Here is a 57,671-nt window from a genome sequence, read left to right on the forward strand (position 1 = left end):
CTTCTGCTTGTTGTTCTTCTGTTGAATAAACTTCCATTCTAACCTCTTATACCAAGCCTGTTAGCAACTCGGCTGCTTGATCTAAATTTAGTGTTTGTTGTTCTTGATGCTCGCGTAAGTGTTTTACAGTCACTTGGTTATTTTCAAGTTCACTGTCACCGATAATCAGTGCGTATACAGCATCGCTTTTATCTGCGCGTTTTAATTGTTTCTTGAAGTTACCGCCACCGGCATGCACTGTAATGCGTATTCCTGGTACTTTTTCACGTAACTTCTCGGCAATAACAGGTGCTTGAATGCTTGCTGCATCACCCATTGCCGCAATGTAAACATCACTGGTGCGACGAATATCGCCAACACGGTCAAGCTCTTGCAACATCAGCACTAAACGCTCCATGCCCATTGCAAAACCCACTGCTGGTGTCGCTTTGCCGCCTAGTTGCTCAACTAAGCCATCGTAACGACCGCCAGCACACACTGTACCTTGTGCACCTAAACTTTCAGTAACCCATTCAAATACAGTGCGGTTGTAGTAATCTAAACCGCGTACCAGTTTTTCATTAACCTGATATTCGATGCCTGCAGCATCTAAACGTTCACATAAATTTGCAAAATGCTGTTGTGACTCTTGGTCTAAGTGTTCAGATAGCTTTGGTGCATTAACTAAAACTGCTTGCACATCAGGGTTTTTACTGTCGAGTACACGTAATGGATTTGAGTGCATACGACGTTTTGAATCTTCGTCTAATGCATCGATATTTTGCTCAAGGTAAGCAACAAGTGCATCACGATATTGCGCGCGCGCTTCGTTTGAGCCAAGTGAGTTAAGCTCTAATCGAACGTGGTCACTAATACCAAATGCTTTCCATAAACGTGCAGTCAAAATAATTACTTCTGCATCGATGTCCGCAGTTTCAAAGCCAAAAACTTCTAAGCCAAATTGGTGAAACTGACGGTAGCGACCTTTTTGAGGTCTTTCGTGGCGGAACATTGGGCCCATATACCAAAGGCGCTGTTCTTGATTATACAGTAAACCATTTTGGTTACCTGCACGCACACATACTGCTGTGCCTTCAGGGCGTAATGTTAGGCTGTCACCATTGCGATCTTCAAAGGTGTACATTTCCTTTTCAACGATATCGGTAACTTCACCAATTGAGCGTTTAAACAAATCAGTTGATTCAACAATTGGAAAACGAATTTCCTGATAACCATACGATGCAACTGTTTCGCGTAAAATGCTTTCAACTTTTTGCCATACCTGAGTATCACCCGGTACACAATCATTCATGCCGCGAACTGCTTGGATTTGTTTTGCCACGCTGCTTTTACCCTATTGCTAATTAAATGCATGGGGCGAATATCGCCCCAGAAAAAAGAAGATTGTCAATTATACTCAACGAGACTACTTACTCAACTAACTTAACGTCTATTTGTTGTTCAGTGTCTTTTTTTGCGATGTAATCACGAATTTGCGTTTCTAGTTGGTCAACAATTTGCGTATTATCAATGCGCGTTTTTTGACGCTCACCGTTGATATATAAACCAGAGCGCTTATTCGCACCCGCTAAACCTAAATCGCTCACCAGTGCTTCGCCCGGACCATTTACCACACAGCCAATAACCGAAACAGTCACCGGTTCAATAACGTCTTCTAAACGCTCTTCGAGCTGATTCATCGTGCTTACTACATCAAATTCTTGACGTGAACAGCTTGGGCAGGCAATAAAATTAATGCCGCGAGAGCGAATACGCAAAGATTTTAAGATATCAAAACCTACTTTGATTTCTTGTACTGGGTCGGCTGCAAGTGAGACACGTAACGTATCACCAATGCCCTCGGCTAGTAACATGCCTAAACCAACCGCAGATTTAACTGAGCCCGCTCTAAAACCACCGGCCTCGGTAATACCTAAATGCAGCGGCTGTTCAATTTCTTTCGCAAGCAATCGATACGCACCAACCGCCAAAAATACATCTGACGCTTTTACCGATACTTTAAAGTTATCGAAATTAAGACGCTTTAAAATATTTACATGACGCATCGCTGATTCAAGCAATGCTTCAGGTGTTGGCTCACCGTATTTTTCTTGGATATCGCGCTCTAGCGACCCACCATTCACGCCAATGCGAATAGGAATGTTCTTTTCGCGTGCAGCATCAACAACCGCTTGAATACGCTCTTCACTGCCGATATTACCTGGGTTAATACGCAAACAATCAGCACCATATTCAGCAACTTTTAACGCAATGCGGTAATCGAAGTGAATGTCCGCAACCAGCGGAATATCAACTTGCTGTTTAATTTCTTTAAATGCTTCAGCCGCGTCCATTGTTGGCACAGAAACACGTACAATATCCGCACCTGCTGCTTGAATTGCATTGATTTGCGCAACCGTAGCCGCGACATCAGTCGTTTCGGTATTGGTCATTGACTGCACGGCAATCGGTGCGCCATCGCCAATTGGCACATTACCTACATAAATGCGTTTTGATTTGCGGCGTTTTATCGGAGATTCTGAAAACATACTTATTACTCACTCAACGGCAGGCTAAATTTGGCGAGTCGATTAGTAGGGAAATGTGACATATCAACTAACTCACCATTAAACTCAACATCAACAATATAGTGCTTGCCCAGCACCACATTAAATGGCGCTTTGCCATCCAATGTCATGACATAGCCTTTTTTCTTAACACCAAATGCGACACGCTCGCCATCGGCATCAAAAATCTCGACCCAGCTATCATCTTTAAACGTCATGACAATAGTACTGACGTTTTTCTTAGTATCGCTTTTCTTTTCAACCACCGCCGGTTTAGCTACTTCTGGCTGCTCAACTGGCGTGGTTTCAGGTTCTTGACTGCTTATTTGCTGAGGTTCGTCATCACTTAATTGTGATATTTCAGCAAGGTTGATTTGATTTGTTGCTTTACGCTCAGTTACAACCGGTACAGTACTATTTTCTTGACTCGGCGTTTCAACCACCGTTTTGCTTGTCTCAGCTTCCGTTGGCGCTGGTTCGCGGTTTTGCCACCAGATAAACAACGATGAACCAAGTATTAGGGCAATAATTGCGTAACTAAAAAGCATTAATCGGTTATCTTTTGCTTCGCGTTCAGTACGTCTTGAAAAGCTTTGCATTCGCTTTTCGGTTTCTTCCCTTTGGTGCCTAAACTGCGACATTAGTTGCGCTTCGTTTAGGTTAAATTCGCGACAGTAACTACGAATATGGCCTTTTACAAAAGTGACGGGCCCTAACTGGCTGTAATCGTCACATTCAATGGCTGAAATTTGTTTTGCTGTTAACTTTAACTTATGTGCCATTTCATCAATTGAAACAGCGTGTTGCTCGCGAGCAGTTGCTAACTGCTCACCTAAACTTGTTATTGGTTCTTGAGCTAATACTTCTTCAGTCATAGTGCGTAAGTTTTAGGATTTACTAACAAGATTTTTTTACCTGGGCTTAATGTTGCCGATTCTTGAATCTCGTTCCACTCAGCAAGCGACTTCATGCGTAAATTGTACTTCACAGAAATACTAAATAAGGTGTCGCCATCTTTAACTAGGTGGTAAATATTCGGGTTGTTAAGATAAATTTTTGTGCCAGCAAAAACCGGATCGTTTTCGGTTAAGCCATTCCATTCAAGTAACTTCGCTAATTTAACATTGTATTTAACCGATACCGAGAACAGATTCTCACCGCCTTTCATAACGTGATAAGGTGTTTCAACCAGCTTATTAAGTGGAATACGTTGTGTAACCGGCGCTTGTTGCTGTGCTTTAGCTTGCGCTACAACCACTTCATTTTTCGCAACTTGTGTAGTTGGCTTAGCAACTTCCACTTTTACTTGTGCTTCAATCTCGGCTTTGCTTGGTGTGACTTCCGCTTGCTCTGGTTGCGCTTTACGTTTAACCACTTTTACTTGTGGCTTGGCAACAACCGATTTACCATCTGGGTTAAGCTCTTTTTTAAGCTTGCTTAACTCATTTTTGCGGTATTTTTCACGTAGACGCTCAAACTCACTGTCAGATGTTTTCTTAAGTTTGATCTGTTGCGCTTCAATTGAATTACTGTAGGTTTGCTGTAGCGTTAATGCCAATGTATTGGCTTTTTCGATATGGCCCATACGATTTTCAATTAAGTATGACAGCATTAACGAGCGTGAAGAAATACGGCCTGATTTTTCATAACGATTCATAAATGTTTGTGCACGATGTAAATCGCTTTTGGCATAATAAATCGCAGATAAGTTAACCAGTGACGAGCCACGCGACGGGCTGTGTTTTACTGAAGCTTCAAGGTATTCTTCCGCCTCATCAAACTCGTTATTTTCAATCGCACATAACGCTAAATTTTCATAACTTTGCGAAACGCGCAGATAGCTTGGAATTTCGATTGCACGCAAAATATATTCCGACGCTTCATCGTACTCACCTAAACCACATAAAAACACGCCATAGTTATTTAGCGTATTTGGATCATCCGGGGCAATATCAATCGCGCGTAAGTAAGACTCTTTAGCAAGTTCATTTTCACCCACTTGCTGATAATAATACGCAGTAGTGTAATGAACTTCAGGTAATTTAGGCGCAAATTTAGCGGCGCGCTCTAAATTATATTTTGCTTGTGTGCTATCGCCAGAAGCTAAGTATTTTAATGCTAATGAAATGCGTGTTCTTGCAGCCTCATCGTTATCAATTCGATTTTCGACAACTGGCTTATCACTTCCAACATAAACACTTTCGGTTACACATCCTGTTGTTGCTAATAGCGCAACACCTACTAATATTGAACGACGCATAGTTATACTCATTTTCTGACAATTATCCCAATTCTACCCGAATTAGCCTCGGGATCATCTTATTTTTTCTAGATCCTTTACGGGTTTACCGTATTGACACTAATTTTGTTATCGTCGAGTTGCTTTTTCTTCATTACACGCTTAGTACGATCCACAACATCACCCACTAACTGACCACATGCGGCATCGATATCATCACCACGTGTACGGCGTACAATACAAGTTAAACCTGCTGCTTGTAACACTTTAGAGAAACGGTCAATACGACTGTTACTTGAACGGCCGTATTCGTTGCCCGGAAACGGGTTAAATGGAATCAAGTTAATTTTTGATGGCGTGCCTTTTAACACTTTAACTAGCTCGTGTGCATGATCAGTGCTGTCATTCACACCTTGCAGCATAACGTACTCAATAGTGATGTCTTTGTTTGCTTTAGAGCCGTCAATATAGCGACGACACGCAGCTAAGAACTCTTCAATTGGGTACTTCTTGTTGATTGGTACAAGTACGTCACGCAATTCGTTATTCGGCGCGTGAAGTGAAATAGCTAATGCAACGTCAATTTTTTCTTTTAAGATATCCAGTGCAGGAACAACGCCTGAGGTACTTAAAGTAACGCGACGCTTAGATAAACCAAATGCCCAATCATCCATCATCAGTTCCATTGCTGGAACAACATTGTTGAGATTAAGTAATGGCTCACCCATGCCCATCATTACCACGTTGGTAACTGGTCGCTTCGTTGAATCGCCATGTAAACCAATATCTTTTGCAACTCGCCAAACTTGGCCAATGATTTCAGACACTTTTAGGTTACGGTTAAAGCCCTGTTGCGCTGTTGAACAGAAAGTACACTCAAGCGCACAGCCAACTTGTGATGAAACACATAATGTTGCACGGTCTTTTTCAGGGATCCACACTGTTTCAACTTCTTGACCACCTTCAAGCACTAATGCGTACTTAATTGTGCCATCTGAAGCCACTTGCTTAACTGAAATTTCAGGCGCTTTAATTTCGCATTCTGCGTGTAGCTTGGCTTTTAGCTTTTTGTTGATATTCGACATTTCATCAAAGTTATCAATGCCGAAATGGTACATCCATTTCATTACCTGATCGCCACGGAACGGCTTTTCACCCCATGAAACAAATAACTCTCGCATTCCTTCACGGGTTAAATCTAATAAATTAATTTTCTTTTCCGCAGCACTCATAACTCAGACCCTAGTACGTAATACAACTTTATATTAGCTGATATATCAACTTTGCTTTACTTTTACATTTGCGCAATCGGCGTATTTAGCCAAGTACCGTAAATTTAAAGCAAAGTTGACACTGTGACTAAAACAGACTGTTTTAGTTCAAAATGACAAGAAAAGGGCTAAAGAGCCCTTTTCTACTGCATTAACCTGAGCTAATGCAAGTTTGTCTACGTCGTTAAAATTAACGAGTACGTGGACAGATTTCTTCGTCAGAGAAGAAGTATGCGATTTCGCGAGCAGCTGATTCTACAGCGTCAGAACCGTGTACTGCGTTCTCGTCGATGCTATCTGCGTAGTCAGCACGTAAAGTACCAGCTAGTGCTTCAGCAGGGTTAGTAGCACCCATGATTTCACGGTTTTTGAGTACTGCGTTCTCACCTTCAAGAACAGTAACCATTACTGGACCAGATGTCATGAACTCAACTAAAGCACCGAAGAAAGGACGCTCGCTGTGCTCAGCGTAGAAACCTTCAGCTTTCTCTTTTGAAAGGTGAACCATTTTAGCTGCAACGATTTTAAGACCAGCAGTTTCGAAACGGTTGTAGATAGCACCGATGTGGTTTTTAGCAACTGCATCAGGTTTTACGATAGAAAAAGTACGCTCTAAAGCCATCTTTTATGCTCCATAAATAATTAATGATTTTAACGGCCGCGAATTATACGCATATTTGTGTGAAAATCCTATTAAAACCGAAAATAATCTGATTACTTTTCCAACAAAGTGAGAAAAATAAACAAACATTATCACCTCAACGCTAATTCAATACAGCCAAACAAAACACCTAGGCTAATTTGATCTATGTCAAAATTCTCAATTTCTCTATGCGTTAGAATTGCCCGCTTTTTAAATCATGCAACTGGCCAGCACCCAGTTCGATGTATGAGGACACTTCAATGAACACACCTTTTGTACCTGAATTACTGTCACCAGCAGGTAGCTTAAAGAACATGCGTTATGCCTTTGCCTATGGCTCTGATGCGGTATATGCCGGTCAACCTCGTTATAGTTTGCGCGTGCGCAATAATGAATTTGACCTTGATAATTTAGCACTCGGGATCAACGAAGCACACGATTTAGGTAAAAAGCTTTATGTGGTGTCAAATATTGCGCCGCATAATGCCAAAGTTAATACCTATTTGCGCGATATTGAACCTGTTATTGAAATGGGCCCCGATGCCTTAATCATGTCAGATCCCGGTTTAATTATGCTGGTACGTGAAAAGTGGCCCGATATGCCAATTCATCTTTCCGTTCAAGCTAATGCAGTAAACTTTGCAACAGTAAAATTTTGGGCCCAACAAGGGGTTGAGCGCGTTATTTTATCGCGTGAGTTATCACTTGAAGAAATTGGCCAAATTCGTGAGTTATGCCCCGAAACCGAGTTAGAAGTATTTGTTCACGGTGCATTATGTATGGCGTACTCTGGTCGTTGTTTGCTGTCTGGTTATATTAATAAGCGCGATCCTAACCAAGGTACCTGTACCAATGCATGTCGTTGGGAATACGATGTAAAGCCGGGTAAAGAGACCGAAACCGGTGATGTTGTGCACAAAATTGATCCAAGTTCAGTGATCCCAACGCTAGGCCAAGGTGCACCAACAAGTGAAGTGTTTATGTTGGAAGAACAAGGCCGCCCTGGCGAATACATGCCTGCGTTTGAAGATGAGCATGGCACTTACATTATGAACTCGAAAGATTTACGTGCAGTGCAATACGTAGATCAGCTAACCAAAATGGGTGTACACAGCTTAAAAATCGAAGGTCGTACTAAGTCGTTTTATTACGTTGCGCGCACCGCTCAAGTTTATCGAAAAGCAATTGACGACGCCGTTGCTGGTAAGCCATTTGATCCTAACTTAATGCGCACCTTAGAAAACCTTGCGCACCGTGGCTATACCGAGGGCTTTTTAAAGCGCCATGTGCACCAAGAATACCAAAACTATGAATACGGTCACTCAGTGTCAGACAAGCAACAGTTTGTTGGTGAAGTATTAGGTCGTCACAACAACGGTTTGGTTGAAATTGATGTTAAGAACAAGTTCTGTACTGGCCATTCAATGGAACTTATGACACCACAAGGCAATATTCAGTTTACCTTAGATCATATGGAAAATAAAAAAGGTGAGCGCATTGATGATGCTAAAGGTTCAGGCCATATTGTAAAAATTCCATTACCGGAAGACATTGAACTTGATAAAGCGATTCTATTAAGGAATTTAGATTCAGACCAAGATACGCGTAATCCTTTTAAAAAGGGCTAGTATCATGGCATTGATGATAAATTCGAAATGTATCAATTGTGATATGTGCGACCCTGAATGCCCTAATCAGGCAATTTACATGGGTGATAAAATTTATCAAATTGATCCAGAAAAATGCACCGAGTGTGTTGGTCATTACGACCAACCAACTTGTGTCAGCGTTTGTCCGATTGACTGTATTAAAAAAGACCCACAGCATGTTGAGTCTCTTGATGAATTAGCCGAAAAGTTTATTCGCCTGACATCAAACTAGTAACAGCAATTACAGATACTTTAGAAAGAAAAAAAACCGAGCATATTTGCTCGGTTTTTTATTATTTTTAATGTGCTAATTAGAGTCAACTGGCTCTAACTGCAATTTGCTGGCAATTAATACCGCTTGCGTGCGATTGTATACACCCAGTTTTCTAAATATTGCCGTGATATGTGCTTTCACTGTGGCTTCTGAAATATTCAGTTCATACGCGATTTGTTTATTTAACAAACCTTCGTGTAAATAGCTTAAAACTTTGTATTGTTGTGGTGTGAGTGATGCAATTTGCTGCGCAAGTTCTGCATCTTGTTCAATCACTTCTTCAACTTTATCAGCCATTGATTCTGGCAACCAAGTTTCACCATCTAGAATTTCTTCGATTGCAGCGGCAATTTGTGCTGAAGATGACGATTTTGGAATAAAACCAAGGGCACCATAACTCATTACTTTTGAAACGATTTGAATGTCTTCTGTGCCAGAAACAACGGCAATCGGTAAATCGGGGTAATCTTCACGAATACGAATTAAACCATATAAATCGCCACTGCCAGGCATATGTAAGTCTAGTAATAATAAATCGAGCTCTTGTTGTTGTTCTAGTACTTGCAGCGTCGTATCAAAGCTCTCAGATTCAAATATCTCTAAATCATCGAAACTGCCGTTTAAAGCCCCTTTAAGTGCTTCGCGAAACAAAGGGTGATCATCCGCTATCAAAAACTTGCTCATATATGACTCCTAATAAAAAGGCTGTTATCCCTGATAACAGCCTTAATGTTACTGTGAGTTTAATTGATTCACAAACCTTTTAGCGGTTTAGACGGTTTTCAATTAGCTCCTCTACAACACTTGGATCGGCAAGTGTTGATGTATCACCTAGCTGTTGGTATTCATTTGCTGCGATCTTACGTAAAATACGGCGCATAATCTTACCTGAACGTGTTTTTGGCAAACCTGGTGACCATTGGATCATATCTGGTGTTGCTATTGGGCTAAGCTCTTTACGAACCCAATTACGTACCTCTTTGGTTAATTCGTCGCTTACTGCTACGCCATCATTCGGCGTAATATAAACGTAAATACCTTGGCCCTTAATATCATGTGGGAAACCAACAACTGCCGCTTCAGCAACCGCTTCATGTGCAACTAACGCGCTTTCAATCTCAGCTGTACCTAAGCGGTGACCCGAAACATTCAGTACATCATCTACGCGGCCTGTGATCCAGTAGTAACCATCTTCATCACGACGACAACCATCACCGGTAAAGTAAACGCCCGGGTATGCTGAGAAATAAGTCTGTTCAAAGCGCTCATGGTCACCGTACACAGTACGTGCTTGTGACGGCCAGCTATCAAGAATAACTAGGTTACCTTCTGTTGCACCTTGTAATGTTTTACCCTCAGCATCAAATAACGCAGGCAAAATACCAAAGAATGGACGTGTTGCTGAGCCTGGTTTTAAATCTGTTGCACCTGGTAGTGGCGTAATCATCATACCGCCAGTTTCAGTTTGCCACCATGTATCAACGATTGGACAATTACTGTTACCAATATTTTCATAATACCAAGCCCATGCTTCTGGGTTAATTGGCTCACCTACTGAACCTAAAATACGCAGTGATTCACGTGTAGAAGAAGCTGTTGGCTCATCGCCTTTCGCCATTAACGCACGAATAGCTGTTGGTGCAGTATATAGAATAGTAACGTTATGTTTATCAACTACTTCACCCATACGACCTGATGTTGGATAGGTTGGTACACCTTCAAATACAACCTGAGTACAACCATTCGCCAGTGGCCCATAGGCAATGTAACTGTGACCTGTGATCCAGCCCACATCTGCGCTACACCAGAAAACATCATCTTCTTGTAAATCGAAAACATATTGATGCGTAAGCGAAGTATAAACTAAATAACCTGCGGTGCTATGCACAACGCCTTTAGGTTGACCTGTTGAACCTGAGGTATAAAGAATAAATAACGGATCTTCGGCATCCATTACTTCTGGCTCGCAGTTTGTTGCTTGGTCAGCAACTAAATCATGCCACCAAACATCTACATCATTCCATGCTACATCGCCACCTGTAAGCTGGTGCACAACAACGTGTTCAACACTTGTAACGCCAGCTTGCGTTAATGCTTCATCAACGTTTGCTTTTAATGGAACGGCATTACCACCGCGTCGACCGTGATCTGATGTTATAACCACTTTCGCACCAGAATCTTGAATACGGTCTGCAATTGCTGAAGGAGAGAAACCACCAAACACAACTGAATGCACTGCACCAATACGAGCACATGCTTGCATTGCATATATTGCTTGTGGCGTCATAGGCATATAAATCGCAACGCGGTCGCCCTTTTGCACGCCTAGCTTACGTAAACCATTTGCTAGTTTACACACTTCATCATGAAGTTGCTGATAAGTAATATTTTCTGAATGCTCAGGGTTGTCACCTTCCCAGATAAGCGCAACTTTATCGGCTTTATCTTTTAAGTGACGGTCAATACAGTTATAAGACACATTCAGTTGACCATCTTCATACCAACGGATATCAACATGGCCTTTATCAAATGAGGTATTTTTAACTTTGGTATACGGCTTAATCCAGTCTAGTCGCTTACCTTGCTCACCCCAAAATGCTTCTGGGTCGTCAATCGACCATTGATATAGTTCGTTATATTTTGCTTCGTCAATTAACGCTGCTTCTTTAACAGACGCTGGTACTGGGTAAATTTCTTGTGACATGAGTGCCCCTTTCTTAACTTTGTTGCTAGTCGCCTAAATGCAACCTAGACCAATACCCTCAAGCATTACTCAGCTAGGTGGTATAAAGAATTAGACCTTAGTAGCATCTTAATTCAAATATAGAGAGTACTTAATCAAGAACATCTTTTTAACAACTCCAATTATTACTGCTATCTCAATTACTTTTATTATTCATAATATTAAATTTTTATTTTGCGATTTACCGCTATCTACGACTATATTTTTTAACGAATTATTCACAAATACAACTAGTTTCATGGGTTTTAATGGAATTAACACACTGTTTAAGCCCGTTTAGCTATACCTTAGTCGTATAGACCAATAGGTAATTGAGCAAAATCTGAACATAGCCAACAGTGAAGATGTTAACTTAATCGGGATACAGTTATGAAAAACAATAAACTAACAACAATAGCGCTCAGCGTTTTAGCAGTATTGTTCGGTACTTCAGCCCATGCGGGTGTATTAGAGTCTACAGATGTAAAATATGGTGGTTATGTAAAGCTTGACGCAATGTGGAGTGATTGGTCCGCTGGTACAGTAGGTGGCACGAGCATTGGTCGTGATTTTTATGTGCCAAGCACCACTCCTGTGGGTGGCGACGCAGATACAGACCCTGTATTTGATATGCATGCACGTCAATCACGTTTTAACTTGGCAACATCAACTAAATTAGACAACGGCGAATCAATTAACACCAAAATTGAGCTCGATTTTATTGCGTCGCCAGGTGGTAATGAGCGTGTATCAAATTCTTATGCGCCGCGTATTCGTCAAGCATTTGTAACGTATAATGGCTTCTTGTTTGGTCAAGCGTGGTCAAACTTCCAAAACGTTAGCGCATTACCAGAAACACTTGATTTCGTCGGCCCTGCTGAAGGTACTGTGTTCGTGCGCCAAGCGATGATTAAGTACACTTCAGGCGGCTTTTCTGTATCGGCAGAAAACCCTGAAAGCACTATTACCACAGCAGGTGGTATGCGCAACGAAACCGACGACTCTAGCCTACCAGATATCACAGCTCGCTATACCTTTAAAGGCGATTGGGGTCACTTCACTGTTGCGGGTCTTGCAAGACAACTTACTTATAAAGCAGGCGGTGCAGATGCATCAACATCATCATTTGGTGTGAGCGCGTCAGGTCGCGTTAACTTTGGTAAGAATAATTTAAAATACATGGTCACAGCAGGTAGTGGTTTAGGGCGTTACGTTGGTTTAAATGTCGCACATGGTGCAGTGCTTGATGGCAATGATTTAGATGCGATTGACTCAGTTTCGGGCTTTGTTGGTTATCAACACCACTGGAATGAAAAGTTACGTTCAACTTTCCTTGCGTCATATTTTAGTGCTGATAATAACCAAAACTTGTTAAATATCACTGGCGACCCAACAAAAACATCAATGAGTTACAGTGCAAACTTGCTTTATTCTCCTGAGAAAAAACTTACTTTTGGTGTTGAATACAAAGTAGGTGAACGCGAAACCGAAAGTGGTGTTGATGGCGATATCAACCGCTTACAGCTTTCAGCTAAGTATGCTTTCTAAAGCCTACTTGCTAACTTTATAACTTAGATTGCTTCCTAAGTTGTTGTCAGTAATAAGCGACCAATTGGTCGCTTATTTTTTAGTTAATTAACAGTCACTTCCTGCCCGATAAAAACGACACAGTATTTTTCAATACAGTTAACCAAGTGTTTGCTTCGCTAAAAAAATCACCTAATAAGTAAAATTAATACTACCTTTGACCTTCACCAAAAAAGTAAATTAGCGAAAAATTATATGCAGTGTCGTTGTTACTGTATTTACTATTGAAGAAACGTTTAGCGTCTAACTGAAGAGCAAAATTGTTGTTAATTTGGTAATGCATACCTAGTCCTGCATTTAACGCAAATGTACTGTCACCATCATCTTCATTATTTTTTGCATACAACATTTCACCAGCGCCTGCGCTAACAAACGGGCGAAAGCTACTATCGCTGTTAAAGTAATAGTTTGCACCCACATTAAATTGTTCAAATGTTTGGTCACCTGAACCAATTTCTCGCGGTAGTTGACCTTTTAAATAATCAAGTTTCATAGAGAATCGCGGTGAAAAATACAGACCTAAATTCCAGCCATTGGCAACATCTTGCTCTAAACCCCAATGCTCACCTGGATTTAAGCTGCCGTAATTTAGACCAAGGCCTATTACGCCGATATCAACAGGGTCTTTTTTACTAATATAATTTTTTTGATAAGTAGGTGCTTGCTGTGCTTTACCTGAACCAAGTTGATAGTGCACATTAAGTTGTACTTGGTCTTCATACTCACCCGTTGGTAGTTGCATCTTCGCAAAGTTAATGCCACCGGTACCCGCTTTAACCACTTCCATATCAAACAGGTTGTTAATGCCCTTACCCGCAGCATCAATTGGATCAAGTAAAAATAGCGACACATCACCTAAGGTTTTTGAGCCCCACACTTCTCCGCCGGTGCTACGAATTTCCATTTCTGTTTGGTATGCCCATTCGCCGTAAGCCCAACCTAATACCGGTGTAATCACTAAATCTTGCATTGACGGTATTTCAGCAAACCCTTCAATACCGTATTCCCAATAAAATGTGCTCATAGTGAATGCGTATAAAAACGAATCCCACTGGCGATAGCCTGACTTACGTGCAACTTGGTAATAAACACCACCAAAATACGGGTGCCCAATCCAGTTGAGCCACCAAACGTCGCGGTCCCATGTCGGACCTTCTTTTACATTGTCAGTCCACTTAGAAAATACGCCGTTTTCCTTATCCCATTTCGAGATATCTTCTGGCAACATTAAAATCAAACCAGCAACACCAAAACCATATGCCATTACCGATTGGGTTTGCGACCATAAACGTTCGCGATCTTGACCGTGATTATCTGAGAATAAGTTTATTTGATAAGGTGACTGATAAAAGTCATCGGGAATATCTTTTAGATTCCAATCGCTATTACTCGGTAAATTATAGGTTTTAACTTCAACCGAGGTAATGTCATCTTTAAGCTGGGTATTTAACTGTTTTTGCTCTTCCTGATTAGCAAAAAGAGGTTGAGTCATCACTGATGAAAACAGTGCTAACTTAATCATACGATTGAGCATTTTCATAGACTGTGTGTGCGTCCGTTCTTGGGTAAGCTGCAAAAAGGCGGCTATTTTAGCTGCTTTTGTAATTTAAGACACTTAATGTTAGCAAAAAATTGTAAACATCAATGCAAAAAGGCCACATTAGTGGCCTTTTTCGTCGTTTAGCTTACTTTATAGTTCAGCGTCATCCGCAGCTAAACTTTGCGTTTCACCTTCTTCAGGTTTAATTGTCGCTTGTAGCAATAACATTTCACGTAGTTTCTGCTCAATTTCATTGGCAATTTCCACATTCTCTTTTAAGAACTTAATAGAGTTTGCTTTACCTTGACCAATTTTGCTGCCTTTGTAGCTAAACCATGCACCCGCTTTATCAACTAGATTATGCTTAACACCTAAGTCAATTAGCTCGCCCTCTTTCGAGATACCTTGGCCATACATGATAATGAATTCAGCTTGTTTAAACGGCGGCGCAACCTTGTTCTTAACAATCTTAACGCGTGTTTCATTACCAACTATTTCATCGCCTTCTTTCACCGAACCGGTACGACGAATATCAATACGTACTGATGAATAGAATTTAAGTGCGTTACCACCTGTTGTAGTTTCTGGGTTACCAAACATAACACCAATTTTCATACGGATTTGGTTGATGAAAATACACAGTGTATTTGAGCGTTTGATATTCGCAGTTAATTTACGTAATGCTTGCGACATTAGACGAGCTTGAAGACCAACGTGAGTATCACCCATATCACCTTCAATTTCCGCCTTCGGTGTTAGTGCAGCTACAGAGTCAACAATCACTACATCAACAGCACCTGAGCGTACTAGCATATCGCAGATTTCTAACGCTTGCTCACCAGTATCTGGCTGAGAAACTAATAACTCGTCAACATTTACACCTAGCTTTTCAGCATAAACTGGGTCTAGTGCGTGTTCAGCATCAACGAAAGCACATGTTTTGCCTTCTTTTTGCGCTGCCGCAATTACCTGTAGTGTTAATGTTGTTTTACCTGAAGATTCTGGACCATAAATCTCAACGATACGACCTGTTGGTAAACCACCTATACCAAGTGCAATATCAATACCCAGTGAACCTGTTGAAATAGCTTCAACATCTAGCGCTTGGCTATCGCCTAATTTCATAATTGAGCCTTTACCAAATTGGCGTTCAATTTGTGATAGCGCAGCTGTTAGGGCTTTTTGTTTATTATCGTCCATTTGACTCTCCGAATCTGTGTTATGCAGCAAAGTATACTGTATAGATTAACAGTATCAAGTGTTTTTTATTAATTAATTAGCTCAATTGCTTTTTTCAATGAATATTCAATCACTTGCAATCTAACCTCGCTACGATTGCCTGCGAACAAACAGTGTCCAACTGATAGTTTATCCAGTACTTTTACCGCAATCCATACAGTACCAACTGGTTTATCTTTTGTACCACCTCCTGGGCCTGCGATGCCAGAAACAGCAATAGCAACGTCAGCGTTAGTTGCATTTATTGCCCCATCTGCCATCTGCTCGATAGTTTCTTTACTTACTGCACCAAATTGTTCAAGTATTTCTTGCTTAACCCCAAGTAACTCGTGCTTAGCATCATTACTGTAAGTGACAAAACAACGATCAATATAAGCTGAACTTCCCGCAGTATCGGTTAACGCATAACTAATGCCACCACCAGTACACGATTCAGCAGTAGTGATCCAAAGCTTTTTATTCGTTAAACTAGCACCTAACTTTGCCGCTAGCTCAGAAATATGAGCGGGTAATATCATTTTTACACCTTTTACATAACAACTATTAGTCAATTATGCCGTTAGATTTATATTCAGACCATACTATCAGCCAACAAACGCCAATGATGCAGCAATACTTAAAAATTAAGGCTGAACATCGGGATATATTAGTCTTCTATCGCATGGGTGACTTTTACGAACTGTTTTTTGATGATGCCAAACGTGCCGCAGAATTACTCGATATTTCGCAAACTCATCGCGGCAAAGCCGGAGGCGACCCTATTCCAATGGCGGGGGTGCCTTATCATGCAGTTGAAAACTACCTAGCGCGCCTAGTGCAAATGGGCGAATCTGTTGCCATATGTGAGCAAGTTGGCGATCCTGCCACCAGCAAAGGACCAGTAGAGCGCAAAGTAGTACGCATTATTACGCCGGGTACCATTTCTGATGAAGCCTTATTAAAAGAGCGCCAAGACAACTTGTTATGCGCGGTATCGCATAGCGATAAAGGTGCATACGGCATTGCTTATTTGGATATCAACTCAGGTCGTTTTCGCATTTTACAAGTCGATACCGACGAAGCGCTAAATTCATGCTTGCAACGCATTTCACCCGCTGAACTACTCTACCCTGAAACCTTTGAAAATTTAGCGCTGATAGAACAGTGTAATGGCCTGCGCCGCCGCCCTATTTGGGAGTTCGATTTAGACAGCGCCAAAACAGCGCTTAACAAGCAGTTTGGTACCAAAGATCTTGTTGGTTTCGGCGTTGAAAACGCACATTTAGCATTACAAGCCGCAGGCTGTTTAATGCAATATGTAAAAGACACTCAGCGCACTGCATTGCCACACCTTAATGCAATTGGTCTGGAGCAAAATGAGCAAAATGTCATTCTGGATGCTGCAACCCGTAAAAACTTAGAGCTGACCGTCAATTTATCGGGCGGGTTTGATAATACCTTGGCACAAGTACTTGATAAAACAGCAACGCCTATGGGCTCTCGTTTACTTAAACGTCGCCTGCATAGCCCTATTCGCGACCAGCAAGAGCTTAACAACCGCCTTGATGCACTCGGTGAAATCCACGACTTAGCAATTAGTTTTGAACTACACGATACGCTTAAACAAGTCGGTGACTTAGAGCGTATTATTGCGCGCTTGGCATTACGTTCAGCAAGACCACGTGATTTATCACGTTTACGTTTAGCGCTACAAACACTGCACCCTATTCACGACCTATTAAATGATGCGAATAGCACGCGCTTAAAACAAATCAAGCACGCCACACCGATTTTAACTGAACTTCAAGACCTACTTGAACACGCTATTATCGACAATCCTCCAGTACTAATTCGCGATGGTGGTGTTATTGCCCCTGGTTATAACGCAGAACTCGACCAGTGGCGTAACCTTAGCAAAGGTGCAACCGATATTCTTGAGCAAATGGAAATTCGCGAACGCGAACGCACTGGCATTGCCACACTAAAAATTAGCTACAACAAGGTGCATGGCTATTACATAGAAGTCAGTAAGGCCAACGCTAACCTTGTACCGGCAGATTACGTGCGCCGTCAAACACTAAAAAATAACGAACGCTATATTATTCCTGAACTAAAAGAGCACGAAGACAAAGTTCTTAACAGCCAGTCAAATGCATTGGCACTTGAAAAGCGTCTGTATGAAGAATTGTTCGACATTATTTCACCACAAATTGACGTACTGCAAAAAATGGCTGCGGCGCTCAGTGAATTGGATGTTATTAATAACCTTGCAGAACGTGCTGAGTCTCTCGATTATGTTAGGCCCAACCTTAGTGAAGACAACTGCATCGATATTAAAGGCGGCCGTCACCCTGTGGTTGAGTTTGTTATGCAACAACCATTTATTGCCAACCCAACTTACCTTGATGATAAGCGCAAAATGTTAATTATTACCGGGCCAAATATGGGTGGTAAATCAACCTATATGCGTCAAACTGCGTTAATCGTATTAATGGCACATATTGGTTGTTATATTCCAGCAGAGTCTGCCATCATAGGTATTACCGACCGTATTTTTACACGTATTGGCGCTAGCGATGACCTCGCATCAGGTCGCTCAACTTTCATGGTAGAAATGACGGAAACCGCCAACATTCTTAATAATGCTACCGAAAACTCACTGGTATTAATGGATGAAATTGGCCGCGGTACCAGTACTTACGATGGTCTATCACTGGCATGGGCAACAGCCGAGTATTTAGCGAAGAATATCGCTGCGAAAACACTGTTTGCAACGCACTATTTTGAATTGACCGAACTTGTTGACCAGCTGGAAATTTTAGCCAACGTGCATCTAGATGCAATTGAATACCAAGATACCATAGCGTTTAAACACACAGTGCTTGATGGCGCAGCAAGTAAAAGCTTTGGTTTACAAGTAGCGGGCCTTGCAGGTGTGCCAAAGGCGGTTATTAACCGTGCCAAACAAAAGCTTTCATTGTTGGAGCAGCATCAAAGTGTCAGTGAAATGCCGCTTAACAATGAGGCAAATACGCAAATATCACAGCAGGCCAGTTTATTTGATACGCCTAATCCTGTGATTGAAACCTTAGACACTGTTGACCCGAACGATTTAACCCCGCGTCAAGCACTTGATTTAGTGTTTAAACTGAAACAACTGGCAAAAAGTAGCTAACTCGCGTTTAAGCTAGCTAGTTTCTAGCTAACCAAAACTCGGATTAGTTACTTTAATTTAGAGCAGAGCTTGTCCTTTTTCTGACAAGCTCACTTTAACCCCGTGATAGAACTCTATTTCTTGGTGTAATAAACTGTCTTGCGTCGATATATTGAGGTACTCTCGCATTTCTTCAATCTGACACCAAAAACTTAAATCCCCCATAAACGGGACTTCTTCCAAATCTTGATTTGCACCAAACAACTGCGCTAACGACAAAGTTTGTCCGTTTAAACAATCCAAAACCTGCCACTGTGTGCGGTTTAAACCGCTATCATCAGGTTGCTCTTGTAAGAACCGTTGAACCGAAGTTTTAAGATTGGGCCAGTGTTTAAAATCGAGCGTTAAACAGCCTTCTAATGCAGCTAAATCGGTTGTCAGTGCTTGCCACACCCTAGTTGCTAATTCAAAAAATGGCTCACTTGGACTAAAGCGGGTTTTATAATACTGTGCAACTTGGGCTGCCTCTAATTCACGCGGAGGTAAATGATCAGATAATAAAACCACGAACAGATTACGTGTGGTGTTAAATTTCGCCCGATACCAAGCAATAAACTGTAAGCCAATCAAACTATCAAACAGCTCTGGCGTTAACCACAAGGTGACTTCATCGCTGTCTTCTATGACATTTAATTTATCGTTACGCGCGTCAAACTTAGCCTGCACGTCTTTGAGCGGTAAACAAAAATAATCCGCTAAAAATGCAGCGCGATAATCGCTCATCACTGGCAGTGAAACTTCAGCGCTAATAGGACCATGATGCAGCACATCTTGCCACGCAATAAATTGCCCTTGAATGCCAATGCGCTTTAAAAAAAGGTTTGCGCTGTCACCATTAGTAATATGATACATAAACTAACCTCATCGACTGATAGTTGTTTGTTCTAATCCACTAAATAATATTCAACACTCGAAACCACGCGCACACGTTTAATATGTGGCGAGTTAGAATCTCGGTCTGAAATACTAAACTGCCCTTGGCGTGCAGATTTAATTTTACCTAAGGTGGATTTTGAATCGGTGGCAAATTTTTCAGCAACTTCGCGTGCTTTTTCTGTTGCTTGTTGGATCATCTCCGGCTTGATGTCATTTAAGCCAGTAAAAATGTACTGTACTTTAGCGTCGTAGCGATCGCTTGAGATGGCAATGCCTTGTTTTGCAAGTTGCGTTACTTTAGTTAATGCGTGGCGCACTTTTTCTGGCTCGTGGCTATAAACCGTAATGCTCGACATCACAAAATAACGCATTTGGCCTTTTTCTAATTGCGCGTAAGGCTGCGCTAGCTTGTCTGCAACATTAGGCGGCGATACTGAAACTACTTCGTCGCTAAAACCATGTAACGCTAAAAACGCACGTACCGCTTGATTTTTAGCCTCTAGTTCATCAATCAACTTTGTTAAGTCGTTACCCGCAAGTGAATAATTAATCGGCCAAATAACGGTGTTTGCCATCACTTCTTTTTCTGCCAATCCTTTTACCGCCACACTGCGGTCGAGGGTTTTAAACTCTACAATGCCTTGTTTTAACAACAAGCTGGCAATAATAATAGCCAGTGCAAAGATTATCGTACTGGTTAACGATTGTTTATTCATGGTTATCTACCCTATGTTTATCCTTGCCAAAGTATTCAGGCGTTTGCGTTGACAGTACTTTAAGCGGCTGCGATGACGTTACCTTAACACCATGGGGTGTATTTTCATCAATCTTTACAAAATCGCCTTTTTTAATTGTGAAGGTTTTATCACCGAGCTGCATTTGCCCTTCACCATCGACAATATAAACCATCTCACTGTGCTCTTTATGAATATGCAGTGGTACTGACTTTTTAACATAGATCAGAAATTGGCTTGCATCTTGGTTGCTAGTTAGCGGCACAACTTTTATGTTGTCCAAATCACTTGGTGCAACCATTTGCTCAAGATTGATAGGTGCTGCGCTAATAGCAGCGCTCAGCAGCAGTAGAGTCATATTTATTAGTCCATATTTATGCCCTGTTGAGCATAACAAGACCCTGTTTTATATCAAGTATCTAACAACATTATTGCTTTATACTTGTAAACGAATTTTATAAGATAGCAACAACTCAACTGTGGTGAAACGCGATGACGGTAAAAAGGATAAGTCAATTTTTCAACCCTAAATCAGTGGCAGTTATTGGTGCGTCAAACCGTACCAATCGCGCGGGTTACGTGGTGATGCGCAACTTGTTGCAAGGCGGTTTTAATGGCCCGATTATGCCAGTAACGCCAAAATATAAGGCAGTTCATGGCGTGCTTGCTTACCCAACAATAGACGCCCTACCACAAGTGCCCGATTTAGCCGTTATTTGCACCAGTAAAGACCGTTGCTGTCAAATCGTTGAACAACTCGGTAGCAAAGGCTGCAAAAATGCCGTCATTATCGCATCGGGCATTGATAAAGATTTAAAGCACGCACTTATCGAAACCGCACGCAAAGCTAATGTAAATATACTCGGGCCAAATAGCCTTGGATTATTAATCCCGCGTATCGGACTTAACGCAAGTTTCTCCCATATGGTCGCTAAGCCCGGAAAAATAGCTTTCGTGTCGCAATCTGCCGCAGTTTGCTCAACAATTCTCGACTGGGCACAAACAAAAGACATTGGCTTTTCATATTTTGTCTCGGTGGGCGATTGTGGCGATATTGATTTTGATGAATTGGTCGATTTTTTAGGGCGTGATGCCAATACCCAAGCGATCTTGCTGTATATCGACAATATTGAACATACCCGTCAATTTATTTCCGCTGCACGAGCCGCTGCGTTCAGTAAACCCGTCATTGCAATAAAAACCGGAAAAACCGCCGCAGGCGCAGATGCTGCTATGGCGCACACCGGTGGCAACCAAGGTTCCGATGCGGTATATGATGCGATGTTTCAGCGTGCCGGTATGCTGCGCGTAAATGACTTACGCGAACTGTTTGCCGCAACACAAACCTTAGCACTGCACCCTAAACTATTAAAACAAGAAGCCCTGACCATTTTAACCAATGGCGGCGGACCAGGTGTAATGTCTGTAGATACCTTGATCCAAAGCTCGGGCAAACTTGCTGAACTTTCGAAAGAAACCATTACTAAATTAAATCAGGTATTGCCTCAGCACACCTCGTTCGCCAACCCTGTTGATATTTACGGCGATTCCGATCCGTGGCGCTATCAGAAGGCGGTCGAAATTTTAGTGCAAGCACCAGAGGTTGATAATTTACTCATTTTACATAGCCCATCGGCATTGGCACCCAGTGAAGAGTTTGCCAAAATCATCTCAGAAACCGTTAATAAAGTGCCTAAAATGCAGCGCCCGTATGTAATGACCAACTTTATGGGCGAAACGGCAGCCTATGAAGCGCGTAAAGTTTGCCAAGCAGCGGGCATTCCCACTTACCGCACACCAGAAGGTGCAGTAGCGGCTTACATGCATTTAATTCAGTATCGTCGTAACCAAAAGCACTTAACGCAAACACCAGAATCCCTATTAGATTCAGACCATATTCACACGGAGCAAGCTGGCAAACTAATAAGCGGCTACTTGCAAGGGAAGCGACACTACCTACCGACTCATGATGCAGCAGCACTGCTTGAGTGCTATCAGATTAACTGCATTGCAACTGAGCATGCTTTTACACCTAGCGAAGCGCGCGAGCTAGCCGAGAGCATTGGCTTTCCGGTTGCGCTTAAATTAGTAAGCCCTAACATTCCATCTAAGTCTGATGTTGGTGGTGTCGTATTAAACTTAAACGATGGCGTTGAAGTTGAGCAAACAGCATTTAATATGCTACTGCGAATTAATGAAACTTACCCAGATGCCAAAATTGATGGTTTTGCGCTACAAAAAATGGCAACCCGTGCTGGCGGTCAAGAGCTGCGCATAGCAGTTAAAACAGATGCTAATTTTGGCCCAGTTATTTTACTCGGCGAAGCCGGTACAGCTCTTAACTTTGACCTAGCAGCGGTTGCTCTGCCACCGCTAAATATGAATCTAGCCAAGTACTTAATTGCTGCAGCAAGCGATAAAGGGTTTATCAAAGAAAAGCATTTACCAACCAAAATCGACAAGTACACTCTGTGCGCTATGCTTACTCGCGTATCACAAATGGTGGTTGAAAATCCCGACATCAAATCACTTGAGCTTAACCCAGTACTGGCTTTACAAGGTAAATTTTTAGTACTCGATGCGGCTATTGAACTAGAAAAATACCAAGCATCAAGTCGCGCAAAACGCTTAGCAATAAAACCTTATCCAAAAGAGCTTGAGCAAAGTATTACCCTTAAAGATGGATCAGCTGCGATATTAAGACCAATTCGTCCAGAAGATGAAGAAGCGCATCGAGAGTTTGATAATCAGCTAACCAAAGAAGATAGATACAAACGTTTCTTTGGTGAAATGCCACAATTTAGCCATGAGCAATTAGCTAAAATGACGCAAATTGATTACGACCGCGAAATGGCGTTTATCGTTACGCAACGACGCGACGATAAATGGCAAACACTTGGTGTGTCGCGTGTTTTAATGGACCCTGATAACCTTGTTGCCGAGTTTGCCGTAGTTGTGCGCTCCGACCTAAAAGGGCTTGGGCTTGGTCGTATTCTAATGCAATCGGTGATTAATCATTGTAAACGCCAAAATGTGCAAAAAATTGAAGGCCTTACCTTACCTGAAAACGGTGGCATGATTGGCTTGTCGGAAAAACTAGGCTTTAAAGTCACGCGTGATTTCGAAGAAGGTACGGTTATTATGACAATGCCACTTAACTAAGAGGTCGATGTGAATCAATTACGACTGAGTATTGCACAAGTATTGGAAAGTTCTGGCGAAGGACTAAAACTTGGTAGGTTTATCGATGCGTTGTTGATAATTCTGATTATCGGCAATGTTGTTGCGATTGTACTCGAGTCGGTTGAAGAGGTCGCTGCAAGCTACAAACACCTTTTTTTAGCAATTGAAATATTCTCTGTCGCGATTTTTACTATCGAATACCTGCTACGGTTATGGGTTTGTGTTGATAAAGAACATTATCGCGACTTACCTATTCCCAACTGGCGAAAACGCATTCGCTATTTGCGTTCTCCTTTAGCGATTATCGACTTAATGGCAATTTTGCCAACATACTTGATGCTGTTCGTCAGCTTTGATTTGCGCTTCTTACGTGTATTTAGACTATTACGTGTTTTTAAGCTGACTCGCTATTCGCGTGCTATGCAATTATTGTTGCAAAGTATTCGAGAAGAAAAAGGTCCATTGCTTGCCGCATTTTTTATTATGAGTGTGGCGCTTATCACCGCATCGTGCGGTATCTACTTAATTGAACATGACGAACAGCCGGATAAGTTTGGCTCCATTCCCGATGCCATGTGGTGGGCAATGGCAACACTCACCACGGTTGGTTATGGTGATGTTGTGCCAATTACCCCGCTTGGCCGCTTTTTTGGTGGGGTGATAACTGTGCTAAGTATGGGGATGGTGGCAATCCCAACTGGTTTACTGGCATCGAGCTTTTCAGATCAATTAAGACGCCGTAGGGTGCAATTCGCGCAGTACGTTGCATTATGCTCGCGCGATGGTGATATTTGCGAAAAAGACCAAATACAAATTGAAGAAATGCGTATTGAACTAGGCTTAAGTAAAAAAGAAGCCGAGCGTGCCATTAAGCGTAAAATGAATGAAATAAAACACATTAATTATTGCGCTAACTGTGGCCATAAAATCCCTTAGCATTTAACGCTTAAGCAACGACTTAACTTGTGACGCATCAAGCGGTGAGTAAAAGTAATAACCTTGCACATACTCACACCCTTCTGCTTGCAAGAACAGCAGCTGCTCCTTACTTTCAACTCCTTCAGCAATACACACTTTGCCTAAGCTTTTTGCAAGCGTTAAGGTTGAGCGAATAATCGCTTCATCGTCTGCTTCATCGCCAATATTTCGAACGAAGCCACCATCAATTTTAATCACATCCACCGGAAAACGTTTTAAGTAAGCCAGCGATGAGTAGCCGGTGCCAAAATCATCAAGATAAATGCGACAACCTGCATTTTTTAGCTTATCCATGGCCGCTTTTGCACTATCAAAATCAGCCATAAGTACAGATTCGGTAATCTCAAGTGCCACCATCTGACACGGCACTTCATACGTGTTGCACAGTGCAATAATTTGCTCTGCCAAATCCAGGTGATGGAAATCTTTCGCCGATAGGTTAATCGATACATAAAAGTCGATATCGATCTCGCACCAGTGTTGCATGTCTTGTACTGCGCGTGTTAACGATGCCATTGTCATTTCAGTAATGAGACCGGTATTTTCGGCAATGGCGATAAAACGCGATGGACTAACTGCTTCACCATTGTGCTGCCAGCGCATTAAGGTTTCAAAGCCAACCACCTTGCCTGTATTAACATCAATAATCGGCTGATATTGATTCGACAGTTCATTTTCACTATGTGCTTGCTTAAGCCTTGACTCTAAACGAAGCAATCGTTGTACTTTTTTATTCATTTCTTGTTGGAAAAACAAAAAGCACTCGCCACCGCGTTTTTTAGCGTGATACATCGCAATATCGGCAGCTTTAATCAAATTAATTGCGGTTGTTTCGTCATCTGGAAATATGGCAACACCAATGCTGGCAGTAATTCTCACGGTTTCGCCCGCCAGTGCAAATGGCTCTTTTAGCGCCGCAATTAAGCGCTGACACAAGGCTATAACGTCTTCTTTGCTATTAATATTCTCAAGCAATACAGTAAATTCATCGCTATTTAATCGCGCCGCGGTCGCCTTGCCGTCAATGACCTGTTTTATGCGTTCGGCTATTTCCACCAACAATTTATCACCATCATGATGACCAAATGAGTCATTCACTTTCTTAAACTGGTCAAGATCGATAAATAACACTGCCAATAACTGCTCGCTGTTTTTGTTTAGACTAATGGCATGAGCCACTCGACCAATAAATAAGCTGCGATTAGGTAACTTGGTTAGTTTGTCGTAATTTGCCAGTAAATACAGCGCTTGCTCAGCTTCTTTTTGACTACTGATATCGGTGATCACCACAATATAGTTATCAACCTCACCGTTTTCAGCCGCAATCGCAGTGGCTTTTATCAAGCAATTATATTTTGTGCCATCAGGGGTGGTGATGGTTTCTTCCGATTGATAATGTTCACCTACGTTTAGCTTACCAAGCGCCCTCAAATAATAAGTGCGCCTTTTAGCACTTAGGCCAAGTGATAGCTTGCGCGCTGAGTCTTGTTTAAGGTCAAAATGATGGCTTTCGCGCAATGCTTTATTTATCGCAAGAATATTAAACTCGCGGTCCATCACAAATACCCAATCGCGAGTATGCTCAAATGCGGCGCTAAATAAACGGGCACTGTTTTCAAAGTCACGCTCGCGCGTAAAGTTGGTGTAGGTTCCCGAAACGCGCTGCGGCACATCTTCGTCCCACTCAATAACACGACCCACATCTTTGTACCAACGCCAATGGCCTTGGCTATGACGTACTCGGTAGGCAACTTCAAATTCACCTTTATCGGTGCTGACAAATTCTAACCATTCAATGCGATAACGGGCTCTATCGTCGGGATGAATTTTTGCTAAGTATTCATCCAGTGATACTTCGCTTTTATCAAAACCTAGTTCATCGACTAGACGTGGCTGATAACTGTGTCCGAGGCCGCTTTGCCATTCCCACACCCCTGATTGACTGCTTTGTAGCGCCATTTTTAAACGCGTGGCGTTTTCACTACTTTGTTTATGTGCAGCTAGCAAGCGCGTTTGATAGCGATGGCGACGCAACATCCACACCGACACAATACTTGTCAATAATATAAAGTAAATGGCGAATGCCGCGGGAGAGCGCCAAGGTGGGTAATTTACCTGAATCGTAAAACTCTTAAAATCGGTATAACTGCCGTTTAACGGGTCTCTGGCACGTACGTAAAAAGTGTGTTTTCCCGGTGAAATTCGTGCAAACGCAACTTTGTTATTACTCGTTCTAACTAATGCAGAATCATCTAAACGGTATTCATATTCAACGCGTTCCTGATACTTAAATAACATCGCAGAAAAACCAATTTCTAAACCGATATCATCGTAATCAAGCTCAAGTAAATTTTGCTGAATAATCGACTCAGCTTCAAGTTTGCGCGACATTAGGGTAATTGAGGTAATATTCACCCGCTCTGATATGTGTTCATTCGCGTCATTGCGCTCGGGGAAAAAGCTGGTCACCCCTTTAATTGAGCCAAATACAATGCGACCATCAGAGTAAGTTATTTTTGCCGCCGAGTTAAACTCATTAACCGCAATGCCATCATCCACTGTGAACTGCCTAAAGTGTTGGGTATTTGGGTCAAAGCGCCAAATACCACTGTGGCTCGCCATCCAGATCATGCCTCGCTGATCTTTGGTTAGGCTATAAAACAACGATCCGCGGGTATCAACCCTGTCTTCGATTTTGTATTTTTCTTCAAATGTGGTGCTATCTAAACCAACTAACCCGTAGCCATAATAAGATAGCCAAAGAATGCCGTTGTTATCGATCACATAAGACGCAAGCGACAAATACTCCACTTCATCGGGGACTGGCGCGGTATAACGATACGCTACGGTGTTGTCCGGCATCAGTTGATATAACGTTTTATTGTGATAAAACAGCGGTAACTTGCTGTCATCTAGCGGCGGTAAAAAATACCCCGCAAATGTATCACCAATCACTTTTACGTCGGGGTGAATTTGCGTTAGTTCTTCTGTTACTACATTGTATTTAAAGTAGCCATAGCGAAAGCTCTTAAAATACATATCACCTGCGTTGTTAAAATGCCCTATCACAATCTGCTTGCTAAACATATCCTTGTACTTTTCAAAAGGCATTTCAACCGCTGAAATTGTTAACGTTTCCAAGTCAAAGGTAAATAATCCTCGCGTGCTTACCAGCCATAACTTGTCGTTAAAACTAAACATTTTATATACATGGAATTCATGGTTTAAGCGGTCAGCTAAGTAACCTTCTAGATAAGTTTGGCTTTGGTAAGAATAGGGATTGAAACGCGTAATACCGTCACTGGTTGCTAACCAAATATCTTTATTATGCTCAACAATGCTCCAAATATTGTTATGGGATAAACCACCATACAAAGTATCGCGGTTATAGTTTTGAAATGAGTAATTGTTATTCGAGACAAAATACGCACCGTCGGTTTTGCTCGCAAGCCACATTGAACCGTCATCTGAAAGCAGCATATCAACAATGCTATTATCGCTTAACTTAAAATCGGAATTATCGAGTTCTGTGCTTTTTATTAGCTGATCATCATCGGCAAAGTAATTATAAACACCTTCATTGGTGGCAAGCTTTAATCCCGATTTAAACGGCATGATTTTCCATATGTTTAAATCTGAAATACGCAGTTCGCTACTCAGTTTATCTATTTCACCAGCTACCAAGCGTTCAATATGATCAAGTTCAACTGTGTGCAAACCTTGCACGGTGCCAAGCCAAAGTTGAGAACCCGAGATATGAAATGACTTTGTATTGTATTGATCGTGATGCGCTGCGGGCTCATTTAAAAACTCTAGTTTAACGATTTTTTCAGTGCGCGTATCCATCACAAAGGCACCTTCCGATGTGCCTATTATTAGAAAGTGTTTGTAATATTTAAGTGCTCTAACATACGCGTATTTAAAGTCTCCTGGGATTTTAAACACACTTTTCACTTCCCCAGTTTCACTGTTTAACAGCGCCAAGTCATGAACGCGTCCCAACCAGTAAAAATTAGGTTGATGGGTTTCTAACATCACGACTGGAGAGTGAGTTCGGTCATTTTTAAAATCAAGCACTCGCTCAAGATGGTAAGTATCAGTTTTATATCGATACAAGCCAGAATAGGTAGTCGAAATCCAAATATCGTTTTGTTTGTCTTCGTAGAGGAAATCTATCGATTTATCACGCAGTTGCCCTTCAGCACCTGTCATAGTTGATAGTTGATAACCATCGTAACGGTTTACGCCTGCTTCGGTTCCAACCCATAAGTAACCATTTTTATCAACTAATAAACCCGTTACATAAGACTGAGCTAACCCTTCATTTGGCGAGAAACGACGTACGTTTGCCTTACTGTTTGCCAGCGCATTTATTGATACAGCACACAACAAAATCGTCAATACGCAGTATCGCCAAATCATTATGCACAATCCTTATTGGCTAACATACAGACGATTTTACGCCCTTGATTTTGATAAGCGCTAAATAACGGAGCCAGCTCAGCTGGCGCAGCATGTTCGATAAACCCGCAGCTTTGATACCAGCTAACTAAATGGTTGTAGGCAAAAGTGAAAAATGGTTTACGATAATCCAAAGCGATTGTTTTAATTAGTCTTGATGCCAGTTTTTGACCACGAAAGCAAGGTGCTGTAAATACGCCAGATAATAAAAACTGTCCGCCTTTTAAGCTTAACTTTGCAGCTGCCACAATTTGATTTTCAGCTTTGATAACCCATACCCTATCATGGCTTTTAGCACGCCCTCTTACCTTAAAGTTTTGATAGAACTTATTAACCAAAGGATACATAACTGGGTCCAATTGCTGGCACGTAAATGAACTCACATCATTGTCGCTAAATAGCGTTCAAAACGTTGTTTTAGCTCACCTTGCTCTGATTGTGGACGCTGTAAAATAGATGAATAAATTTGATCGCGCGTTGCTTTGCCACGCTTTACTTTAAACGCCCAAAACGACGCCTCGTAGTCGAGTTGAATTAAATACTTTTCTTGACGAGGTAAATTACACAAATTGAAAGACATGTTCTTTTAATACAGCTAATAAAATATTATGTTATTGTAGCAATGTACCATATAAGTTTGACCAATCAACACTAAAATGAACGCTGCGTTACGTCACAAAATGATAAAAAACTCGACAACTAAAAGCTGCAAGCGTGCTTGTACCATACTTTGTGCCTTATTGTTTTTGAGTAAGATGGCGTGGGCAAATGCCCCCATAAAGCAAGCGCTAGTGTTTAATAAACCGTTAGATACACACGTTTCTCGCTTATTAATCAAACGTCTAACACCTGCTTATAAAGCAATTGGTGTCGATATAAGCATTATTGAGTTTGATCACAAAAGCTCACTTGCTGCGGCTAACCTTGGAGAGCTTGATGGCCAGATTGGTCGTGTGATTGGTATTTCTAAGGAATACCCAAACCTAATTGCGAGTAATACTCCGTTAATGTATTTGAATTTGGTACTGCTTACCAACAAGGGGCAATGCGAGCATTGTCGCATTCAGCAGTTGAGTACAATTAGCCACAACCCAAGCTACCCGTTTGCACAAAAATTTATTGCTCAAGAAAAATTTAAAGGTGAGGTAATAAGTAATAATAACCTTACTAGTCAGTTGCATATGCTGCGCGACCGCACAATTGATGGCATTTTAGTACTTGAATATTTGCTAACGCATCACATTGATGATGCCACCCTAGCCCATTTTAATAAACGCATTGTCTCGCAAAAACCTATCCATCATTACCTGCACAAACAACATAAAGCAATTTTGGCACAATTAGACCTACAGTTAATGCAAAGTGCTGAAGCTACCCTTGAACATAAAACCCCTAAATAAACGAGTTTAGATACGGCGAGATTAGGCAAACCTAAAAGTCGAGTTTTGTTTGCTCTGTATCCAGCTCTGGTGAGATTTGCTGTTGAGCCATTTTTCGACGAATGCGCTTTTCGCGTTGTGCGCAAAGCTTAATCACATGTTTTTTTTGCGCGTTCGTTAATTGGTTCCAATGAAAGCGCTCTTCTCGCGAACGAAAACACCCTAAGCAATAACCTCGGTTATTAGCCTGACATACCCCTTTGCACGGACTGGGTATTTCAAATATTTCTATTTGCTCAATAATTGGTTTTTGGTCAGCCATTCACTCACAATAGTTTGCTTGCAAAGCAGGCAAACTTAGGTCTTTTTTTACGCACTCATATTTACAGTTTAACCATTTTTTGCACAAAAAAAACCAGAGTATTACTCTGGTTTCTTAAAACTATAATTTACTTAGGCTTGCTGGTTACTTTTGATTAAATACCGGCTTCGCGTAAATTTGCTTAATAAATTCATGTAATTCCGGAGCAACCCCTTCAAAGCGGCTGTGGTAAACACGCTTCGCATCGCCACAAATTTCATGTTCTGCAGATTCTGCCGCCAAATAATTATTGGGGTGCAAGAAGTAGTTTTTGTGAATGTAGTTATCAATGGTTTCAGCAAGTTGATCTGGGGTATCGCAATCGCTGGTAATTGGCTCGCCAAATGATAAATGCACATGCCCTTTATTCGTAGCAAATCCTTCAATAATGCTGGCAATATCTTCACCTTGCGCTTTTTTGTATTCGCCAAAGGTCGCTTTATGATACTGCTCTTTTGCCTTCGCTTTTTCGCATGGTTCAAATTCATATGAAATCGCAACCGGTACAACATTGATCGATTTTACATAGTCTGCAAAGTCCATTTTTAGTTTGCGACCATGTAGCTGCAACATTTTAATCAGTGCAGGATCGGTAACATCATTACCATCTTTCGCTCGTCCTTCTTTTTGCGCAATCCAAACTGAATTACCGCTATCAAGCGAATCATAAATATAATGCGAAAGTGTCGTAAGCGTTCTCAGCATCTCTTTTGGCGACTTAACAGAACGTTTAACAATAAAACTCTTATTTAAACGCATTAACTCGGTCATGTATGGCACTTGCAACAGGTTATCACCAATCGCAATGCGCACGGTTTTCATATTATTTTGAAATAGACCGTAGTTTACAAAAGCCGGATCAAGCGCAATATCACGGTGGTTTGAGATAAACAGGTACGCTTTGTTTTTATCAAGCTTATCTAATCCTGAGAAAGTAACTTTGCTGGTTGTGCGCTTAACTAAAATATCAAGATAACGTGAAACGGCCTGCTGAACTTCATCAACAGTTTTAAATTTACCGTATTTGTTACGCAATTTTGATTTAACTAAGTAGTTGCCAAGAAATGGAATAGTACGCAACCATGATGGTAAGTTGTGCTCTGCAATTACCGAGATAAATGCATCATCATTTAACAGACGCTCAACAGACGCGGCTACTTCTTCATCATTATATGGGCGAATATCTGCAAATTTATCGTTTGAATTAGTCATAACTTGGTTTACTGCATCACAAAAAGGTCGGATATTTTACCTGTCATTATTCTGTTTGGCTAAATTTAACATCTCTTACCAGTTAAGAGTAAATTAAATGGTTATCAAACCGCAACGGTTGTAACTGAAAAATAGGCATGTTTTTACTATCGTTAATTACTTGTCCCTTGCCGTTTGTGACAATAAATTCATTTTGCGCACTCGCTACACCCGCACAATCGGCAAAACGTTCATGACGAATAAACTGATGATTATCCAATTGCCAATACGCCACAATAGCACCGCGAGGAGAGGTAACTGCAATACGATTATCACTATCAGCAATTGCAATACTGGCAACGTAATGCTCGAAGTTTTGCCAAAACTTTGGCTCTGCCTGCAATGGCTGAAATTCGCGCCCTAGTTTATGGCTAAACACCAAAGGATGCGCATCGCGATAATTTCCCTGATATTGCGCTCCAACAATCACTTCGCCACTGTTTGCTACCGCTAGATGACGTAAACTTAACTGAAAATGCGGAGGAGTGACAGATTCAACTAACTTGCCAGTGTCGAGGTGAATGTAGCTTAAATTTGGTGCCATACTCGCTAGATTTAATTTTTCACGACCTTTATCTGGATGTGTTTTAATGCCCCCATTGGCAACCACAATATGTTCACCATCGGGCATTAACGCGCATTGATGCGGCCCAATACCGCCACTTGGTACACGCTTTTCCACGGCAAAATTGTGAGTATTGCGCACAACTAAGTAACCACCAGCACTTTCAATATGATTTTCTGTGGTGATCAGTTGCTTACGTTTACTATCAAACACACCATGACCATAAAAATGAAAACCTTGCTCTGCATTGATGATTTTCTCTAGCTGGTTTTGTGCTAAGTTCACCACAAACAGCTTGGTAAACGGACGGCGTGAAAACGCCACAACCCGTTCACTATCAAGCATTAATAAATCATGGCCGCGATTATCAATTTTAACCTGGTTTAATAAATTCCCTGCTTTATCAAATGCCACCACAAAATGTTCACCTTGGTGGTTGGTTGCCGCACTAACAAAACGACGTTGCGCTTTGCTTGAACACGCAACTAAGTTAGCGCCGAGTGATAAACTTAAACCACATAACGCTAAACTTTTGATAAACGCTCTACGCTCCATGATTAATCACCGTCATTCGAATTAAAGTTAGGATTAAGGCCCGTAAGCTGAATAAAATCGGTAGACAGGTAAGTTCTTAATTCGTCTATTTTTGTGATGAGTGGCGACAGTTTATTGCGGCTGTCTTGTGTTGTTACCGCTTGCGATAGCGGTTTCTCGATATCATTTAGTAACACATCAATTTCGTCAAAGTAATTTAGAATAGTGTCATTCACTTGTGTATTTTCATGAATATCCACTAAGTACTCGTCAAAGCCATAACCATTGCCCGCAAGGTAAGCCTGCTTCAGTCCTGCAAAATTGGTTTTAATGTTTTCAAGCGACGATAAGCCAATGTAACTTTCCGCTTTTTCTGGGTAACCTGGGATCAGCGTGCCTTTAACATTATTGAGCTTGTTATCTTTAATCACTTCAATTAGCTCAAACCAATTAGTAATAAAATCTTCAAGCACCGCTTGTTTCGTATTGTACTCGCCGCTGCCATTTTTAAAATCAAGGACAAAACCAATCTTCTCGTGTTGCCATAGTGCTAAAATTTCAGTTGCAACTGTTTTCACATTAGCGGCGATTGCCATTACCGCGAGGCAACGATCTTGTTTATTGCTTGCACTTAGTAACGATGCATCTTGTGCTTGATTAAAAATTAATAACTCGAGCGCTGGTAATCCTTGTGCACCATCTTGTAGGCTAGCAACGGCGTTCTCATCTATCGCTTGAGCCGCAAGTAATGACGCAACACCGCGTTGAACGGCATTATTGTTATCAGGCCAAAATTGTAAGCGATAATGGCGAAATTCTTCGGACTCAGGCCCCATTTTTACCGCTTTCGCAAATTGCCATGCCTTGCTTAATGCTAACCATGCATTTTTTAATTCTGTTAGCTCGCTTTCGCTTGGCGCCTGATAAGCACAAAACATAATGCTCGCCGCATCTAGTTTATCCGCTTCATCCATCAATGTTTGGTATGCTGGCAAAATATAATTATCAGCTTGCGCTGCTAATAATTTTGTCATGGCTTCATCTTTCGTTAGTTTAACCACGGGTGGCGTAATAGGTGGTTTTTCGCTGTTGTTATCGCTGCCACCACCACATGCACTTAGTAACGCAGCCGTCACAAGCAAAGAAAGTGCTTTTAGTTTCATCGTATTTGCCCTTAAATTTGTTTTAGAAAATAAATCAATGCGTCACGCTGCTGTTGGTCAAACGCTACAAACGCGCTTTTTGATTGCTCGGCTTCACCGCCATGCCACAAAATCGCTTCAGCCACTGTTTTAGCACGGCCATCATGTAAAAATGCCTGATAGCCTTGTACTTTTTCTTGTAATCCTAGCCCCCAAAGTGGTGGCGTGCGCCACTCTCGACCATTGGCTAATCCCTCAGCTTTACCATCAGCCAGTGCTTCGCCCATATCGTGTAACGCCAAATTGGTGTAAGGCCAGATAGTTTGATTTGCCAGCTCTTTAAGTGGGTAGTCGCTTGCCGTGGTATAACTTGGAGTGTGACAACTATGGCAATTCGCTTGATAAAAAAGTGCTCTGCCCTGTTGTGCTTTTTCCGAAGTAAGCTTTCGGGTCGGTTGCACCGCAATGTGCGCCCCCATAAATACCGTTAACTTATGCAGCTTTTCTGGTATTTCTAGCTTACGATCGTGACCGCCCATTGTTGATGCACGCTGACAAAGCGGTTGAGATGACGTGCAAGTATCGTGTGTGAAAAACGGATTGGTTATGCCGATATCATTAACAAATGCCGCAGCCGTTTGTGATGCTAAACTTGGTTGACTCGCTTTAAAGCCAAAACGTCCAATCATCTGCTGCTTAGTTTTTGCACTAATCACACGATTGTACTTAGCCGAAATACCATCGTTGTTTTTATCCGCAATATCTTCTTGCGCAGTAAGATCGTGTTCACTAATCGCGTCCAACAACCCCATTCCGTAAAGTGCTGGCGCATAACGTGGCGATAACACCGTATTGGGTTGCAATTCGCCATAGGCTAAATCAACCAATTGGTAATGTGGCTTGCTTAAAGTGTAAGGCGTGCCATCCGCATATTGACCCGATATGCTTTCGTAACGAATAGTTACTTTGCCTTCCGCCGCAAGTGATTCAGGTTTTGCTAGTTTAATCGCAAATGGCTGGAATTGGCCGCCATAGTGTTTATCAACCGCATTGCCATCATCACGCTTACCTAAACGAAAAAGCAATGCCATTGGCGCATGCGTGCCCTCCCCAACAAGCTTTCCTCGACCACCACGAATATGACATGCTTTACATGAACGCGCGTTATAAAGCGGGCCTAAACCATCACGGTCTTGAGTTGCAGCAGGTGCTGCGACCCAAGGATCACGAAAAAATGAAAAGCCATCCCAAAAATCAAGCTGCCTATCTAAATCGAGATTTTCTGAGGGATGAATAAAAGTACGTGTATTAAGTCGCTTTAAGGTTGTTGCGCCGCCAGGGCGCAACTCGCTATGTGAAAATTCAGGTACAGTTTGCTCTTTACAACCAATTAGCAAAGTGCCAAAAATACACGCAGTTAAAAGACTTCGTTTAATCATAGTGAGTTTAAAAACGCCAATAATTGTGAGCGCTCAGTTTTAGACATTGCAAGGTAGGCTTGCTTAGCTTTTTCTGCCTCGCCGCTATGCCATAAAATAGCCTCGCTGATGGTGCGTGCTCGACCATCATGCAAATAAGTAGCGCGCGCATTTACCTGCTGTACCAAGCCTAATCCCCAAAGCGGCGTTGTACGCCACTCAGTACCAGATGCTTGTCCCTCGGGGCGGTTATCTGCAAGACCTTCACAGCGCTGCACATAAATGCAATTTTCACCAACCTGACAGCTACCGCCTTGTGCGTTTTCTAATTTAATAGGCGCACATTCGCCGCCCATATCATGTAGTAACAAGTCACTGTAAGGATAAATAACTTGCTCGCTAAGTGCAGCAATCGGCGTACTTTCGCCAGTAAAACCAAGAATATCGACATCACCTAATAAACTTGCCGGTGCTTCACCTGTTTTATGGCGTGGTACATGACAGCCATTACAGTTAGCGTCGAAAAATAACGCACGGCCACGCGTGACATCGTTTTGCCAAGTATTAGTTTGCTCGTCGAACCCTCGTCTTGCTGGCACAGCTAATAAACGGTTATAAAATTCAACTTGTGCGAGATCTAAATCACTTAAATCAAGACCATTGGCTTCACTGTTTTGCTCTAATGCAGCTTGTTCATTACAGGCAACTTGATTGTCGGTGCACGGCTCTGCTTGGTTAATACGATTAGTCACGCCCATATCACCGCGATAGGCCCCCGCTATTTGCTGCAACACGGATGCAGTGCCAAGTTTATAGCCAAAACGTGCTAATTTAGTTTGCTCTGAAATAGGCTCTGTTACATACGCAGCACGGCCAGAAATACCATCATTATCAACATCGTCAGGGTCAGCGTAGCTGGTAATGTACTGTTCAGGAATTGCATGCAGCAAACCTGAGCCAAAAATCGCAGGTGAAACACGGGCAGAGAACCTTACCGTGTCGTTAAATGGGCCGTAAGATAAATCGGTTACTTTATAAATGGGTTTGCGCAACTCGTATTCTTCGCCATCGGCAAATTTACCTGTTACGTTTTCATACTCAACAAACGCATAGGCTTCGCCATATGCCAAACCTTCATCTAACGCGCCGTTAAACTTAGGTAATGCGCCTGTCGGGTGTCCGGCAACCGTGCCAAATGTTTGTAATTGATCGCCATACACAGCATCGGGTTGACCATTCTCATCACTAATCCGTAGGAACATACTGGTCATTGCACGCTGCGGTGAGCTTGGCACTTCGCCACGACCATCTTTAATATGACACCCTTGGCAAGTTGGGTTATTAAAAACAGGGCCTAATCCTTTGTGTGCGCCTCTAAATAAGTGATCACCCGATTTAAATACCGCGTCTAATGCAAAATCACTGCGAATTGCCGGTGCCGATTGGCTGAATGCGTCTTCATTTTGAACATCGGTTGTTACTACGCCACCCGCTAGGTGCTCGTTGGTGTCAGGCGTACTGCTGCTAAGCGGTGCTAAGCCATCATTTGGCTGTCCCGGCAGTGTGACAACAGGCGGCTGAGGTTCGCTAGGCTTTGCTTCTGGTGATTGCGATGAGCCACCACAACCCAAAGCACTTAACATAAAACTGGTTAGTAAAAGATGTCGCTTCATAAATGCCCCTAGAAACGAAAAAAGCGCTGCAAAATAGCAGCGCCAATAATAGTGTTAGCTTATTAGCTACCAAACTCGTCAGTATCTTGCTCAAGATCACCCGTGGTTACTTCTAACGCTTCAATTGCTTGTTTAATCACTTGAGTTTGTGATTTAAGCGCTTCGATTGTGTGTGTAACAGGTTGCTTTAAATCAGCATTTTGAATTTGCACATCAAATGAGTAACCTAGCTTAGCGTTAGTATCGATAACTGCCGCTTTCGCCATCGTATCTTCAATCGCAGCACGTAATTCATTGGCAAGTTCATGCGAACCATCCACTACCAGTAAATCGTAAATGCTAGCACCTTCTAATGTTTCACCATCCATACGCTGGTAAGCACCATTAAATGCGTTTTGAATACCCTTAGCATTTAAGAAAATATCGCGGTGTGTATTATCTGAAAAACACGAGTGCTCGTCTTCTTGTGAATCGGTACGAAGTGCAATACTCATGCGCTCACCAGCAAGTTCACCAAAGCTTAAACGGCCCATGCCTTCTAGAATTTTCGCCAACGACGCTTTTACGTTTTCGTCTTTTGTAAATTCAACATAGTGAAAACCTGAACCTGGAGTCCATGCATCAACAACACCTTGTAAATCGTCAATCAATAAATCTGCCGCTGCAATTAGGTAGTCACCGCGGCGTTCACAAATCACCGAATCAACCACGTTATCTGCGCCAGATGTACACTCACCCATGCCACTTGCCGCAGTGTAATAATCGTTTACTTTACGGTAGCCAGCACTGTAGTCACGGTTTGGCGTGTAAGAACCATCAGCATTAAGATCTTGTCCCCACAGTAAAAATTCAATCGCGTGATAACCTGATGTTACATTGGCTTCATCATCGCCGCGCTCAAATTGTTCAGCGAGTAACGCTTTGGTGATATCTGGGAACTCAGCAAGATCGGCAATAATATTGCCACCTACTGGCAAACTTGCAGGGTTTTCAGGCAGTTGTGCGCCATCCATGTCAATTGTGTAATCAATTAGCGCTTCGGCTAGTGGCCATGCGTTGATTGCGCCTTCAGGACCTTCTTCAGCAACTAATACCGGGTTACCATTGTCATCACGCGTTAGATTGTCGATTGGCCCTTCACGAAAGCGATAAACTTCTGACTGACCATAAGGTTCGCGAGCATCTAACCACGCATTTTTAGCGGCGCTAAAGTTAGCTTCGCTTGGCTCTGCAACAAACTGCTCAATCACATTTTTAAGCTGTTTAGCAGCGATAAGTGAATCGGCGTAAACCGCATATGCATGCTGTGCATTGGTAACAACGACATCTTTTTCGGTCACATACGTTGATACACCACTTTCGCCACTTACACCTGGTGCGCCGTCTGCCCCGTCTTTGCCATCGTCACCGCTACATGCTGCAAGCATTGCAACACATAACGAAGAAAGTGCAAAATTCGCTATTTTTTTCATTATGTTAATCCCTGATATTTTTATGATTGAGTAATACCAATTTTTATCAAAAACGTAATTGGCTTAATAAAACTGCGAAGCATTCTAAAACCCAAAACAAATTAGATCAATAACAGAAATCATTATCATTTAAAATAAATTTAAATTTTGATTCATCTAAATTTATAAACTTGATCTAGATCAAAAAAAGGAGCCAGTGGGCTCCTTTTTATTAAACGAATCATCGCAAAAAACGATGTCTTTCAAGCTTAAATATCAATTAACTAGAGCGTGTTGACCTTTGCAGTCTGTTTCTGCAGCAGTTTGTTTGGCATTTAGACAAGACAGAGTGATTGTGGTGTAGTAACTCTACACGAATGAGCGATAACGCAGTATAAATGCCAAACAAGCGCTGCCTAAAGGTTCAATCCAAAGCGTTTTGCTCTTTGTTGTCGCTTTTTGACTTAGCCCGCTAGGTCTGCAAAGCAACGCCGCGATCAAAACACTTTGGATTTGAACAGAATTTAGACCGTAAAGGTCAACACGCTCTAGCCTAAAAGCAAATATACAAGTTACTTGGCGCTACTTAATTTGAGCCAAACCAAGCGCAACATTAACAGCGCAAGTAAGGCTCCCGCGCCGTACTCTAGCCACATGGGTAATACATGATGCGATTCTTGTAGCGATGGTACGATTGCGAATTGATATCGTGCTATCAAATAGTCGGTAATAAAGCCGAAAATTAGCGCAACACCAATAACTCCTGTTAAATAAGCGACCACCGCGCGCTTGCCTAGTTCGCTCGCTACCACACCTAATGTAGCTACATTAGTTGCCGGCCCAGCTAACATAAATACCAGCGCAGCACCGGGGCTAACGCCCGACATTAATAACCCTGCGGCAATAGGCGTTGAAGCAGTTGCACATACATACATTGGAATACTAATTAAAATTACGATTAGCATGGCCCAAATTCCACTACCATACTGTTGCAGAAAATCTTGCGGTACAAAGGTTTGCACTAACGCGGCAAAAAACAAACCTATCATCAGCCACTTTGCGGTATCACTTAGCAGTTTGTTAGCACTAAATGAAAATGCACGCTTGAGTTTTGCTGTCGCGGTTTCTGTTACAAGCTGTGTTTCTTTGTTTGTGGAACAGCACGAGGTAGTATTTTCTTTTTGCTCATCAGAATCTTTTACCGAGCAACAAGCAGCACTGGTTGATACATTCGCCTTAGCTTCAGCTACTGTTGGCGCACAACAAGGGGAAGTTTGCACAACAGGCTTTTGCTGAGTACTACAGCATGACGTCTTTTGTTCTGAAACCATATCACTAGCCTGCGCCGCATTTTGCTCTGTGGTGTGCGCACTACTGCAGCAAGTATCATCGGCTTTTTCTTTTATGTTATCGGCGCTTTGTTGCGTATCAAGTTTACTTTCACCGCCCACTAATAAACCCGCAGTAATGGCACTAGCAACCGCCGCAATAGGTCGGATAATTGCCATAAATGGGCCAAGCAAAACATACGAGACAGAAATTGAATCAACACCTGTTTCGGGCGTAGAGACTAAAAATGCCGTGGTTGCGCTTTTTGAGGCTCCCGCCCTTCGCAGCCCGAGTGCCGCTGGAATTACGCCACAAGAACACAGCGGCATTGGCGCACCAATAAGAGCCGCTTTAATGGTAGTAGCAAAGCCCTCTTTGCCAAGGTGGCGATTGAGAAAGTTTTCAGGTAAGTAAACATTAATTAATGCCGCTATAAACAACCCCAATAACAACCAAGGCGCTGAAATAATAAAGAGATCAATAAAGTTATTAACGAGCGTCATTTTGTGCCTCCAGCGCTGAAAGAATTGAACAATGAACGGCGGGCTCGTTACCGCCACAGCATGATTTGTGCAGTAATTTAAGCGAATTTAAAATGGTATTTAACTCGGTAATTTTACGCTCAACTTGCGTTATTTTTTCACTCGTAAAATGTTTAACTTGCTCACAGCTGTGACTTTGCTTATCCACTTTTATTGCAAGTAACTCTTTAATTTCATTCAGTGTAAAGCCTACATCCTTTGCCCTTAGTACAAACGACAGCTGCGCGATGTCTTGTTCAGAATACAAGCGATACCCCGACTCACTGCGCGCCGATGAATTGAGAATGCCTTGCTTTTCATAGTAACGAAGCGTATCGGTCGAGACCGCTAACCGTTTTGCAATTTCACCTATTTTTACCATTTGCCTGCCTAATTGAGATACACTAAATCTAACTTTCCTACTAAGTATAAACCTTAGAGTTAACTCCAAAGTCAAACCAAAACTTTAAAATTATGAAAATTGCTATTCTCGACTACGCAACAATTGAAAATGGTGACTTATCACCGCTAAATGCGCTGACACAAAACATCGCATTATTTGACAATACCACGCCTGCACAAGTGATTGAGCGTTGCCAAGGTATGGACGTGATAATTACCAATAAAGTAGTGATAGACCAAACAGCATTATCTCAACTAAGCACGGTAAAGCTAATTTGCATTGCCGCCACAGGCACCAATAATGTTGATTTAGTGTCGGCTAAAAAGCATGACATTGCCGTTACCAATGTTGCAGGCTATTCCACCGCGAGCGTGGTACAGCACACGTTCGCTTTATTATTTAACTTACTAGGTAATACCCATCAATACATTGCTGATTGTCATAGCAATCAGTGGCAACAAGCGAGCCATTTTTGCTTTTTAGACCACTCAATAGACGAAGTAGCGGGTTTAAAAATGGCATTAATCGGGTATGGCGATTTAGGACGCGCAGTAGCAAAAGCCGCAACAGCATTTGGCATTGAAACTTTGATTAGTGAGCGTAAGAACAGCCCTGTGCGTGACGGTCGAGTTGCATTTGATGACGCGATAGCAAATGCCGATATTGTTTCGGTTCATTGCCCCCTTAACCAAGAAACTGAAAATTTAATTAGTACGCGCGAATTTAAACTAATGAAATCTAGCGCGGTACTAATTAATACTGCACGCGGGGGCATTGTTGATGAAAGTGCACTTGCACACGCACTGCAAACCAAACAAATCAAAGCAGCGGCGATTGATGTTTTAAGCAAAGAACCCGCACAAGACGACAACCCGCTCGTTCAGTATCAAGGAAGCAACTTATTGCTCACACCACATATTGCGTGGGCCAGCAAGCAGTCTATTTCGCGCTTAGTTAAGCAAATAGCGCTAAATATTAGCGCCTTTGAAAATGACGAAACACGTAACCGTGTATAGGGTTGTTGACCTTTTATCGAAAAAACTTCGATTTTTAAGTGAAATTGATACACTCACTTTAACGCGGCTTTAACTCGCTTAGTCGCTTTAATCACTCAAGGGAAACACAATGAAAAAAACAGCCTTAAGTTTAGCGCTGGTTGCAGCACTTGGCCTTAGTGCATGCCAAACAACCAATTCAACAACTGACGCACCTGCAAGCCAACAGCAATCTCAAGCTGCTGCATTTGAAGCGTTTTCAGCACAATTTATTGAAGACTTTTGGCGTCACCGTCCTGAGTGGTCGCAATACGCAGGTTACGGCAAATACGACCATATTTTAACGGTTCCCGACGCTCAAAGCCGCGTTAACGATATTAATTTTGCCAATACGCAACTCGCTAAATTAGCCCAGTTTGACCTTAATAAGTTACCAGCCAATTTAAAAACCGATTATCGTTTAATCGAAAATTTATTAAAGAAAACAATTTGGACAGTAAACACGTTTAAATCGTGGCAATGGAATCCATCAAATTACAATGTTGCCGGTGGGTTTGCACAAATCATTAATAGTCGCTTTGATGATGACAACACAAAAATCACGAAAGTGTTAAAGCGCCTTGAAAATGTACCTGCCTATTATGCAGCAGCCATTGCCAATATTGATACGCCAACACTTGAGTACACACAGTTGGCAATTAGCCAAAATAAAGGAGCATTTAGCGTACTAAATAAAGATTTATTTAATAAAGCTAAAACCTCAAATCTATCGGACGCTGATAAGCAATTATTTGAAACCCGTTTTAAAGCAGCAATAGCTGCGATTAATGAATACATTGAATTCTTAACTAAGCTGGAACAAGAGCTGGTTGCAAACAATAACGCGCGTTCATTTAGAATTGGCGAAGCGCTTTACGAGCAAAAGTTCGCATTTGATATTCAGTCCGGTTACAGCGCAAAAGAGGTTTATCAAAAAGCGTTGGCAGATAAAGAACGTGTTACCGCTGAAATGTTAAAAATCACCGAGCAACTTTGGCCTAAGTATTTTGCCAATACACAGATGCCAAGTGAACCTCAAAAAGCAATTTCAACACTGATTAATCACCTTGCGGTTAAGCACGTAAAACGCGAAAACTTTGTTGAGGAAATTAAAAAACAAATTCCTGAACTTGAAGCCTTTATTAAAGAAAAAGACCTCATAACGCTTGATCCTGAAAAACCGCTAGTGGTGCGCGAAACGCCAGATTATATGCGCGGTTTTGCCGGTGCATCTATTAGTGCACCGGGTCCATATGCGAAAAAAGAAAACACCTACTACAACGTTACGCCACTCGATAATATGAGTGAGGAACAAGCCGAATCGTATTTGAAAGAGTACAACCACTGGATTTTACAAATTTTAAATATTCATGAGGCAATTCCGGGCCATTACACCCAATTAGTTTATTCAAATGAGTCACCGTCTCTCATTAAGAGTATTTTCGGAAACGGCGCAATGATAGAAGGTTGGGCGGTGTACACAGAGCGCATGATGCTAGAAGAAGGTTACGGTAATTTTGAACCAGAAATGTGGCTAATGTACTACAAATGGAATTTACGCGTAATTTGTAACACGATTTTGGATTATCAAATCCAAGTGGAAGGCATCAGTAAAGAACAAGGCCTAGATCTACTTATGAACGGTGCTTTCCAAGAACGCGCTGAGGCAGAAGGCAAATGGCGCCGCGCGACGCTGAGCCAAGTTCAGCTAACAAGCTACTACACGGGCTACCGTGAAATTTACGATTTCCGCGAAGCGCAAAAAGCGGAACTGGGTGACGATTTTGACTTAAAAGCATTCCACGAACAGTTTTTAAGTTACGGCAGCTCACCGGTTAAATACATTCGTGAATTAATGGATAAGTAACCTGTATTCAAACTAAATAATCCAAGATTAAAAGGAAGCATGTGCTTCCTTTTTTATTATCCAAATTAATAGTCTTAGTAATCAGCGTTAACACAGGTGGCCTTCGAATTTATGAAATGAACAGAAATATTTCGTTCTATCACAACATCTTGACTAAGCTTAATGTTATTTATGACAATTCACCTAACAGACTTTACGCAACCTCGGATATTATCATGGTTAAACTAAAACCAAGTTTATTGCTCGCTGTCATTTTTAGCCTTTGCGCTTTGCCGCTTTTTAGTCACTCGTTCGAGCGCAAAGTGGTACAAGAAAAACAACAACAAACGTTTTATTACACTTGGTTTGATGATCAAGACAAAGAACAAAAGCTTAGCTTTAGCTATTCAAACGACCAGCTATTTAACCACTACCGCCGCTTTAAAGGCTTTAACGCACAAGAATACCTCGACAAGATTGATATAAAAGTAAGAAACACCATTAAAGAGTTCGACCGACGTAAATACACACTCGAAACACAGCGTAAAGAACGCAGCATTGAATATAAAGTTTACAGTGATGACAAAGCGCTATTAAAAGACGTGGAAACGCGAGTTGAAAAAGCAAAACAAAGTGCGCGAAAAAGCTATTTACGCAAGCATCACTATGCTGATTTAGAGGCCATCTGGGCAATTGATGCGGTTAGACCCGACTTACCGCGCTTTGTGAAAAATTCATATGACTATATTTCACCGATTAGAGAAGCTATTTTAACTAAGTTTGGCAATAACGTGAGACCAAAAACAGTTATTAACTTTGTGTTAAGTTGGGTACAAGCGATGCCAACATCTGAGTTGCCAGACCGTTTTCATAACAGTGGCGAAAACTTTAAGCCACCTCTTAAGCTGATCCGCCAACAATACGGTGATGTAGATAGCAAACTTGTGCTCACTAGTGCTATTTTAAAAGCGATTTACCCGCGCCTGACCATCGCTATTATTACCTCCCCTAACCATGCGCTAATTGGGTTAAATTTACCGATTCGCAAAGGCGACAAGCATGTTGAAATTAATGGCTTAAAATACTTAGTCGGTGAAGTCACTGGGCCAAAGCAATATCCAATCGCCGAGGTAAGCAGCAGCTCTTGGAGTATGCTGAAAAGTAAGCAATACATAGTTGATATAATTTAAGCTGCACGCGAGATAACACATTATTCTATTGTGGCAACGTTTAATCATTAGAGCATAAAATGTGTTAGCGATAGTTCCGCTTGAACCATCAAAAAAAGGGCTGATAATCATCAGCCCTTTTAACTTTTCATAGATGTCATTTTTAGACACCTTCACTCGTTAGCTTATAAATTTTCTTCTGCAAAGCTCGCTAAACGGCTGCGTACTACACCGTTTAAATTAATCGTGCTGCTGCCTTGGAAGTCTTTAAAACGTTCAACAATATAGGTTAACCCAGAAGTCACTGGGGTTAAATAATTACTGTCAATTTGTGCCAAGTTACCCGAGCAAATTAATTTAGTACCTTCGCCACATCGGGTAATAATGGTTTTTAATTGCGATGCGGTTAAGTTTTGGCTTTCATCTAAAATAACTATGGCATTTTGAATGCTGCGTCCACGCATAAAGTTAATCGACTTAAATTGAATATTGGCTTTTTCCATAATGTAATTACGGCTCGAAACCGGATTTTCATCGTTCTTATGAAGTACTTCTAAAGAGTCGGTTATCGCCGCAAGCCAAGGCATCATTTTCTCTTCTTCGGTACCTGGTAAAAAGCCGATTGATTCTGCAATTTCGGGCGTGTTACGGGTCACGATGACCTTGTCGTACATTCCCCGTTCAATCACAAGTTCAAGGGCGCAAGCCAATGCCAACAAGGTTTTGCCGCAACCAGCTGGGCCTGTCAAAATCACTAAATCCATATGCGGGTCAAGCAACGCATTAATCGCCATTGCTTGATAAACATTTTTGGGCTGAATACCCCAAGCACTGCGTCCCATAATACGTTCAAAACCCAAATCAAGTAGCTTAATATGCTCTTCGTCGTAATCCACAACACGAGCAGCAAAGTGGCCAGTCTCGTCGAGTAAGTACTCATTGATAAAGACTTCATTAAGCAAATTACGTGGTACGGTATGGAACGTATCTCGGCCGCTTTGCTCGCTGTCGCACTCTTTCACATGCTGCCAAAAATCACCATCAAGTTTTTTATAGCCGCTTGTTAGCAAGCTAATATCATCAATGAGCTGATCGGTGCGGTAGTCTTCAACAAACTCAAGCCCAGCTCCTTTTGCCTTTAAGCGCATGTTTATATCTTTAGTGACTAACACTACTTTTACTTCAACTTTTAGCTGCTGCAAATGCAATGCGGTATTAATTATGCGATGGTCATTTTCATCTCCTGGTAAACCCGAAACCGCATCTTCAAACATATGGTCGTTAACAATCGTTAGTTTACCCGTACAATTTTTAGCGACCGTTGAAAGATCAACCCCAGCAAGCATTTCTTCAGGACTTGCGTCTCTTAACACATCATCCAAAGCACGAATAGCAATGCGTGCGTCTCGACTCACATCTTTTTTGCGATCTTTAATGTGGTCCAGCTCTTCTAACACTGTCATTGGGATAACGACTTGATGTTCTTGGAAAGATAAAAAAGCGAAAGGTTCGTGAAGTAGTACGTTGGTATCTAGGACATAGAGTTTATTATCGTTATTGCGCATTTTTCCCATAAGCTGTTCCTTCTCTTAGCTGGCGGGTTTATGGTTTTTGCTTTACTTTTAAGTTTAGTCTATTTCAGGAATTTGGCTTTTTTATGACAAAAAAAGTGCAAAATTCTGGCTAAATTACAAACATTAAAGCGGCGAATAGGTATTAACCTCACGAGTTCTAAATTAACAGGTGAATCCAACGAGAAATCTAGGTAACATAGCCGCCTTTTTTCGATAGTAGCGAGTTAAAAATGAGCTTTTCTTTAGGTCAACGCTGGATCAGCGACACCGAATCCGACTTAGGCTTAGGTACGGTCGTAGCCTGTGAAGGACGCCAAGTAACTATTTTATTCCCAGCCAGTGGTGAGAACCGCGTTTACAGTATTTCTGAAGCACCTGTTACCCGAGTGGCATTTAATGTAGGTGATAAAATTCGTAGCGTTGACGAATGGGAACTCATAGTTGAGCAGGTTGACGAAGAAAATGGCTTGTTTACTTACACTGGTACTCGCGAAGACAATCAAGAACAAGTCGCACTTAAAGAAACCTTTCTTGACCACTTTATTAAGTTTAATAAGCCGCAAGATAAACTGTTTTCAGGGCAAATTGACCGTTTTGATCGCTTTACTCTGCGTCATAACACGCTTACCCATGTTCACCAAAACCAACAATCAAGCTTAAAAGGGTTAGTCGGTGCGCGCGCAAGCCTAATTCCACACCAGCTTTATATTGCTGAAGAAGTGGGCAAACGTTTTGCCCCGCGTGTATTGCTGTCAGATGAAGTTGGCTTAGGTAAAACCATTGAAGCCGGTATGATTATTCACCAACAAGTGCTTACAGGTCGTGCTTCACGCGTGCTTATTGTGGTGCCTGAAAACTTACAGCACCAATGGTTAGTTGAAATGCTGCGTCGCTTCAACTTACAGTTTTCAATTTTTGATGATGAACGCTGTACAGAAGCCTATGCCGATGCAGCAAACCCGTTTGAAACTGAACAGCTGATCCTAACCAGCCTTGAATTTATTACGAAAAAGAAAACTTGGTTTGAGCAAGCAACACTTGCCGATTGGGATTTACTTGTTGTCGATGAAGCGCACCACTTAAAGTGGAGCGAAAAGAAATCAAGCACAGAATACAACCGTATTGCTGAACTAAGCCAAGACATTCCGGGCTTAATTCTACTCACTGCTACGCCTGATCAACTAGGTCACGAAAGTCATTTTGCCCGTTTAAAACTGCTTGATGAAAACCGCTTCTACGATTATCAAGCGTTTGTGGAAGAAGAAAGCCACTATCAAGAAGTTGCTGATGCGGCAAACCAGCTACTAGCTGATGAAGCCTTAAGTGATAACGCAAAACAAACGCTTACATCACTATTAAAAGAAAGTGATATCACCACACTGCTAAACCAAGTTGAAAAAGGTGAGCAAGCGGCTAAAAATGAAATTTTATCAATGTTGCTCGACAGACACGGTACAGGCCGTATTTTGTTCAGAAACAGCCGTAGTAGCATCCAGGGTTTCCCATCACGTGAGCTACACGCTTACCCTGTATCGATGCCGAAACAATACACTACAGCAATGAATGTAATGGGTAATATTGCGGGTTTAAAAGATGCGGAAATGCGCGCTAAACGTGCATTATTTCCAGAAAAGATTTTCCAAGAGTTTGAAGGTGAATCTGCTAGTTGGGCACAATTTGACCCACGTGTTGAATGGTTAGCCGAGAAACTACTTGAGCTAAAACGCGAAAAAGTATTGGTAATTTGTAGTGAAGCGCAAACAGCACTGAGCTTAGAACAAGCAATTCGTGAAAGTGAAGGTATTAAAGCCGCGGTGTTCCACGAAGGTATGAGCATTATTGAACGTGACCGCGCAGCAGCCTACTTCGCCGAGCAAGAAGATGCGGCGCAAGTATTAATCTGTTCTGAAATTGGCTCAGAGGGACGTAACTTCCAGTTTGCCCACCACCTAATTTTATTTGATCTACCACTAAACCCTGATTTACTTGAGCAACGAATTGGACGCTTAGACCGTATTGGTCAAAGCGAAGACATTAAAATTCATGTGCCGTACTTTGAAAACACTGCGCAAGAAGTATTATTCCGCTGGTACCACGATGCGCTAGAAGCATTTGAACACACATTAACCACAGGGCAACTACTGTATTCAGAATACAAAGATGAATTACTGGAGTTCGTGGCAAGCCATAATACCGACGAGGAAGAGCTTGATCCATTACTTGAATCGGTAAATAAGCAAAACCAAGCGTTAAAGCAAAAAATGGAACAAGGTCGCGACCGATTACTTGAACTTCATTCAAAAGGACAAGGCCGCTCAGAGCAATTGGTAAGCGATATTGAATCGCTTGATAACCAAACTGCACTGCCTATGTTCATGATCAAGGTGTTTGATATTTTCGGTATTTCACAAGAAGACCGCGGTGAGAACTCAATTGTTCTTAAACCAACTGAACATATGCTAACGCCATCGTTCCCGTGTTTACGTGACGAAGGTCTAACCGTTACCTTTGACCGCGACACCGCACTTGCACAAGAAGATGTGCACTTTTTAAGTTGGGATCACCCTATGGTGCAAGGTGCAATGGAGCTGATTATTGATGATGATCTCGGCACTACTTCCGTTGCGCTACTTAAAAACAAGCAACTACCTGCGGGAAGTTTCTTTGTTGAGTTAGTGTACCTTGCAGAAACCAGCGCACCAAAAGCACTGCAAATGGGTCGTTTCTTACCAACCACACCTGTGCGTTTATTACTTGATAAAAACGGTAATGATTTAGCTGCGAATGTCGCGTTTGATACGTTTAATCAGCAACTTAATGCGGTTGGTAAACAAACGGCTAGCAAGCTTGCCTCAGCGCTGCAATCAAGCGTTCACCCAATGATTGAAACGGCAAATAAATTAGCACAAAGTCAATTAGACTCACTAAAGCAAAGTGCTAAAGAAAGTGTAAACACTAACTTAGATGATGAGCTAGCACGTTTAAAATCGCTAAAACAACTTAATCCGAACGTACGTGAAGACGAGCTGTTTTATTTGGAAAAGCAAAAGTCACAATTACTTGAGCATGTTGAAAAAGCAGAGCTTAAGCTTGATGCAATCCGCTTAATAGTGGTTTCTCACTAACTATAATTGCTTTAAAATGGGGTTTAGATTAAGCCCCATTTTTTTGCTGGAATCACTGTGCTGTTAAACTATAACCCGCCAACTTCGCCATACATCAATATTCTATATCGTGATGATGACCTAATTATTCTTAATAAACCCAGTGGTTTATTAACCGTGCCGGGCAAAGCGCTTGAGCACAAAGACAGCCTAATTAACCGCGTTAATTTAGTATTTCCAACGGCAACCATAGTACATCGCCTTGATATGGCCACCTCAGGCATTATTTGCCTTGCGCTAAATAAAGCGACGCATCGTGAAATAAGCCGCCAGTTTCAAGACAGAGAAACCAAAAAGCGTTATATCGCTCGCGTCTATGGCAAACTCGAGCCAGAAACAGGTTCTGTGGATCTTCCGTTAATTTGCGATTGGCCAAACCGACCCAAGCAAATGGTAGATCATGAGCGTGGAAAACCCTCTCTTACCCACTATGAAGTATTAAGCTATGAAGAACATGCAACGCGTGTGGCCTTAACGCCAATCACCGGTCGCTCACATCAGTTGCGTGTACATATGTTATCGTTAGGTCATGTGATTTTAGGCGATCGTCTTTATGCGCACGACGACGCACTTGCTATGGCGACAAGATTACAACTTCATGCGCAATACTTAAGCTTCACTCACCCAGTAACAAAACAGCAACTAAGTTTTTATAGTGATCCTGATTTTTAACTAAAATATTAGCTTAGAGTGTCGATAAGCTTAAAAAGCCATAATCTAATCATGCGTGTGAAGCCTAAATTTTACCTTACAGTTTGTTTGTTACTTGTTAGCGCGTTCTTAACGCAAGCTAAGGATGTTGAGTGGCTCGCACCTATCAATAAAGAGCTGCAAAACAATCAAGATGTGTCGCACTACTTCGAACCTTCAGAGGTTGTAACAGTAATGGCTGGCGACAATGAGTTAACAGCCTTGTACCGAGACCACACGGCAGAATTTGAAAAAGGTGTAGCAATCTTAATTGCTGATTGGCACTTAACCCAATCGAATGACCGTGGCATCGACTTTTTACGCAAATCACTAAATGATTATGGATGGGTTACTTACAGCATTAGCGCAGGTAGTAGCCCCCGCATAAATAATGATGAATTGCCGGAAAATAATAACGTAAGCGTTGCACCAAGTTTATCGCAATTTAAAAAGCCCGACCTCGACGCCTACGCACTTAGTTTAACCAGCCGTTTTAAAGCCATGTATCAGCAAGCGTTGACTCACCCGGGTTTTGTAATTGTGATTACACAGGGACAAAGCGGCGCAATTTTAAATAGTTATCTTAATCAGCAAACATCGGAACAAATTGACGCACTGATTTTGCTTAATAACTTTTATAGCGAAGCGCAGAAAAACAAGTCACTAAACCAAACCATCACTACGACCCCGTGGCCAACACTGGATATTTATTATCAAAGCCACAACCATTGGCTTAACCAACAAATGGTACAGCGCAAAAAGCTTGCACGGCGTAACCATAAATTAAACTATCGCCAACGCGCATTATTTGGCAACCAATCCAGTGAGCAGCAACATCAGCGTTTATCTAAAGAAATATATGGTTTTTTAACCTGGTTAGGTATTTAACGAATCCCCTCTAGTTCAGCTTTTAAAGCCTAACATGCTACTTCGCTTTTAAATATTCATATGCTGCTTGAATATCTTGGCTTTTCTGTTTGGCGAGCTGCATCATCTCAGGTGGTAACCCCTGCGACACTAATTTATCTGGATGGTGCTGAGCCATCAATTTACGATAAGCTTTTTTAATCGCTTTTTCGTCGGCATTACTATCTAACCCTAGCACTTGTAATGCTGCACTTTTTGTTAATGCCGTATCTTGCGCTTTGTTCGTTGACGAGCGATGAGATTGCTGCTGATTTTGCTTTGTATGTTGATAACGATGAAACTCAAATTCTGCAATATAACGCTTTAAAATAAACTTAAAGTGAGTATTGTTAATGCCAATATATTTACTCACCTGCTTAAGTAAATCGCGCTCTTTATCGCTTAACTCACCATCGCTAAATGCCATTTGAATTTGAATTTCAAGAAACAATTGGATTAAATCATAACGACCTGAAAAGCGGTCGCGAAAATCTTTAAGTACTGATTTAAAAGGGAAGTCAGCCTGTTTTCCACTGCGAAATGCGTTTTGCGCATCGCGGCGCGCGTCGTCGATTAACCCCATTTCATCCATAAAACGAGAAGCGGCACTAATATGCTGTTCGTTGACGCGACCATTCGATTTGGCAATATGACCCATTACGGCAAAACAGGTATAAGAAAATAACGCTTGTTTTTCAGAGACGCTGCTATTGTCGAAAAAGCCTTGAAAGCCACCGGCTTTATTAAAGTCTTGCTTTAAACCGCGATCAAATAAATGGCCTAAATAAAGACCTAAAATTGCGCCAAACCATTTACCAAATAAGAAGCCAAACCCAGCACCTAATAACTTTCCCCACATTTAGTTTAATACTCCTGTTGGTTAATTTCGGCTAATCGCTCAGGTGTGCCGATATCTTGCCAATTGCCAATGTACAGTTCGGCGGTCACTAATTTTTCGGCCATTTTCTCTCGCAGCATTGGCGCGAGTGGTAAAAAATCCGCCTTGGTATTAGCAAAAAATGACTTATGGTAAAGCGCTATACCGGCAAATGTATGTTTTATTTCGGCATCGCTATCACTTGAAGCAACCCCTTGTACTAACGAAAAATCACCGTTTGGGTTATGTGCTGGATTTTCAACTAACACTAAGTGCGCTTGTTGCGGCAATAGCGCAATTTGCGTCAAACTTGCTGCATCATAATCAGTAAAAATATCACCGTTTATGACAATAAATGTCTCGGTAAGTAAATCGAGGGCATTGATAATACCACCGGCAGTTTCTAAACCTTCCCCGCCTTCGTCACTATAAATGAGACTAACGCCAAATTGGCTGCCATCGCCTAATGTATTGCGAATACTTTCACTACACCACGCCAAATTAATCACAATTTCGCTAATACCTGCCGCTTTTAAACGTTCAATATGATACTCAATAAGCGGTTTGCCATTCACTTTTAACATGGGTTTTGCGATATCTGCCGTTAATGGCATCATTCGTTTACCGCGCCCAGCCGCTAAGATCATTGCTCTCATAATTTTGCCTTTAAGCTTGGTAAAACACTCACTTTAAGCCATTGTGAAAAGTAACCTAAGACAGGAAATGAATGTGCTAATTCGTCGCATGCTTCAACAACGTAATGCATGGTATCGAGCACATGAGGTAGATAGCCTTGTTTGTTATCTCGAATACTTAATCGACAAAAAATACCCGCAGCTTTTAAGTGACGCTGAATACCGGTTAAGGTATATAAGAGTTCAAAATCATCAAACGATAAACCGACTGTCATTCCCGCTTTTTCGTACTGCGCAAACCCGTAGCGTACAAGTTCTTGACGAAACGTCTTTGGTAAAATGTGATAGCAATCTTTGGTAAGTGACACTAAATCATAGGTGAGCGGGCCTTGCACCGCATCTTGATAATCGATAATTGCCAGCTGTTGTTGCCATACCATTAAGTTTCGACTGTGGTAATCACGGTGCATTGTCACTTTAGGCTGCATTTCTAACGCATTAATTAGTTGTTGCTTCACTTGTTGCCATGTTTTTTGCGCGCCAGTATCCATTGTAATCTGACAAAACTGCTCAATTAACCAGTGATTAAAAATTTCTAGTTCAAGATCGATAAACGTAGCATCATACGGCTTCATTGCGCTGGTTTTTGCTAACTTTGCAATGTTAGGCAGCATATCAATCGCTTGCTGATACAGTTTCTGCTCATTCCCTTGCCCTAAATAATCGGCAAAGTGAGTACTTCCTAAGTCTTCAATAAGCAGTAAACCTAATTCTTTATCTACTGCTAGAATTTGTGGCACTTTAAAAGAGCCCTGACTAAACAGATGATTAAGTTCAATAAAGGGTTTGTTATCGACTAAATTTGGTGGCGAAACCATTAAGATATAAGTGTGGTTATCAGTAAAAACACGAAAGTACTTACGAAAACTCGCGTCACCTGTAATCAGCTCAACTTTGAATGCGTTTTGTTGTTCTAAATTCGGTAAGTTTTGCGTTAAAAACGCATCAAACATTTGGTTATGCAAGGCTTAACCCCAACTACAATTAATTACAAATTGTGCATTGTCCTGTGCCATTTGCTAACAGACTATAAATGGCGCTTAATTGCACAAGTATTTTTCTCTTTTCAATGGTATATTAACAGTTCAAGTAATGAGAGAAATCATTAAAATTAAATTATTATAGGCTTAGTTACGTGTGCGCTTTAAATTATGCTCAAAGCAGCAAGTTTTTGGTGCAACAAAATGCCGCTGTTTAACCATATAAAATTAAGTGTAAGCTCCGAAATTCGCTTACTGACAAAAACAGCGCATAGTATAAAACGTAAGTAAGGTCTTTTTCACAAGGTTATCTGATTAATGAAACGCCCTTTTGGCATATTTGCGACACTGATTTTTATGTCACCTCTGGCCAGTGCTTCAGATATGTTTTCTCTGTGCGAAACCGATCCTAACTTAAGCTGGCAGTCTACTTCACAGCTTGCTGTTGGTCAGCTTGCGATTAATGCAGATCAGGTAGAATTAGCAGGAAAAAACAAAGCGCTCTTTAGCGGCAACGTGATGATGGACTCGACACAAATGAGTCTGACCGCATCTAGCGCTGAACTTGATAAGATAAATGGCATGCTCAATGCGATTGGCCCAATTGTTTATCAGGATCCCAACAGCTATATTTCATCAAAACACTTTTTTGCTAACTTAACCACATCTGAGTTATCTCTCGGTGACGCTAAATATCAATTTACCCAACAAGCTGGTCGTGGCGAAGCCAAACTGCTTGAAGTAAATCAATCACTTTTGCTCTTGCAAGATGCCAGCTTTACAACTTGTCCAAGCGATAACCCTGTGTGGGCGCTGGATGCGAAAAAAATTAAACTATCACAAGAAGAAGGCTGGGGTGAAACCTACGGTGCTGTACTAAAAGTGTATGACACACCGGTGTTTTACCTACCGTATTTTACCTTTCCAATATCGGATAAACGTAAATCTGGTTTTATTCAACCAACATTTACCAGCTCTAATCGTTATGGTTTAGAGATTGAAACTCCGTTTTATTGGAATATTGCGCCAGATATGGATGCGACGATTACTCCGCGTTACATGTCAAATCAGGGTTTTCAGCTGCAAACCGAGTTTCGCTATTTAACTGAAGAGCACCAAGGTATGGCTGCAATTGAGTATCTTAATAGCGATGATTCTGAACCTGAATTGGGCAGCCGCTATTTATTACATTTGAGCCAATACAGCAAAATTGACGATAACTGGCGAGGCCAAATCGACATCACGAATATCAGTGATGATAACTATATTAACGATATGGGGTCGAGCTACGCTAATCGTACCGATACCCAGCTTAATCACTTAATTCAGTTAACTCATTTAGGTGATTACTGGCATACCGATATGAAATTACAAGGCTTTGAGGTACTTGGTGATCATTTAGAGTCTTATCGCGCACTACCCCAAATTACCTTTAGCCAAGTTAATGCGTTTGATTTTTATGGTGCCGACTTTACTTTAAACGGTGAATTTGCCCATTTTCAAAACGAAGAAGCATTGGTTGAAAAAGCTACCCGTGTTCACTTAGAACCTAAGCTAAGCTACGGCATTAGCGACTACGCATGGAGCTTTTTATCTGAGGTTAGTTTGCTGCAAACGAATTACCATCAACAAGGCGATTTACTTGGCACTCAGTTAGAGGAAAACGTAAACCGTACCTTGCCAAAACTGCGCCTTTACGGACAAATTAATTTTGAACGTGATACGCATTGGTTAGTGGATAACGGCCTACAAACACTTGAACCAAAAGCGCAGTATTTGTTTATTCCAGAAAAAGATCAGTCAAATATCGGCTTATACGATACGGTAAAGCTTCAAGATGATTTCCACGGATTGTTTCGCGAGCAACGCTTCTCAGGCGTAGACCGTATTGCTACGGCAAACCAATTTACCTTAGGTGCAACAACACGTATATTTAATCAACAAAATAACGAAGTATTTAACTTCAGCATTGGTCAAATCTTTTACGTCTCGGATGACGCTAAACCGTCTGAGATTGACGACAATGCGAGTTATAACTCGTTATTTGCCAGTGAAGCTATGTTACATTGGCACAAGAATTGGTACCTGTCAGCAGGTATGCAATACGATACTGACGGCAGCGACCTTGTTAACTCACACCTCACCCTCGATTATAAAGGGGATAATAATGAGTTAATTCAATTGAACCATAGGTACGCAAACAATGTCTCAGGAAATACAATTGAGCAAGTTGGTATTTTTGCTAGCTACCCAATTGGTGAGCAATGGCAACTTGTTTCGAGCTACCAGCGCGACCTAGAATCAGATCGCAGCGTGGAGTTTTTAACTGGTGTACAATACCAATCATGTTGTTGGGCGATTCAATTATCTGGTAGCAGACAAATCGAAACTGACTTAAATAAACCTGTTGGTCAATTTGCTAATGAATCAGCTAAATTTGACTCGAGTATTCAAATTAAATTTATAATGGGTCTAGATGCGCAAAAACTACTCAACCAAAGCATCTTTAGTTATCGCAGACCTTATTTTTTAACAAATTAATATGTAAGTAGAAAAAATCAATGAAGTTAAAACGATTAATGACAGCGGGCGTTGCCCTACTTGCTTTCTGCCAAAGCGCATACAGCCTTACTGAACTTGATAGCGTTGCCGTAAAAGTTAATGACGGTGTTATTTTACAAAGTGAAGTAGACGCGCTGGTAAACCGCGTTAAAAACCGTGCAAAAGATTCTGGTCAGGAACTGCCTTCAGAAACGGCGCTAAGACGTCAAGCAATCGATAAACTCATTGACCAAGCTCTGCTACTGCAAATGGGTGAGCGTATTGGTTTACGTATTTCTGATGCACAATTAGACCAAACCCTTTCGCAAATGGCTCGCGAGCAAGGTGCAACCCTTGACGATATGCGCCGCTCACTAGAAGCAAGCGGCGATAACTTCCAAACTTATCGTGAAGAAATTCGCAACGAAATGGTTGCTAGCCGCACGATGCGTGCAAGTGTTGAGCGTCGCGTTTACGTAAGCCTACAAGAAGTACAAAACTTACTGCGTATTTTAGAGCAGCAAGGGCAAACAAACGAAGAATACGATATCGGTCATATCCTGATTGAAATCCCTGAAAACGCAACTGCGGAAGATATCAAAACACAAAAAGAACGTGCTGAAGCCGTTATAAGATTATTAAACGAAGGTCGCGAATTTAAGCAAATAGCAATTGCGTCATCAGGTGGTGGTAAAGCACTTGAAGGTGGGCAATTAGGTTGGATGAACATTAACGAAATGCCAACACTATTCGCTGAGGCGGTAAAAGGCCATAAGAAAGGCGACATTGTCGGCCCACTTCGTTCAGGCGCTGGTTTCCACATCGTCAAACTACAAGATGTACGTGGTGTTGAAGTCGTTGAAGCGGTGGAGCTAAAAGTACGCCATATTCTTGTTAAGCCATCTATTATTGTATCGGAAGAAAAAGCGCGCTCTATGCTCGCTGGTTTTGTTGAAGACTTAAAAGCAGGTAATGCTGACTTTGGTGAGCTAGCTAAAGAGCATTCTGAAGATCCAGGTTCAGCATTAAACGG

Annotated in this window: 45 protein-coding genes (1 of these 45 running past the window's edge); 15 read left to right on the plus strand and 30 right to left on the minus strand. The window is 41.7% G+C overall.

Going from position 1 to position 57,671, the window contains the following annotated elements; translation table 11 throughout:
- Window positions 1-46 precede the first annotated feature (46 nt).
- The 6 genes from hisS to ndk form a co-directional block, all read right to left on the minus strand.
- On the minus strand, window positions 47-1,321 hold the full coding sequence (hisS, locus tag AN214_RS10405) for a histidine--tRNA ligase (protein WP_054979678.1): 1,275 nt from the start codon (window positions 1,319-1,321) through the stop codon (window positions 47-49).
- Between the two features lie 88 nt (window positions 1,322-1,409).
- On the minus strand, window positions 1,410-2,528 hold the full coding sequence (ispG, locus tag AN214_RS10410; protein WP_010560879.1) for a flavodoxin-dependent (E)-4-hydroxy-3-methylbut-2-enyl-diphosphate synthase: 1,119 nt from the start codon (window positions 2,526-2,528) through the stop codon (window positions 1,410-1,412).
- A gap of 5 nt (window positions 2,529-2,533) precedes the next feature.
- Entirely contained in the window at window positions 2,534-3,421 is an 888-nt protein-coding gene (locus AN214_RS10415) for a RodZ domain-containing protein (RefSeq protein WP_054979679.1), read from the minus strand.
- On the minus strand, window positions 3,418-4,806 hold the full coding sequence (gene pilW, locus AN214_RS10420) for a type IV pilus biogenesis/stability protein PilW (protein ID WP_054979680.1): 1,389 nt from the start codon (window positions 4,804-4,806) through the stop codon (window positions 3,418-3,420). Before pilW ends, AN214_RS10415 begins: the two co-directional genes overlap by 4 nt.
- 77 nt (window positions 4,807-4,883) lie before the next feature.
- Window positions 4,884-6,017: a bifunctional tRNA (adenosine(37)-C2)-methyltransferase TrmG/ribosomal RNA large subunit methyltransferase RlmN gene (locus AN214_RS10425; protein WP_010560882.1), complete on the minus strand. Its 1,134-nt coding sequence runs from the start codon at window positions 6,015-6,017 to the stop codon at window positions 4,884-4,886.
- Between the two features lie 229 nt (window positions 6,018-6,246).
- Window positions 6,247-6,678 (minus strand): nucleoside-diphosphate kinase, encoded by a 432-nt coding sequence (ndk, locus tag AN214_RS10430; protein ID WP_010560883.1) that lies wholly within the window; start codon window positions 6,676-6,678, stop codon window positions 6,247-6,249.
- A gap of 281 nt (window positions 6,679-6,959) precedes the next feature.
- On the opposite strand from ndk, the gene yegQ reads away from it, so the two are divergent.
- Together yegQ and AN214_RS10440 are read left to right on the plus strand one after the other, a co-directional pair.
- Entirely contained in the window at window positions 6,960-8,327 is a 1,368-nt protein-coding gene (yegQ, locus tag AN214_RS10435; RefSeq protein ID WP_054979681.1) for a tRNA 5-hydroxyuridine modification protein YegQ, read from the plus strand.
- Window positions 8,328-8,331: 4 nt separating this feature from the next.
- On the plus strand, window positions 8,332-8,580 hold the full coding sequence (locus AN214_RS10440) for a YfhL family 4Fe-4S dicluster ferredoxin (protein WP_054979682.1): 249 nt from the start codon (window positions 8,332-8,334) through the stop codon (window positions 8,578-8,580).
- Between the two features lie 75 nt (window positions 8,581-8,655).
- On the opposite strand, the gene AN214_RS10445 is transcribed toward AN214_RS10440, so the two are convergent.
- Together AN214_RS10445 and acs are read right to left on the minus strand one after the other, a co-directional pair.
- On the minus strand, window positions 8,656-9,306 hold the full coding sequence (locus tag AN214_RS10445) for a response regulator transcription factor (protein WP_010560886.1): 651 nt from the start codon (window positions 9,304-9,306) through the stop codon (window positions 8,656-8,658).
- 79 nt (window positions 9,307-9,385) lie between these two features.
- Window positions 9,386-11,326 carry an acetate--CoA ligase gene (gene acs / locus AN214_RS10450; RefSeq protein WP_054979683.1) on the minus strand — a complete coding sequence of 647 codons (1,941 nt, stop codon included), beginning with the start codon at window positions 11,324-11,326 and terminating at the stop codon, window positions 9,386-9,388.
- Window positions 11,327-11,734: 408 nt separating this feature from the next.
- Here acs and AN214_RS10455 point away from each other — a divergent pair, with 408 nt between their 5' ends.
- A complete protein-coding gene (locus AN214_RS10455; RefSeq protein ID WP_054979684.1) occupies window positions 11,735-12,892 on the plus strand; it encodes a DcaP family trimeric outer membrane transporter in 1,158 nt (385 codons plus the stop codon).
- 190 nt (window positions 12,893-13,082) lie between these two features.
- Here AN214_RS10455 and AN214_RS10460 read toward each other — a convergent pair whose 3' ends face one another.
- The 3 genes from AN214_RS10460 to AN214_RS10470 all read right to left on the minus strand — a co-directional run bounded on the left by AN214_RS10460 (window position 13,083) and on the right by AN214_RS10470 (window position 16,228).
- Window positions 13,083-14,453 carry a DUF3943 domain-containing protein gene (locus tag AN214_RS10460; RefSeq protein ID WP_235576739.1) on the minus strand — a complete coding sequence of 457 codons (1,371 nt, stop codon included), beginning with the start codon at window positions 14,451-14,453 and terminating at the stop codon, window positions 13,083-13,085.
- A 168-nt stretch (window positions 14,454-14,621) separates the two neighbouring features.
- Window positions 14,622-15,671 (minus strand): recombinase RecA, encoded by a 1,050-nt coding sequence (gene recA, locus AN214_RS10465; RefSeq protein WP_010560890.1) that lies wholly within the window; start codon window positions 15,669-15,671, stop codon window positions 14,622-14,624.
- A gap of 68 nt (window positions 15,672-15,739) precedes the next feature.
- On the minus strand, window positions 15,740-16,228 hold the full coding sequence (locus tag AN214_RS10470; RefSeq protein WP_054979686.1) for a CinA family protein: 489 nt from the start codon (window positions 16,226-16,228) through the stop codon (window positions 15,740-15,742).
- 35 nt (window positions 16,229-16,263) lie between these two features.
- Between AN214_RS10470 and mutS the strand changes: the two genes are divergently transcribed.
- A complete protein-coding gene (gene mutS, locus AN214_RS10475; protein WP_054979687.1) occupies window positions 16,264-18,864 on the plus strand; it encodes a DNA mismatch repair protein MutS in 2,601 nt (866 codons plus the stop codon).
- A 57-nt stretch (window positions 18,865-18,921) separates the two neighbouring features.
- Here mutS and AN214_RS10480 read toward each other — a convergent pair whose 3' ends face one another.
- From AN214_RS10480 to AN214_RS10490, 3 genes are read right to left on the minus strand one after another with little or no spacing between them, the layout of a single operon-like run.
- On the minus strand, window positions 18,922-19,755 hold the full coding sequence (locus AN214_RS10480) for a DUF1835 domain-containing protein (protein ID WP_054979688.1): 834 nt from the start codon (window positions 19,753-19,755) through the stop codon (window positions 18,922-18,924).
- A 32-nt stretch (window positions 19,756-19,787) separates the two neighbouring features.
- Window positions 19,788-20,495, minus strand: a complete 708-nt coding sequence (locus tag AN214_RS10485) for an SIMPL domain-containing protein (protein WP_054979689.1) — start codon at window positions 20,493-20,495, stop codon at window positions 19,788-19,790.
- Window positions 20,488-20,871 (minus strand): cupin domain-containing protein, encoded by a 384-nt coding sequence (locus AN214_RS10490; RefSeq protein WP_054979690.1) that lies wholly within the window; start codon window positions 20,869-20,871, stop codon window positions 20,488-20,490. Before AN214_RS10490 ends, AN214_RS10485 begins: the two co-directional genes overlap by 8 nt.
- Window positions 20,872-21,005: 134 nt before the next feature.
- On the opposite strand from AN214_RS10490, the gene AN214_RS10495 reads away from it, so the two are divergent.
- A complete protein-coding gene (locus AN214_RS10495) occupies window positions 21,006-23,675 on the plus strand; it encodes a bifunctional acetate--CoA ligase family protein/GNAT family N-acetyltransferase (protein ID WP_054979691.1) in 2,670 nt (889 codons plus the stop codon).
- A 9-nt stretch (window positions 23,676-23,684) separates the two neighbouring features.
- A complete protein-coding gene (locus AN214_RS10500; protein WP_054979692.1) occupies window positions 23,685-24,632 on the plus strand; it encodes an ion transporter in 948 nt (315 codons plus the stop codon).
- A gap of 3 nt (window positions 24,633-24,635) precedes the next feature.
- Here AN214_RS10500 and AN214_RS10505 read toward each other — a convergent pair whose 3' ends face one another.
- Genes AN214_RS10505 through AN214_RS10515 form a run of 3 tightly spaced genes read right to left on the minus strand, consistent with a single transcriptional unit; the run spans window position 24,636 to window position 29,715 of the window.
- Complete coding sequence (locus AN214_RS10505) at window positions 24,636-29,096, minus strand: EAL domain-containing protein (RefSeq protein WP_082428552.1); 4,461 nt, start codon at window positions 29,094-29,096, stop codon at window positions 24,636-24,638.
- Window positions 29,096-29,482, minus strand: a complete 387-nt coding sequence (locus AN214_RS10510; RefSeq protein ID WP_054979694.1) for a GNAT family N-acetyltransferase — start codon at window positions 29,480-29,482, stop codon at window positions 29,096-29,098. Before AN214_RS10510 ends, AN214_RS10505 begins: the two co-directional genes overlap by 1 nt.
- A gap of 32 nt (window positions 29,483-29,514) precedes the next feature.
- The gene (locus AN214_RS10515) at window positions 29,515-29,715 is read right to left on the minus strand and encodes a DUF3283 family protein (RefSeq protein WP_010560900.1); all 201 of its coding nucleotides are present in this window, start codon (window positions 29,713-29,715) and stop codon (window positions 29,515-29,517) included.
- A 175-nt stretch (window positions 29,716-29,890) separates the two neighbouring features.
- Between AN214_RS10515 and AN214_RS10520 the strand changes: the two genes are divergently transcribed.
- Window positions 29,891-30,535 (plus strand): hypothetical protein, encoded by a 645-nt coding sequence (locus AN214_RS10520; protein ID WP_152960751.1) that lies wholly within the window; start codon window positions 29,891-29,893, stop codon window positions 30,533-30,535.
- Between the two features lie 31 nt (window positions 30,536-30,566).
- Here AN214_RS10520 and AN214_RS10525 read toward each other — a convergent pair whose 3' ends face one another.
- The 9 genes from AN214_RS10525 to zntR form a co-directional block, all read right to left on the minus strand.
- Entirely contained in the window at window positions 30,567-30,815 is a 249-nt protein-coding gene (locus tag AN214_RS10525) for a DUF1289 domain-containing protein (protein WP_054979753.1), read from the minus strand.
- A 165-nt stretch (window positions 30,816-30,980) separates the two neighbouring features.
- Complete coding sequence (locus AN214_RS10530) at window positions 30,981-32,087, minus strand: 1-acyl-sn-glycerol-3-phosphate acyltransferase (RefSeq protein WP_054979696.1); 1,107 nt, start codon at window positions 32,085-32,087, stop codon at window positions 30,981-30,983.
- Between the two features lie 82 nt (window positions 32,088-32,169).
- Complete coding sequence (locus AN214_RS10535; RefSeq protein ID WP_054979697.1) at window positions 32,170-33,246, minus strand: DUF1513 domain-containing protein; 1,077 nt, start codon at window positions 33,244-33,246, stop codon at window positions 32,170-32,172.
- A gap of 2 nt (window positions 33,247-33,248) precedes the next feature.
- A complete protein-coding gene (locus AN214_RS10540) occupies window positions 33,249-34,388 on the minus strand; it encodes an imelysin family protein (protein WP_054979698.1) in 1,140 nt (379 codons plus the stop codon).
- An 11-nt stretch (window positions 34,389-34,399) separates the two neighbouring features.
- Window positions 34,400-35,806: a di-heme oxidoredictase family protein gene (locus AN214_RS10545; RefSeq protein WP_054979699.1), complete on the minus strand. Its 1,407-nt coding sequence runs from the start codon at window positions 35,804-35,806 to the stop codon at window positions 34,400-34,402.
- Window positions 35,803-37,458, minus strand: a complete 1,656-nt coding sequence (locus AN214_RS10550; RefSeq protein WP_054979700.1) for a di-heme oxidoredictase family protein — start codon at window positions 37,456-37,458, stop codon at window positions 35,803-35,805. Before AN214_RS10550 ends, AN214_RS10545 begins: the two co-directional genes overlap by 4 nt.
- A gap of 62 nt (window positions 37,459-37,520) precedes the next feature.
- Window positions 37,521-38,930: an imelysin family protein gene (locus tag AN214_RS10555; RefSeq protein WP_054979701.1), complete on the minus strand. Its 1,410-nt coding sequence runs from the start codon at window positions 38,928-38,930 to the stop codon at window positions 37,521-37,523.
- 551 nt (window positions 38,931-39,481) lie between these two features.
- Window positions 39,482-40,741 carry an SO_0444 family Cu/Zn efflux transporter gene (locus AN214_RS10560; RefSeq protein ID WP_054979702.1) on the minus strand — a complete coding sequence of 420 codons (1,260 nt, stop codon included), beginning with the start codon at window positions 40,739-40,741 and terminating at the stop codon, window positions 39,482-39,484.
- Window positions 40,728-41,141 carry a Zn(2+)-responsive transcriptional regulator gene (gene zntR, locus AN214_RS10565; protein ID WP_054979703.1) on the minus strand — a complete coding sequence of 138 codons (414 nt, stop codon included), beginning with the start codon at window positions 41,139-41,141 and terminating at the stop codon, window positions 40,728-40,730. Before zntR ends, AN214_RS10560 begins: the two co-directional genes overlap by 14 nt.
- Window positions 41,142-41,233: 92 nt before the next feature.
- On the opposite strand from zntR, the gene AN214_RS10570 reads away from it, so the two are divergent.
- The 3 genes from AN214_RS10570 (at window position 41,234) to AN214_RS10580 (ending at window position 45,232) form a co-directional block, all read left to right on the plus strand.
- Window positions 41,234-42,178, plus strand: coding sequence for a D-2-hydroxyacid dehydrogenase (locus AN214_RS10570; RefSeq protein ID WP_054979704.1), 945 nt, complete (start codon window positions 41,234-41,236; stop codon window positions 42,176-42,178).
- Window positions 42,179-42,287: 109 nt separating this feature from the next.
- Window positions 42,288-44,063 (plus strand): DUF885 domain-containing protein, encoded by a 1,776-nt coding sequence (locus AN214_RS10575; RefSeq protein WP_054979705.1) that lies wholly within the window; start codon window positions 42,288-42,290, stop codon window positions 44,061-44,063.
- Between the two features lie 215 nt (window positions 44,064-44,278).
- Window positions 44,279-45,232, plus strand: a complete 954-nt coding sequence (locus AN214_RS10580) for a hypothetical protein (protein ID WP_054979706.1) — start codon at window positions 44,279-44,281, stop codon at window positions 45,230-45,232.
- A 164-nt stretch (window positions 45,233-45,396) separates the two neighbouring features.
- Here the strand turns inward: AN214_RS10580 and AN214_RS10585 are convergent, their stop codons facing one another.
- Window positions 45,397-46,785, minus strand: a complete 1,389-nt coding sequence (locus AN214_RS10585) for a PhoH family protein (RefSeq protein ID WP_054979707.1) — start codon at window positions 46,783-46,785, stop codon at window positions 45,397-45,399.
- 230 nt (window positions 46,786-47,015) lie between these two features.
- Between AN214_RS10585 and rapA the strand changes: the two genes are divergently transcribed.
- The 3 genes from rapA to AN214_RS10600 are packed head-to-tail and all read left to right on the plus strand — an operon-like array spanning window position 47,016 to window position 51,527.
- Window positions 47,016-49,910 (plus strand): RNA polymerase-associated protein RapA, encoded by a 2,895-nt coding sequence (rapA, locus tag AN214_RS10590; protein ID WP_054979708.1) that lies wholly within the window; start codon window positions 47,016-47,018, stop codon window positions 49,908-49,910.
- Between the two features lie 57 nt (window positions 49,911-49,967).
- Window positions 49,968-50,621, plus strand: coding sequence for a bifunctional tRNA pseudouridine(32) synthase/23S rRNA pseudouridine(746) synthase RluA (gene rluA / locus AN214_RS10595; RefSeq protein ID WP_054979709.1), 654 nt, complete (start codon window positions 49,968-49,970; stop codon window positions 50,619-50,621).
- Window positions 50,622-50,678: 57 nt separating this feature from the next.
- A complete protein-coding gene (locus AN214_RS10600; RefSeq protein WP_161805679.1) occupies window positions 50,679-51,527 on the plus strand; it encodes a DUF3530 family protein in 849 nt (282 codons plus the stop codon).
- A gap of 37 nt (window positions 51,528-51,564) precedes the next feature.
- Here the strand turns inward: AN214_RS10600 and djlA are convergent, their stop codons facing one another.
- From djlA to AN214_RS10615, 3 genes are read right to left on the minus strand one after another with little or no spacing between them, the layout of a single operon-like run.
- Window positions 51,565-52,404, minus strand: coding sequence for a co-chaperone DjlA (gene djlA, locus AN214_RS10605; RefSeq protein WP_054979711.1), 840 nt, complete (start codon window positions 52,402-52,404; stop codon window positions 51,565-51,567).
- 5 nt (window positions 52,405-52,409) lie between these two features.
- Window positions 52,410-53,078, minus strand: a complete 669-nt coding sequence (murU, locus tag AN214_RS10610; protein WP_054979712.1) for an N-acetylmuramate alpha-1-phosphate uridylyltransferase MurU — start codon at window positions 53,076-53,078, stop codon at window positions 52,410-52,412.
- Window positions 53,075-54,082 (minus strand): aminoglycoside phosphotransferase family protein, encoded by a 1,008-nt coding sequence (locus tag AN214_RS10615; protein ID WP_152960752.1) that lies wholly within the window; start codon window positions 54,080-54,082, stop codon window positions 53,075-53,077. Before AN214_RS10615 ends, murU begins: the two co-directional genes overlap by 4 nt.
- A gap of 333 nt (window positions 54,083-54,415) precedes the next feature.
- Here AN214_RS10615 and lptD point away from each other — a divergent pair, with 333 nt between their 5' ends.
- Together lptD and surA are read left to right on the plus strand one after the other, a co-directional pair.
- The gene (gene lptD, locus AN214_RS10620) at window positions 54,416-56,638 is read left to right on the plus strand and encodes an LPS assembly protein LptD (RefSeq protein ID WP_054979714.1); all 2,223 of its coding nucleotides are present in this window, start codon (window positions 54,416-54,418) and stop codon (window positions 56,636-56,638) included.
- A 20-nt stretch (window positions 56,639-56,658) separates the two neighbouring features.
- A protein-coding gene (gene surA / locus AN214_RS10625; RefSeq protein ID WP_054979715.1) for a peptidylprolyl isomerase SurA crosses the window boundary here: on the plus strand, window positions 56,659-57,671 show its 5' portion. 274 nt of this gene lie beyond the right edge of the window; the window shows 1,013 of its 1,287 coding nt (coding positions 1-1,013); the start codon lies at window positions 56,659-56,661; its stop codon lies beyond the right edge, outside the window.

The sequence above is a fragment of the Pseudoalteromonas sp. P1-9 genome (assembly GCF_001399975.1).
Classification (GTDB): domain Bacteria; phylum Pseudomonadota; class Gammaproteobacteria; order Enterobacterales; family Alteromonadaceae; genus Pseudoalteromonas.

Excerpts from the sequence above, each read along its gene's own strand:
- ispG (WP_010560879.1), bottom strand. The coding sequence starts at position 2,528 with ATGTTTTCAGAATCTCCGATAAAACGCCGCAAATCAAAACGCATTTAT.
- AN214_RS10415 (WP_054979679.1), bottom strand. The coding sequence starts at position 3,421 with ATGACTGAAGAAGTATTAGCTCAAGAACCAATAACAAGTTTAGGTGAG.
- pilW (WP_054979680.1), bottom strand. The coding sequence starts at position 4,806 with ATGCGTCGTTCAATATTAGTAGGTGTTGCGCTATTAGCAACAACAGGA.
- AN214_RS10425 (WP_010560882.1), bottom strand. The coding sequence starts at position 6,017 with ATGAGTGCTGCGGAAAAGAAAATTAATTTATTAGATTTAACCCGTGAA.
- ndk (WP_010560883.1), bottom strand. The coding sequence starts at position 6,678 with ATGGCTTTAGAGCGTACTTTTTCTATCGTAAAACCTGATGCAGTTGCT.
- yegQ (WP_054979681.1), top strand. The coding sequence starts at position 6,960 with ATGAACACACCTTTTGTACCTGAATTACTGTCACCAGCAGGTAGCTTA.
- AN214_RS10440 (WP_054979682.1), top strand. The coding sequence starts at position 8,332 with ATGGCATTGATGATAAATTCGAAATGTATCAATTGTGATATGTGCGAC.
- AN214_RS10445 (WP_010560886.1), bottom strand. The coding sequence starts at position 9,306 with ATGAGCAAGTTTTTGATAGCGGATGATCACCCTTTGTTTCGCGAAGCA.
- acs (WP_054979683.1), bottom strand. The coding sequence starts at position 11,326 with ATGTCACAAGAAATTTACCCAGTACCAGCGTCTGTTAAAGAAGCAGCG.
- AN214_RS10455 (WP_054979684.1), top strand. The coding sequence starts at position 11,735 with ATGAAAAACAATAAACTAACAACAATAGCGCTCAGCGTTTTAGCAGTA.
- AN214_RS10460 (WP_235576739.1), bottom strand. The coding sequence starts at position 14,453 with ATGATTAAGTTAGCACTGTTTTCATCAGTGATGACTCAACCTCTTTTT.
- recA (WP_010560890.1), bottom strand. The coding sequence starts at position 15,671 with ATGGACGATAATAAACAAAAAGCCCTAACAGCTGCGCTATCACAAATT.
- AN214_RS10470 (WP_054979686.1), bottom strand. The coding sequence starts at position 16,228 with ATGATATTACCCGCTCATATTTCTGAGCTAGCGGCAAAGTTAGGTGCT.
- mutS (WP_054979687.1), top strand. The coding sequence starts at position 16,264 with ATGCCGTTAGATTTATATTCAGACCATACTATCAGCCAACAAACGCCA.
- AN214_RS10480 (WP_054979688.1), bottom strand. The coding sequence starts at position 19,755 with ATGTATCATATTACTAATGGTGACAGCGCAAACCTTTTTTTAAAGCGC.
- AN214_RS10485 (WP_054979689.1), bottom strand. The coding sequence starts at position 20,495 with ATGAATAAACAATCGTTAACCAGTACGATAATCTTTGCACTGGCTATT.
- AN214_RS10490 (WP_054979690.1), bottom strand. The coding sequence starts at position 20,871 with ATGACTCTACTGCTGCTGAGCGCTGCTATTAGCGCAGCACCTATCAAT.
- AN214_RS10495 (WP_054979691.1), top strand. The coding sequence starts at position 21,006 with ATGACGGTAAAAAGGATAAGTCAATTTTTCAACCCTAAATCAGTGGCA.
- AN214_RS10505 (WP_082428552.1), bottom strand. The coding sequence starts at position 29,096 with ATGATTTGGCGATACTGCGTATTGACGATTTTGTTGTGTGCTGTATCA.
- AN214_RS10510 (WP_054979694.1), bottom strand. The coding sequence starts at position 29,482 with ATGTATCCTTTGGTTAATAAGTTCTATCAAAACTTTAAGGTAAGAGGG.
- AN214_RS10515 (WP_010560900.1), bottom strand. The coding sequence starts at position 29,715 with ATGTCTTTCAATTTGTGTAATTTACCTCGTCAAGAAAAGTATTTAATT.
- AN214_RS10520 (WP_152960751.1), top strand. The coding sequence starts at position 29,891 with ATGGCGTGGGCAAATGCCCCCATAAAGCAAGCGCTAGTGTTTAATAAA.
- AN214_RS10530 (WP_054979696.1), bottom strand. The coding sequence starts at position 32,087 with ATGACTAATTCAAACGATAAATTTGCAGATATTCGCCCATATAATGAT.
- AN214_RS10535 (WP_054979697.1), bottom strand. The coding sequence starts at position 33,246 with ATGGAGCGTAGAGCGTTTATCAAAAGTTTAGCGTTATGTGGTTTAAGT.
- AN214_RS10540 (WP_054979698.1), bottom strand. The coding sequence starts at position 34,388 with ATGAAACTAAAAGCACTTTCTTTGCTTGTGACGGCTGCGTTACTAAGT.
- AN214_RS10545 (WP_054979699.1), bottom strand. The coding sequence starts at position 35,806 with ATGATTAAACGAAGTCTTTTAACTGCGTGTATTTTTGGCACTTTGCTA.
- AN214_RS10550 (WP_054979700.1), bottom strand. The coding sequence starts at position 37,458 with ATGAAGCGACATCTTTTACTAACCAGTTTTATGTTAAGTGCTTTGGGT.
- AN214_RS10555 (WP_054979701.1), bottom strand. The coding sequence starts at position 38,930 with ATGAAAAAAATAGCGAATTTTGCACTTTCTTCGTTATGTGTTGCAATG.
- AN214_RS10560 (WP_054979702.1), bottom strand. The coding sequence starts at position 40,741 with ATGACGCTCGTTAATAACTTTATTGATCTCTTTATTATTTCAGCGCCT.
- zntR (WP_054979703.1), bottom strand. The coding sequence starts at position 41,141 with ATGGTAAAAATAGGTGAAATTGCAAAACGGTTAGCGGTCTCGACCGAT.
- AN214_RS10570 (WP_054979704.1), top strand. The coding sequence starts at position 41,234 with ATGAAAATTGCTATTCTCGACTACGCAACAATTGAAAATGGTGACTTA.
- AN214_RS10575 (WP_054979705.1), top strand. The coding sequence starts at position 42,288 with ATGAAAAAAACAGCCTTAAGTTTAGCGCTGGTTGCAGCACTTGGCCTT.
- AN214_RS10580 (WP_054979706.1), top strand. The coding sequence starts at position 44,279 with ATGGTTAAACTAAAACCAAGTTTATTGCTCGCTGTCATTTTTAGCCTT.
- AN214_RS10585 (WP_054979707.1), bottom strand. The coding sequence starts at position 46,785 with ATGGGAAAAATGCGCAATAACGATAATAAACTCTATGTCCTAGATACC.
- rapA (WP_054979708.1), top strand. The coding sequence starts at position 47,016 with ATGAGCTTTTCTTTAGGTCAACGCTGGATCAGCGACACCGAATCCGAC.
- djlA (WP_054979711.1), bottom strand. The coding sequence starts at position 52,404 with ATGTGGGGAAAGTTATTAGGTGCTGGGTTTGGCTTCTTATTTGGTAAA.
- murU (WP_054979712.1), bottom strand. The coding sequence starts at position 53,078 with ATGAGAGCAATGATCTTAGCGGCTGGGCGCGGTAAACGAATGATGCCA.
- lptD (WP_054979714.1), top strand. The coding sequence starts at position 54,416 with ATGAAACGCCCTTTTGGCATATTTGCGACACTGATTTTTATGTCACCT.